The organism is Atlantibacter sp. MEI4A-1023 (genome assembly GCF_056155425.1).
This window is the reverse complement of the sequence record NZ_CM149568.1, coordinates 3,676,903-3,733,827: the sequence shown is the minus strand read 5'-3', so window position 1 is coordinate 3,733,827 and position 56,925 is coordinate 3,676,903. Positions and strand designations below refer to the sequence as shown.

The window sequence follows — 56,925 nt, the reverse complement described above, 5'->3', positions numbered from 1 at the left end:
CGCATTCGGGAAGTTGCGCAGCAGGTCGTCAATGGCTTGTTCAGCCTGGTGCAGCGCATCCTGAACGCCCCAGTGCAGCAGCGGCAGATCGGCCTCGTTGCGGCCTTCGTCGTCATAGCGTTTCAGTACAGCCGAGGCCAGATAAAGTTGGCTCAGCACATCACCCAGGCGCGCCGAGATACGTTCGCGGCGTTTCAGGCTACCGCCCAGTACCGCCATCGACACATCAGACAGCAGCGCCAGGTTTGCGCTCAGGCGGTTCAGGTGCTGATAGTAACGTTTAGTGGCGTCGCGGGTCGGCGTGCGGCTGGTTAAGCCGTTGGTCAGGCCCAGCCAGAAGCTGCGCACTTTATTGCTGCCGACATGGCCAATATGCTTGAACAGCAGCTTATCAAACGCATCCACGTCGTTGCTCTGCGCGGCAGCCATCTCTTCCAGCACATACGGATGACAGCGGATCGCGCCCTGGCCGAAGATCATCATGCTACGGGTCAGGATGTTCGCGCCTTCAACGGTAATTGCGATAGGCGCGCCCTGGTAGGCACGGGCCAGGAAGTTGCTTTCGCCCAGCATAATGCCTTTCCCGCCGGTGATGTCCATCGCATCAATTATGGACTGCTGTCCGCGGTGGGTGCAGTGATACTTCACAATCGCCGACAGTACCGCCGGTTTCTCGCCCAGCATGATGCCGTAGGTGATCAGCGACGCCGCCGCATCCATCACATAGGCGTTACCGGCGATACGCGCCAGCGGCTCTTCGATCCCTTCCATCTTACCAATAGAGATTTTGAACTGGCGGCGGATATGGGCATAAGCACCCGTCGCCAGCGCGACGGATTTGATTCCGCCCGTCGAGTTAGACGGCAGGGTGATACCACGCCCCACGGAGAGACATTCCACCAGCATACGCCAGCCCTGGCCGGCCATCGCCGGGCCGCCGATGATGTAATCGATCGGTACGAAGATATCGTTGCCGCGAGTCGGGCCATTCTGGAACGGCACGTTCAGCGGGAAGTGGCGTTTGCCGATTTCCACGCCGGGGGTGTTAGTCGGGATCAGCGCACAGGTGATACCCAGCTCTTGTTCGCCGCCCAGTAAACGATCCGGATCAGACAGTTTAAACGCCAGGCCCAGCACGGTGGCGATAGGGGCCAGGGTGATATAACGTTTGTTCCAGGTCAGGCGCATACCCAGCACCTGCTCACCTTTCCAGTCGCCCATGCAGACTACGCCGGTATCCGGAATAGCGCCGGCATCGGAACCCGCTTCCGGGCTGGTCAGCGCAAAGCAGGGGATTTCCAGGCCACGGGCCAGACGCGGCAGATAATGATTCTTCTGCTCGTCGGTACCGTAATGTTGCAGCAATTCGCCTGGGCCTAACGAGTTAGGTACGCCGACGGTGATCGCCAGAATGCCCGACACGCCAGAGAGTTTTTGCAGCACGCACGACTGGGCGTAAGCCGAGAACTCCAGCCCGCCGTACTCTTTCTTAATGATCATCGCGAAGAAGCGGTGCTCTTTCAGGTACGCCCACAGCTCCGGCGGCAGGTCGGCCATTTCATGGGTGATCTGGAAGTCGTTAGCCATACGGCACGCTTCTTCCACCGGCCCGTCGATAAACGCCTGCTCTTCTGCCGTTAACTGCGGCTTCGGATAGTTGTGCAGCTTCTGCCAGTCAGGATTACCCTGGAACAGCTCGCCTTCCCACCAGGTGGTCCCGGCATCGATGGCTTCTTTTTCAGTGCGCGACATCGGCGGCATCACCTTGCGGAAGCCTTTAAACACCGGCGCGGAGATCAGCGACTTACGCATCGGGATTAGGTTGAACGGCACAAGGATAATCGCGAGGGGAACCAACACCCAGATCGACCACAGGCCAGACGCGCCTAACGCAGCGGTCCAGGCAAGCAGGATCAGGCTGCTGGCCAGCAAATTGACCCGGTGATAAAACAGCACGCCGAGCAGAATAACGGTGGCAACAATACTCAACATCATCATAGCTAAAAGCTCCCTGTCTTGTAGGAGGTCGGACCACTTGTGATGATTAGGTTGTAGTGGAAGCGCAGTTTTTTAGCAATGTATTTACAATATAATTACAACCTGGTTCACATTGTTCCTGTCGATTGGCTGAAATGGATGAGAAAGGGCACCGGGTGATGCTTCTCGCTTTCAAGCCTATCCGGTACACTGCGAGGGTTATTTTCATTCATCCTTAAGGAAATCCTCATGTACCAGGATCTGATTCGCAGCGAGCTGAACGAAGCCGCAGAAACGCTGGCTAACTTCCTGAAAGACGACGCTAATATTCACGCTATCCAGCGTGCGGCGGTCCTGCTGGCAGACAGCTTTAAAGCCGGCGGCAAAGTACTCTCCTGTGGCAACGGCGGTTCACACTGCGACGCGATGCATTTTGCGGAAGAGCTGACGGGCCGTTACCGCGAAAACCGTCCGGGGTATCCGGCTATTGCGATTTCTGATGTTAGCCACATCTCCTGCGTCAGCAACGACTTCGGCTATGACTACATTTTTTCCCGCTACGTTGAAGCGGTAGGCCGTGATGGCGACGTGCTGCTGGGGATTTCTACCTCCGGCAACTCTGCGAACGTGATTAAAGCTATCGAAGCGGCCCGCGCCAAAGGGATGAAAGTGATCACCCTCACCGGTAAAGACGGCGGCAAAATGGCGGGCAGCGCGGATATCGAAATCCGTGTGCCGCACTTCGGTTATGCCGATCGCATTCAGGAGATCCACATCAAAGTGATCCACATCCTGATCCAGCTGATCGAAAAAGAAATGGTAAAAGCGTAATTGCACGACAGGGGCGCAAGCCCCTTTTTTGAAACGGGAGGTGGGGGATGTGTGAACTGCTCGGGATGAGCGCCAATGTGCCAACCGATATCTGCTTTAGCTTTAGCGGACTGGTTCAGCGCGGCGGCGGTACCGGTCCGCATAAAGATGGCTGGGGTATTACCTTTTATGAAGGTAAAGGCTGTCGCACCTTTAAAGACCCGCAGCCCAGCTTTAATTCGCCCATTGCCCGGCTGGTCCAGGAATACCCGATCAAATCCTGTTCGGTGGTGGCGCATATCCGCCAGGCGAACCGGGGAAAAGTGGCGCTGGAAAACACCCATCCGTTTACCCGTGAACTGTGGGGCCGTAACTGGACCTACGCGCATAACGGGCAGCTTAAAGGCTACCAGGGTCTGGAGACCGGGAATTTTCGTCCGGTCGGGGAAACTGACAGCGAGAAAGCCTTTTGCTGGCTGCTGCATAAGCTGACCACGCGCTATCCGCGCACGCCCGGCAATATGGAAGCGGTATTTCGCTACGTGGCGTCGCTGGCGGGGGAGCTGCGTGACAAGGGCGTGTTTAACATGTTGTTGTCAGACGGGCGCTACGTGATGGCGTTTTGCTCGACCAACTTATTCTGGATAACCCGGCGTGCGCCGTTTGGCGTGGCGAAGCTGTTGGATCAGGACGTGGAAATCGACTTTCAGCAGGAGACCACACCCAACGATGTGGTCACCGTGATTGCCACTCAGCCGCTGACCGGCAATGAAACCTGGCAAAAAATCATGCCAGGTGAGTGGGCGTTATTTTGTCTCGGGGAGCGTATAGTTTGAGGCTAGCTGCGGCTGAACCGCCTGGCTGCCGATCGGCTTGCTGACCACATAGCGGCCATCCACTACCGAGACCACAGGCGGCTGGTGGGTGGCGGCGAAATAATCGTAACCCGGCTTCAGCTGCTTCCAGAAATCGATGTGGTACGAGTATTTATGGCGCTGCATGTTGGCGTCGGTCATGCGGAACGGATAAATACTCACCTGAACGTTAGGCTGACCAAACACCAGCGCGCCGGTCACGAACTGGAAGATCTCGTCAATGCCCTGGTCGGTCATGGCGTAGCAGCCAACCGACACGCAGGCGCCGTGAATCATCAGGTATTTGCCTTCATAGCCGTGCGCGCGGTCATACGCGTTAGGGAAGCCGATATTAATCGCTTTATAGAAGCGGCTATCCGGCTTCAACTGGCTGCGCTGCACCGAGTAAAATCCTTCCGGGCTTTTGAAGTCGCCCTGGCGCTGCTTCGGGCCGAGGCCGCCGGAATAGCTACAGATGCGGTAAGTGTCCAGCAGTTGATACTGCTCGCCCATTTTCACATACAGATCGAGGGTGCGTTCTTCCTTAAAGATCTGAATATAAACCGGCGAGCCCATCAGCTGCTGTCTCAGTTCTTTTTTGATCGGTGTGGCGCTGTCATTGCTGAGTAGGCTGGCGAACGCCAGGCACGGCATCAGAAGCATCGCAAGTATCACTGCGATTTTACGCATACTGCTTGTTTCCTTGATAAATCGATAACAAATGCCGGAACGGCACAACAAAAAGAAACCCTAAATCGGATGATTCTGGATTGAGTGCGCTCACATTAGCACCGCTGTTATTTTTCGCAAGCGCGCCGAGGTGAGTTTACAATTCAGTTTTGCTACACAGTATTGCCTGGTCCGCCTGCGCGCGGCAAAAACTTTGCGCGCTTCCTCGCAGTTATGATTCCTTTTCATCTATTTCTGACGCTAATCAATCGATTGATGGTACCATTCACGCCGTATGATGACCTGCACAGAAGAAAGGAAATTCTCCTGACGATCATTACCCGAACTTTGCCTTTTCTGGCGTTGTCGGCAGTAGCGCATTCGTAACGTCCCATCCTTCTTTTCTTCCACATTGCAGCGATGTTCAACTCTGGTTTCGGCATTCCATGCCGGGAATTACGTTAACTATTCCGTGCTAACCTTATGATTAAAATTAAAAAAGGGCTAAATCTTCCCATCGCGGGCCTGCCGGAACAGCAGGTGACGGATGGCCCCGTTATTCAGCACGTAGCCTTGCGTGGCGAGGAGTACGTTGGCATGCGCCCCTCAATGCTGGTCAAAGAAGGCGACCGGGTCATGAAAGGGCAAGCGCTGTTTGAAGATAAAAAAATCCCCGGCGTACTGTTCACCGCGCCCGCCAGCGGCGAGGTGGTGGCGATCCATCGTGGGGAGAGACGTGTTTTACTGTCTGTGGTCATTCGCGTTGAAGGCGATGAGCAGCGAACCTTTGCCCGCCATGAGCGCGCCTCGCTGGCCTCGCTTCCCCGTGAAACGGTGCAAAACCAGTTACTGGATTCCGGATTATGGACGGCGTTCCGTACCCGGCCATTCAGTAAAGCGCCCGTACCGGGCAGCGTACCGGCGGCGATTTTCGTTACTGCCATGGACACCAACCCGCTGAGCGCCAGGCCTGAGCCGATTATTCTTAGCCATCGCGCCATGTTCGATGCGGGGCTGAGCGTGCTCACGCGCCTCACGCCGGGCAAAGTACACGTCTGCCAGGCCAGCGGCGGCAAGTTAGGCGGCCATACCAGCGGCCAGGTGACTTTTAACGAGTTTGCCGGTCCCCACCCGGCGGGCCTGCCGGGCACCCATATTCACTTTCTGGAGCCGGTCAGCCTGCATAAGCAGGTGTGGCACCTGAATTACCAGGATGTGATTGCTATCGGCAAGCTGTTCATCGACGGCGAACTGTGGACCGAGCGGGTCATTGCGCTCGGCGGCCCACAGGTGAAAAACCCGCGTTTAATCCGCACCCGGCTGGGCGCATCGCTGGACGAGCTCACCGCAGGAGAGTTGCAGGACGGTGCCAACCGCATTATTTCCGGTTCGGTGCTAAACGGCGTGCGCGCCCACGGGCCGCATGCGTACCTGGGGCGTTTTCATCTCCAGGTCAGTGTCTTGCCTGAAGGCGGGGATAAAGAGCTGTTCGGCTGGGTGATGCCCGGTAAAGAGAAGTTCTCGATTACCCGCACCACGCTGGGCCACTTCCTGAAAAACAAGCTGTTCAACTTCTCCACCGATACCAACGGCGGGGAGCGCGCTATGGTGCCGATCGGCAATTACGAACGCGTGATGCCGTTAGATATCTTACCGACCCTACTGCTGCGCGATTTGCTGGCGGGCGATACCGATGCCGCGCAGGCGTTAGGTTGCCTGGAGCTGGATGAAGAGGATTTAGCGCTCTGTACCTATGTTTGCCCCGGAAAATATGAGTACGGCCCGGTGCTGCGCGACGTGTTAACCCGTATTGAGCAGGAAGGATAAGCAATGGGTTTGAAGCACTTTTTTGAAAAGCTGGAGCCGCATTTTATCGAGGGCGGCAAGCTGGCGAAGTATTACCCGCTGTATGAAGCAACGGTCACTATCTTTTACACGCCGGGCATGGTTACGAAGGGCGCGTCCCACGTGCGTGACGCCATCGACTTAAAGCGCATGATGATCCTGGTGTGGTTCGCGGTATTCCCGGCCATGTTCTGGGGCATGTACAACGTCGGGCTGCAAACCATTCCCGCCTTAAACAAGCTCTATGAGCCTGCGCAACTGGCACAGGTGATTGCCAACAACTGGCATTACCAGACGGCGCAGTGGCTCGGCGTCAGCTTCGCGCCGGACGCGGGCTGGATCAGCATGATGACGCTGGGAGCCGTTTACTTTCTGCCGCTCTACCTGACGGTATTTCTGGTGGGTGGGTTCTGGGAAGTACTGTTCGCTATCGTGCGCAAACATGAAATTAACGAAGGCTTTTTCGTTACGTCGATCTTGTTCGCCCTGATTATCCCACCGACGCTGCCGCTCTGGCAGGCGGCGCTGGGCATCAGCTTTGGCGTAGTGATTGCCAAAGAGCTGTTCGGCGGCACCGGGCGTAACTTCCTCAACCCGGCGCTGGCGGGGCGCGCGTTCCTGTTTTTCGCCTATCCGGCACAAATCTCCGGCGACCTGGTGTGGACCGCCGCGGACGGTTTTTCCGGCGCGACGCCGCTCTCCCAGTGGGCGACGGGCGGCGGCGAATCGCTGGTGGATATCACCACCGGTCTGCCGGTGAGTTGGATGGATGCCTTCCTCGGCTTTATCCCCGGCTCGATTGGCGAAGTCTCTACGCTGATGATCCTGATTGGCGGGGCCATTATTTTGTTTGGCCGCGTCGCTTCCTGGCGCATCGTGGCGGGCGTGATGGTTGGCATGATCGCCACCGCCACGCTGTTTAACCTTATCGGCTCCGACACTAACCCATTGTTCTCCATGCCCTGGTACTGGCATCTGGTGCTCGGCGGGTTCGCCTTCGGGATGATGTTTATGGCTACCGACCCGGTGTCCGCTTCCTTCACCGAGAAGGGCAAATGGTGTTACGGCGCGTTGATTGGCGTGATGTGTGTCCTGATCCGCGTGGTCAATCCGGCGTATCCGGAAGGCATGATGCTGGCGATCCTGTTTGCCAACCTGTTTGCGCCGCTGTTCGACTACGTGGTGGTGCAGGCCAATATCAAGCGGAGGGCGTCCCGTGGCTGAGGTGAAAAGTTTCGATACCCCAGGCAGAACGCTGCTGGCGGTGCTGGTGCTGTGCCTGGTGTGCTCGGTGATTGTGGCGGGCTCGGCGGTGGGCCTAAAGTCGCGTCAGCAAGAGCAAAAGCTGCTTGATAAGCAGCGCAATATTTTGCAGGTCGCCGGGCTGATGGCCCCAAATTTGACCAACGAAGAGGTCAAATCAATCTATGACACGCGCATCAGCGCGCGGCTGGTGGATTTGAAAACCGGCGAGTTCGTTAACAAAGACCCGGCGCAGTTCGATCAAAGCCTGGCGCTGAAAGACCCGGAGCTCAGCATCGCACTGCCTGCGGAGCAGGACCCGGCGGGCATTAAGCGCCGCAGCAATATTGCGGAAATCTATCTGGTGCGCGACGAGCAGCAACAAACCCAGGAGATCGTGTTGCCGGTCTACGGCAACGGGCTGTGGTCGGTGATGTACGCCTTCGTGGCGCTGGATACCGATGGCCGCACGGTTAAGGGCATTACGTACTATGACCACGGCGAAACCCCTGGTCTGGGCGGCGAAATCGAAAACCCAAACTGGCAGCAAGGCTGGGTCGGTAAAAAGCTGCTTGATGAGAGCGGCAAACCGGCGCTGAAGATTGTCAAAGGCAGCGCGCGTTCAGGTGATGAATACGGCGTGGACGGGCTTTCCGGCGCGACGTTGACCTCTAACGGCGTGCAGCACAGTTTTGATTTCTGGATGGGCGAACGCGGTTTTGGCCCGTTCTTAAAACGCCTTCGTGAAGGAGCGCTCAACAATGGCTGAAATCAGCAATATGAAAGAGATCAAGCGGGTGCTGGTCAGCCCGCTGGTGGATAACAACCCGATCTCCTTACAGGTGCTCGGCGTCTGTTCGGCGCTGGCGGTCACCACCAAACTGGAAACGGCTTTTGTGATGACTCTGGCGGTGACGCTGGTGACGGCGTTTTCCAGCATGTTTATCTCGATGATCCGCCACTACATCCCCAACAGCGTGCGCATCATCGTGCAGATGGCGATCATCGCCTCGCTGGTGATCGTGGTGGATCAGATCCTGCGCGCCTTCGCCTATGAGATCTCTAAACAGCTGTCAGTATTTGTCGGCCTGATTATTACCAACTGCATCGTGATGGGGCGCGCCGAAGCTTACGCCATGAAATCCCCGCCGCTGGCGAGCTTTATGGACGGGATCGGTAACGGTCTGGGCTACGGCGTGATTTTGATCGTGGTCGGTTTCCTACGCGAGCTTTTCGGCAGCGGCAAACTGTTTGGCGTCACCGTGCTGGATACCGTGCAAAACGGTGGCTGGTACTTGCCGAACGGCCTATTTCTGCTGGCCCCGAGCGCGTTCTTTATTATCGGGCTGCTGATTTGGGCGCTGCGTACCCTGAAGCCTGAACAGCAGGAAAAGGAGTAATTCCATGGCCCATTACATAAGCCTGTTTGTGCGCGCGGTGTTTGTCGAAAACATGGCGCTGGCCTTCTTCCTGGGGATGTGCACCTTCCTGGCGGTGTCGAAAAAGGTTTCGACGGCATTTGGCCTGGGCGTGGCAGTCACCGTGGTGCTGGGCATTTCGGTGCCGGTCAACAACCTGGTCTTTAACCTGGTGCTGCGTGATGGCGCGCTGGTGAACGGTGTCGACCTGAGCTTCCTGAACTTCATCACGTTTATTGGGGTAATCGCCGCGCTGGTGCAAATCCTCGAGATGATCCTCGATAAGTATTTCCCGTCGCTGTACAACGCGCTGGGCATCTTCCTGCCGCTGATCGCGGTGAACTGCGCCATCTTCGGCGGCGTCTCGTTTATGGTGCAGCGCGACTATAACTTCAGCGAATCTATCGTTTACGGCTTTGGCTCTGGCATCGGTTGGATGCTGGCGATTGTCGCCATGGCGGGGATCCGCGAAAAGCTGAAATACGCCAATGTGCCAGCGGGTCTGCGCGGCCTGGGGATTACCTTTATTACCACCGGCCTGATGGCGCTGGGCTTTATGTCCTTCTCCGGTGTGCAGCTTTAAGGGATAGCTATGACAGAAATATTACTTGGCGTGGGGATGTTCACGCTGATTGTTCTGGTGCTTTCAGTGCTGATTTTGTTCGCCAAATCGCTGCTGGTTAACGCCAGCGATGTCGTGATTGAAATCAACGACGACACCGATAAACAGTTCCGCGCCCCGGCGGGGGACAAGCTGCTCAATACCTTATCAAACCAGGGGATCTTCGTGTCATCCGCCTGTGGCGGCGGCGGTTCCTGCGGCCAGTGCCGCGTGACGGTGAAGTCCGGCGGCGGGGACATTCTGCCCACCGAGCGGGCGCATATCTCGAAACGCGAAGCCAAAGACGGCTGCCGTTTAGCCTGCCAGGTGGCGGTGCGCCAGGATATGAAAATCGAGCTGCCGGAAGAGATCTTTGGCATTAAAAAATGGCAGTGCGAAGTAATCTCTAACGATAACAAAGCCACGTTTATCAAAGAGCTGAAACTGCGCATTCCTGAAGGTGAAGATGTCCCGTTCCGCGCGGGCGGATACATTCAAATCGAATGCCCGCCGCACACGGTGAATTACGCCGATTTCGACGTGCCGCAGGAATATCGTGGCGACTGGGAAAAATTCAATCTGTTCCGCTTCCAGTCAACCGTGACCGAGCCCTGCGTACGCGCCTATTCGATGGCGAACTACCCGGACGAGAAAGGCATCATCATGCTGAACGTGCGTATCGCCACGCCGCCGCCGGGCGTACCTGATGCGCCGCCGGGGATTATGTCCTCGTATATCTGGTCGCTGAAGGCCGGGGATAGCGTGACCATTTCCGGGCCGTTCGGCGAGTTCTTTGCCAAAGAGACCGACGCAGAAATGGTGTTTATTGGCGGCGGGGCAGGCATGGCGCCGATGCGTTCGCATATTTTCGACCAGCTGGTGCGCCTGAAAACCCAACGCAAAATCAGCTTCTGGTACGGCGCGCGCTCGCTGCGCGAAATGTTCTACCAGGAGGAATTTGAGCAGTTGGCGCGGGACAATCCGAACTTTACCTTCCATATTGCGCTGTCCGATCCGCTGCCGGAGGATAACTGGACCGGCTATACCGGGTTTATCCATAATGTCCTGTACGAAAACTACCTGCGCGACCATCCTGCCCCGGAAGATTGCGAGTTCTATATGTGTGGCCCGCCGATGATGAACGCTGCGGTCATTACCATGCTGAAGAACCTGGGCGTTGAGGATGAAAACATCCTGCTGGATGATTTCGGAGGTTAATCATGTTGACCATTTTTATCGCCACCTTTGCCATCTTCCTGCTGGTGATTTTCGGCATGTCGCTTGGCGTGCTGATCAAACGTAAAACCCTCCAGGGGAGTTGCGGAGGGATTTCCGCGCTGGGCATGGAGAAAGTGTGCGACTGCCCTGAACCCTGCGATGCGCGTAAAAAGCGTCTCGCCCGGGCGGCTCAGCGCCAGAACCGCATTCTCTAATCTGAATCGCCTCCTTTATGGGGGCGATGTCTTATCCCGCTCTTCTCAATTTGCCAAATCACGCTGTATACTTATCCAGTGTTATTCCTGAGGTGGGCTATGCGCAAAATTATTCACGTCGATATGGACTGCTTTTTTGCAGCCGTAGAGATGCGCGACAACCCGGCATTACGCGATATCCCCATCGCTATCGGCGGCAGCCGGGAGCGGCGCGGGGTCATCAGCACAGCGAACTATCCGGCGCGCAAATTTGGCGTGCGTAGTGCTATGCCGACGGGAATGGCCCTGAAACTTTGTCCCCATCTCACGCTGTTACCTGGCCGCTTCGACGCCTATAAAGAAGCCTCTAACCATATCCGTGAAATTTTCCTGCGCTATACGCCGCTGATCGAACCGCTCTCGCTGGATGAAGCCTACCTGGACGTCACCGACAGCCCGCACTGCCACGGCTCGGCAACGTTAATGGCGCGAGAAATCCGCCAGACCATTTTTGATGAACTGCAACTCACCGCCTCCGCCGGTATCGCGCCAATAAAGTTCGTGGCGAAAATCGCCTCAGATCTCAATAAGCCCAACGGCCAGTGCGTGATCACCCCGGAAGAAATGCCTGCGTTTTTGAAAACGTTGCCGCTGTCGAAAATCCCGGGCGTAGGGAAAGTCACGGCTGGCAAGCTGGAAAAGCTGGGCCTGGTAACCTGTGAAGACGTGCAGAAATGCGATCTGGCCTCACTGTTAAAGCGTTTTGGTAAATTCGGGCGAGTGCTGTGGGAGCGCAGCCAGGGTATTGATGAGCGTCAAGTCAGCAACGACCGGCAGCGTAAATCCATCGGTGTGGAACGTACCCTGGCCGAGGACATTCACGACTGGGCCGATTGTGAGCAAATCGTCGAACGCCTGTACCCGGAACTGGAGCGCCGGCTGGCGAATGTTAAACCCGACCTGTTAATTGCCCGCCAGGGCGTTAAGCTTAAGTTTAATGATTTCCAGCTCACCACCCAGGAGCACGTCTGGCCACGGCTCAATAAAGAAGATTTGCTTGCCACGGCGCGTAAAACCTGGGACGAGCGGCGCGCCGGGCGCGGCGTTCGCCTGGTGGGCCTGCATGTCACCCTGCTTGACCCACAGCTGGAGCGTCAGTTGGTGCTTGGTCTTTGACTTACTAATACAGGAGGCAGTGATGGTAAAAAGCGCGCCAGTTATTCGTCGCTATCATCCACGCGATTTCCCTGATGTTGTAGAGGTGTTCCTGCGCTCGGTTAGCGAAGTGGCGGCCAAAGATTATAACGAGGCGCAAACCCGCGCCTGGGCGCAGATTGATGAACAACGCTGGATGGTACGTCTGTCGCACGCCTGGACGTTTGTCGCCTGTAACCATGACGAAATTGCCGGGTTTATTACTCTCGAGCGCGATGGGCATCTTGATTTGCTGTTTGTGCATCCTGATTACCAGCGGCAAAAAACCGCTACCGCGCTGTTGAATCGCCTGGAAAACCAAGCCCGCGCGCAAAACATTGCCACGCTGTTTACCGAAGCCAGCATTACGGCGCGGCCTTTCTTTGAGCGGCACGGATTCAAAGTCATAGCGAAACAAACCGTGGGGTTACGGGGTGAGGATCTCGTGAATTACCGAATGCAGAAATGGTTGGGCGAAGCGCATACTCTGCTGGAATACCGTGAACTGAGCGAATAAAAAAGGGCAACATCGCGTTGCCCTTAATCTACGACTTATTTAGCCGGAATGGCTTTCAGCAGTTCCGTGAGAAGCGTCCAGTACTGGCCGACGCTTTCAATATGAACCTGCTCATCCGGGGAGTGCGGCCCGGTGATGGTTGGCCCAATCGACACCATATCCATGTCAGGATACGGTTTCTTGAACAGACCGCATTCCAGACCCGCGTGGATCACCTGAATGTTCGGCGTCTTGTTGAACAGCTTCTGGTAAGTTTCACGCACCAGCGCCATCACCGGCGAGCTGGCGTCCGGCTGCCAGCCAGGATAGCTGCCTTTGGCTTCGGTTTGCGCGCCGACCAGGCCGCCCAGCGATTCCAGCATACCGACTACGTAATCTTTACCGCTGTCGATAAGCGAACGGATCAGGCAGATAATCTGCGCGCTGTCCTGCTCCATTGTCACCACGCCAACATTCAGGGACGTTTCCACCACGCCTTTCGCCACGTCGGAGTTACGGATCACGCCGTTCGGGGTGGCGTTCAGCAGGCTGATAAACGCATCGCGGCTTGTCGCGGTCAGGGCGGATTTATCGGTTGTTGCGCTATCCAGCAGCACCACCAGATTTTTTTCCACTACCGACAGTTCGTTTTTCAGGATGTCCTGATAGTGGCTGGCCAGGTTTTTCAAGTCAGCCGCGTTGTCTGCCGGAACGGCAACGGTGGCAAAGGCTTCACGCGGGATGGCGTTACGCAGGGTGCCGCCGTTAAAGTCCACCAGACGCAGGTCCAGTTCTCTGGCGTGACCGGCCAGAAAACGCGCCAGCAGTTTGTTGGCGTTGCCCAGGCCTAAATGAATATCGCCGCCAGAGTGGCCGCCTTTCAGGCCCTTCAGCGTCAGTTTGAAGGTCTCAAAACCTGCCGGAATTGCCTCGCGATCCAGTTTCAGGGTGGTGATAAAGTCGATACCCCCTGCGCAGCCCATGTAGATTTCACCTTCTTCTTCGGAGTCGGTGTTAATCAGAATGTCGGCTTTTAACCAGCCTGGCTGCAAACCAAACGCGCCGTCCATGCCCGCTTCTTCGGTCATGGTCAACAGCACTTCCAGCGGGCCGTGGGCCACGGAATCATCCGCCAGCACCGCCAGCGCGGACGCCATGCCGATGCCGTTATCCGCACCCAGCGTGGTGCCGCGCGCTTTCACCCATTCGCCGTCGATCCACGGTTGAATCGGGTCTTTGGTGAAGTCATGGTCGGTATCGTTATTTTTCTGCGGCACCATATCAAGGTGCGCCTGCAGGACCACCGTTTTGCGGTTTTCCATACCGGCAGTGGCCGGTTTGCGGATCAGGATGTTGCCAACGCTGTCGCGCTCCGCTTCCAGTCCTTTCTCACTGGCCCAGCTTAAAATGTGTTCGGCGAGTTGTTCTTCATGATAAGACGGGTGAGGGATGGAGCAGATTTTGGCAAAAATATCCCACAGCGGCTGCGGGGAGAGTTGAGACAGTTCAGACACGTTAAGTCTCCTTGACGTTGACCCGGCAAAAGGGGCTGCCGGTCACAGGTTTACCTGATTACGATGTACCACAAGCCAAGCTTGCGTGATGTCGTGAGCATACCACTTTCTGTTACATCATGTAGACCGCCTCACGTAAAAACCGCAGCGGATGCCGCACAGCACTGGTTTTTAGTGCGTCAGATCTCTATAATCTCGCGCAACCTATTTTCCCCTGAATACTTTTAAGCCGTTTAAAACAGGCCGGGACACTTCACATGAGCGAAAAATACATCGTCACCTGGGACATGTTGCAGATTCACGCCCGCAAACTGGCAAGCCGCTTGCTGCCAGCCGATCAATGGAAAGGCATTATTGCCGTGAGCCGCGGTGGTTTGGTCCCTGGCGCGCTGCTGGCCCGTGAACTGGGTATTCGCCATGTCGATACCGTCTGTATTTCCAGCTACGATCACGACAACCAGCGTGAGCTGAAAGTGATCAAGCGCGCTGAAGGCGACGGCGAAGGCTTTATCGTGATTGACGATCTGGTGGACACTGGCGGTACGGCGGTTGCCATCCGTGAGATGTACCCTAAAGCGCATTTCGTGACCATTTTCGCCAAGCCGGCCGGGAAACCGCTGGTGAATGACTATGTTGTCGACATCCCGCAGGACACTTGGATTGAGCAGCCGTGGGACATGGGCGTGGTCTTTGTACCGCCGTTGTCTGGCCGTTAATGCGAAACCGCGTTTTGCCTGACTGATATCAACGCCCGCTTGCCGGGCGTTTGTTTTTTTTAGCCCCTGACACGCTACAATAGGGCCATTGAGCGTTATGGAGGCTGAACGACATGGCAAAAAATCTGAGCGAAACCCTGTTTAAACCCCGCTTTAAACACCCGGAGACGTCAACACTCGTTCGGCGGGTGCATCATACTGGCCATCCCGCCATTCAGTCCGCCCTTGATGGTAAGAATATTCCCCACTGGTATCGGATGATTAACCGTCTGATGTGGGTATGGCGCGGCATCGATCCGCGTGAAATTCTCGACGTGCAGGCGCGCATTGTGATGAGTGACGCCGAACGTACCGATCCGGCGCTGTACGACACGGTGATCGGCTATCGCGGTGGCAACTGGATTTACGAATGGTCGAAACAGGCCATGCTGTGGCAGCAACGGGCAGGGCAGGCGGAAGACGACGCCACCGCCGGTCGCCACTGGTTGAAAGCCTCTAATCTTTACAGCATCGCCGCCTATCCGCACTTAAAAGGTGATGAGCTGGCGGAACAAGCCCAGGCGCTGGGGAACCGTGCCTACCAGGAAGCGGTGCAGCGCCTGCCGTTCAACATCCGCGAGCTGGAATTTAACGTACCGGGCGGCAGCCCCGTCAGCGGTTTTTTACACCAACCGAAGGGCGACGGGCCGTTCCCTACCGTGCTGATGTGCGGTGGTCTGGACGCATTACAAAGCGATTATTTCAATCTGTTCGAGCAATATTTCGCGCCGCTGGGCATTGCGATGCTGACCCTTGATATGCCGTCAGTCGGCTTCTCGGCAAAATGGAAACTCACCCAGGACTCCAGCCTGCTGCACCAGCACGTGTTGAAATCCCTGCCGGAACTCCCCTGGATTGACCACACCCGCGTGGCGCTGTTCGGCTTTCGTTTTGGGGCCAACGTGGCAGTGCGTTTAGCCTATCTCGAATCGCCGCGCCTCAAAGCGGTGGCGTGTCTGGGGCCAATGGTTCATCAACTGCTGACTGACACCACGCTGCAAAACAAAGTGCCGGAAATGTATATGGACGTGCTGGCCAGCCGGTTGGGCATGTACGATGCGGCGGATACCGCGCTGCGCACCGAGCTCAACCGCTATTCGCTAAAAACTCAGGGGTTGCTGGGCCGCCGTTGTCCGACGCCGATGCTGTCAGGTTACTGGAAAAACGATCCTTTCAGCCCGCCTGAGGAGTCGCGCTTCATCACCTCGTCATCATCCGATGGCAAATTGCTGGAGATACCCTTTAATCCGGTGTATCGCAATTTTGATAAAGCGTTAAAAGAAATTGCCGGATGGATTAACAATCGATTTGGTTAATAGATTGCTAAATTCCATTGTTTTGGTAAAACAGTTGCTTCACCAAAGGAGATTGCAATGACGTTACCGAGTGGACACCCGAAGAGCAGGATGATTAAAAAGTTCACGGCCCTGGGCCCGTATATCCGGGAAGGGCAATGTGAAGACAACCGTTTCTTTTTCGATTGCCTGGCAGTTTGCGTCAATGTCAAACCCGCGCCGGAAAAGCGTGAGTTCTGGGGATGGTGGATGGAACTGGAAGCGGAAGAGAAACGCTTTACCTATACCTGGCATTTTGGTCTTTATGATGAAGAAGGCCACTGGCAGGCAACGGCGATTAAAGATCGTGAAGTGAATGAAAAGCTGGAGCAAACCCTGCGTGATTTCCACGAGCGTCTGCGCGAGTTGTTAGCGTCATTGGATTTGAAGCTAGAGCCGGCAGATGATTTTGCCGAAGCGAATATCAAACTCACCGCCTGATAGTTTCCCCTCTTTAAAAGCAAAACCCCCGTTTACACGGGGGTTTTGTTGCTGATTAGAATTGGTAAGTCATACCCACGGCAACGATGTCATCGTCGTTGATGCCGAGCGCATTGTTTTTATGAATTTGGTTAATTTTGTAATCAACAAAGGCGGACATGTTTTTGTTGAAATAGTAAACCGCCCCCACGTCAAAGTAGTTGACTAAATCAACGTCGCCGATGTTTTCGATATCTTTACCTTTCGACTGGACATAGCCCAGGGACGGACGCAGACCGAAGTCGAACTGATACTGAACAACCACTTCAACGTTCTGCGCCTTATTCGCTGCGCCAATGTAACTGTCACTGGCATAAACCGGTGTCATGTTACGGGTTTCAGAGTACATGGCCGCAATGTAGATATTGTTGGCGTCATATTTCAGGCCGGTCGCCCAGGCTTCTGCTTTGTCGCCTCTGCCGACACGCTGGATATTCTGTCTGTCGGTGCGTTCAGAGTTGGTGTACGCGGCACCAATGCTGTAAGGGCTGCCGCCGAAGTCATAGGTCATTGCCGTACCGAAACCGTTACCGTTTTCAGTGCGCGCGCTGCGGTCGCCATTGGCTCCCTGGTATTGCAGGGTAGTGTTCAGACCATCGACGACACCGAAGAAATCGGTATTACGGTAAGTCGCCAGACCATTGGCACGCTTAGCCATAAAGTTATCGTTATGACCGGAGGAGTCGCCGCCGAACTCCGGGAACATATCGGTCCAGGCTTCCACGTCATACAGCGCGCCCAGGTTACGACCATAATCGAGCGAGCCGTAGTCCTGAAGTTTTAAGCCAGCATAAGCCAGGCGGGTTTTTTGCGTGTTAGCCGCCCCTTCTTCTTTGTTACCGGCGAATTCCGCTTCCCAACGGCCATAGCCAGTCAGTTCATTATTAATTTGTGTTTCGCCTTTAAAGCCGAAACGCGCGTAGGTTTTATCGCCGTCTTTTGCAGAGTAATCGCTCATGTAATGCATGGCTTTCACTCGTCCGTAGACGTCCAGTTTATTACCGTCTTTGTTATAAACTTCAGCTGCTTGCGCTGCTGATGCTGTAACCAAGCTCATCATCACTAATGCCAGTGTGCTTTTCTTCATTTTTAATCCTTTTTATTCATCCTTTTTATGGCTGCCATTAATAGAGCAACTATCAGTTAAAGAAATAGATGCGCCCTATATGACATTGCAGGAATGATATATTTCAAAGAAAGAATAAGCATGAATAAAAGTGAGATAAGGTTTCTAAAAATGTAATTTTCGGAATTTTAAATAAACATTATGGCTTCTGTCCGAATACCTCAGAAAACGCGCCAGCCCGTTTAATTGGCTCTACGTGAATGTTGAAACGACAGGGGATAACGGAAAGCGATTCTGCGTAAACGAGGGGGTATTGCCTGAAAGCAAAACCCCCGCTTGCGCGGGGGGTCTGGTAGCCATACGAGTTTACTGCTTAGAACTGATACGTCACACCAACGGCAACGATGTCATCGTTGTTGATGCCGAGCGCATTGTCGTCATCCAGTTGGTTGATTTTGTAGTCCACGAAGGCGGACATGTTTTTGTTGAAGTAGTAAACCGCGCCCACGTCGATATATTTCACTAAATCAACGTCGCCGATACCATTAATGTCTTTGCCTTCAGACTGTACGTAGCCCAGGGACGGACGCAGGCCGAAGTCGAACTGATACTGAACCACGGCTTCGAAGTTCTGTGCTTTGTTAGCAAAGCCACCAGAAATCGGCGTCATGTTGCGGGTTTCAGAATACATGGTCGCCAGGTACAGATTGTTGGCGTCGTATTTCAGACCGGTTGCCCAGGCTTCGGCTTTTTTACCCTGGCCGCGCAGTTGACGTTCTTGCAGGTCTGTACGGTCGGAGTTGGTGTACGCGCCGCCGATGCTGAATGCGCTGCCGCCGAAGTCATACGTTACCGCAGTACCGAAACCGTCGCCGTTTTCTTTGCTGGCGGTACGGCCTTCGTTTTTAGCCTGATATTGCAGTGTGGTGTTCAGACCGTCGATCGCGCCGAAGAAATCGGTGTTACGGTAAGTCGCCAGGCTGCTGGAACGCTTGGTCATGAAGTTATCGGTCTGGCCGGAAGAGTCGCCGCCGAATTCCGGGAACATATCGGTCCAGGCTTCTACGTCGTACAGCGCGCCCAGGTTACGCCCGTAGTCGATAGAACCGAAATCCTGGAATTTAATACCGGCGAAAGCCAGACGGGTTTTCTGCGCGTTAGCCGCGCCTTCTTCTTTGTTACCCGCAAATTCCGCTTCCCAGCGGCCAAAGCCAGTAATGGCGTCGGTGATCTGAGTTTCACCTTTGAAGCCGAAACGAACATAAGTCATGTCACCGTCTTTCGCGGCGTAATCACTCATGTAGTGCATTGCTTTAACGCGGCCGTATACATCCAGTTTGTTGCCGTTCTTGTTATACACTTCTGCTGCCTGCGCCGCTGATGCTGCTACAACGCCCATCACCACTAATGCCAACGTGCTTTTTTTCATTTTCAATCCCAATGTTTTTATACGCGCTAAGTTTCGGACATCCGCCCATTGAAAATCGCCATGAATCATAACGAGCCTGTATGAAAGATCTGTGACAGAGTAAGAAAAAATATAAAAAAGAATGAAACGATGTTTCTAAAAATGTTGTTTCCTTGATGTTTGGTAATATTTGGCCTTCGCGCCGCACAATGTTTGGGGATTTAAAGCCGGGCAGTTGGCAAGTCGCCTGACTCCTGTTACAACGTCTTTCTGATTGTTCTTTTACTAATTTTTGTTGAAACGGCAGAGAATCATGAGTGACAGCCAGACCCTGGTCGTAAAACTAGGGACCAGTGTCTTAACAGGCGGTTCGCGCCGCCTGAACCGCGCCCATATTGTGGAATTGGTGCGCCAGTGCGCCCGGCAACATGCCGCCGGGCATCGCATTGTTATCGTTACGTCCGGGGCTATCGCTGCCGGGCGTGAACACCTGGGGTATCCAGAACTTCCGGCGACCATCGCGTCGAAACAGCTTCTTGCCGCCGTGGGGCAAAGCCGCCTGATCCAACTCTGGGAGCAGTTGTTCTCTATTTACGGGATCCACGTCGGGCAGATGTTGCTGACCCGCGCTGATATGGAAGATCGTGAACGTTTTCTGAACGCTCGCGATACGCTGCGCGCTCTGCTGGATAACAACATCGTTCCGGTCATCAACGAAAACGACGCGGTCGCCACGGCGGAAATCAAAGTTGGCGATAATGACAATCTTTCCGCGCTGGCCGCGATCCTGGCGGGTGCCGATAAACTGCTGCTGCTGACCGATCAGCAAGGGCTGTTTACCGCCGACCCGCGCAGCAATCCGCAGGCGGAGCTGATCGCTGATGTTCACGGTATTGACGACGCGCTGCGCGCTATTGCTGGCGACAGCGTATCCGGCCTGGGCACTGGCGGTATGGGGACTAAACTGCAAGCCGCCGATGTGGCCGGACGCGCTGGGATCGAGACCGTAATCGCCGCAGGCAGCAAACCGGGCGTGATTGGCGATGTCATCGAAGGGCTGCCAGTGGGCACGCGCTTTCATCCCCAACAGTCGCCGCTGGAAAACCGTAAGCGCTGGATTTTTGGCGCGCCGCCCGCCGGTGAAATCAGCGTCGATGAAGGGGCGCAAACGGCGATTCTGGCGCGCGGCAGTTCTCTGCTGCCAAAAGGCATCAAAACCGTGACCGGCAATTTCTCGCGTGGTGAAGTGATCCGCATCCGCAACCAGGAAGGACGCGACATCGCCCACGGCGTGAGCCGCTATAACAGCGATGCGCTGCGCCGTATTGCCGGGCATCACTCCCAACAAATCGACGCCATTCTCGGTTATGAATATGGCCCGGTCGCCGTCCATCGCGACGACCTGATCCTCATTTAAGGAGCCTGCAATGCTTGAACAAATGGGTAAAGCGGCGAAAGCGGCTTCTTACCGGCTGGCGCTGTTATCGAGCCGCGAGAAAAACCGCGTGCTGGAGAAAATCGCCGATTATCTTGAAGCTCAGGCGGACGCCATCCTGAGCGCCAACCAGCAGGATCTGGCCGAAGCCAAAGCCAGTGGCCTGAGCGACGCCATGCAGGACCGCCTGGCGCTGACGCCTCAGCGTCTGCACGCGATCGCCAACGACGTGCGCCAGGTGTGCAACCTTGCCGACCCGGTGGGGCAGGTGATTGACGGCGGCGTGCTCGACAGTGGGCTGCGCCTTGAGCGCCGTCGGGTGCCGCTCGGCGTGATTGGCGTGATTTATGAAGCTCGCCCGAACGTCACGGTGGATGTGGCGTCGCTGTGCCTGAAGACCGGCAACGCAGCGATTTTGCGCGGCGGTAAAGAAACCTGGCGCACCAATGCCGCCACGGTAAAAGTCATCCAGCAGGCGCTGGAAGAGTGCGGATTACCGGCGGGTGCGGTTCAAGCCATTGAAAGCCCGGATCGCGCGCTGGTCTCTGAAATGCTGCGCATGGATAAGTACATCGACATGCTGATCCCACGCGGTGGCGCGGGCCTGCATAAGCTGTGCCGCGAGCAGTCCACCATTCCGGTGATCACCGGCGGAATTGGCGTATGCCATATTTTTGTTGATGAGAGCGCGGAAATCGACGCGGCGTTGAACGTGATCGTCAATGCCAAAACCCAACGCCCGAGCACCTGCAACACCGTAGAAACGCTGCTGGTACATCAGGGGATCGCTGACCGTTTCCTGCCTGCCCTGAGCGAAAAAATGGCTGCCAGCGGCGTAACGCTGCATGCGGACAGTCACGCGTTTGAGCAGTTGAAAAATGGCCCGGCGCAGTTGGTAGCGGTGAAGCCGGAAGAGTATGACGATGAATTCCTGTCGCTGGATATTAACGTCAAGCTGGTGGCAGACATTGACGGCGCGATTGCCCATATCCGCGAGCACGGCACTCAGCATTCCGACGCGATCCTGACGCGTACCCTGCGCAATGCCGACCGTTTCGTCAATGAAGTGGACTCGTCAGCGGTCTACGTCAACGCCTCGACGCGCTTTACTGATGGCGGACAGTTCGGTCTGGGCGCGGAAGTGGCGGTCAGCACCCAGAAACTGCACGCGCGAGGGCCGATGGGCCTCGAAGCGCTCACCACCTATAAGTGGATCGGCTACGGCGACGATACTGTTCGCGTCTGATAAGAAAGGGTGATGCTCAGGCATCGCCCTTTTTTTGCTGTGCGCCTTCCAGTTGTTCCTGCTTGCGAAACGCGCTGGGCGAAAGGCCAACCGCACGATGAAAATCCCGCGAGAAATGCAGCGGGTCGTTATACCCCACCTGCACCGCAATCCGGCTGATGCTTTCCTGCGTTTCGACCAGCAGCCTTCGCGCCTGAGATAAACGATAGTTCTTCAGCCATTTCAATGGGCTTTGGTTGAATGTTGTCTGGAATAAGCGGAACAGCTGCGACTTACTTACCTGGCAGTAATGCATAAACTTCTCAATATCCCAGTCATCGTTGTAATGGCTGTGGATCTGATACAGCAGCTTGCCCAGCCCGCGATGGGTGATCACCTGAGATTGCGCGGCATCGTGGCTGCGGTTTTCCAGCAGGGTAAAAATCAACTGGCTGCACAGCATATCGCAGTGGGCATCGGTCACCAGGGTATAGCTGTTCATCTGGTCGAAAATATGGTGATAAATTTCAACGATCTTTTGTGGATTGTCGAACTGGAAAACTGGCCGCTGGGGAACGTCCATTATCTGCATGATATTGTTGAGTTTTGAACCTTCTATGCGCAGCCAGAGGATCGCCCAGGGAGAGTGTTTGTCGGGGTAATGCTCATGCGGCCAGCGCACCGGCAGCCAGGCCAGTTGCCCTTCGCGCACCGGATAAAGCCTGTCTTCAATCCGGATAAACCCCGCGCCGCGCAGGCAAAACAGCAATTCATGGCCCACCACCGACTGACGATGCACGTGGAAATCCGCCGCAGTCTCAATATGCCCGGCGCGCAAAATCCGGTAGTTCATCAGGGTGGAAAATTCGTCAGAACCCCGATACCAGTTGGCGATCGCTCGGGTGCGTTGCTTTTGTTTCTGCATAGCGGCCTGGTTTCTTGTTTGCCCGTTTCGCCTGGCATAGTGGCATTTTTCGCCACCCGGCAGGCACTGCTCTGTGAGTGATTTTTGACCTGACTCACATTTTCATTGACATGAAAATTTCATCCATGTTCCAGGGAATTCTGCCTATCACGCTCATCGTACATCCTGCCTAAAGTAACGACATCTTCACGGCACACTTACACGCTTTTTACTTACCAGACAGGAGCTGTCCATGATTAATTTTAACGATCCGCGCCAGGTCGCCAGGGCGATTCAGTACACCAACGTCAACCCGGATTTGACACGCGAAGGGGTGATTAAACATCTGGAAACCTGCATGCAGTATCAGTTTGATGCGGCCATGATTGCGCCCTGCTGGGTTTCCCTTGCCAAAGACATGCTGAAAGGCAGCGGCGTGCGGGTGGCAACCACGGTCAACTTCCCCATGGCTAACGACACCACGGCAATGAAAATAGCAGTGGTGCGCGAGCTGGCGAAAGAAGGTGCCGATGAGTTCGACTTCCCGCCAAACCCCGGCTATCTGTTGGGCGGCCAGGAAGATCTCTATTTTAACGAGCTGAAAAGCGTGACCCACGTGGCTCATGACCTGGGGATGAAAGTGAAAGCCATGCTGGAGTTTGGTTTCATCACCGAAGAAGCGTTGAAAATCAAAGCCACCCGTTATGCCTTTGAAGCAGGCATTGATTGGGTGAAACAGTCCAGCGGCTGGGGCAAAGGCGGTTGCGAAGCGACGGTAGAAGATGTTCGACTTCTCAAAGCCAATATTCAGTTACCGTGCCGGGTAAAAGTATCAGGTAAGGTCAATACCCTGGAAAAAATGAAAGCGATGTTCGAAGCCGGGGCCGAACTGGTCGGCACCAGCTCCGGGCCGGAACTGGTCAAAGGCCTGACGGGGGATATCAACGCTTATTAATACGTCGCCGCCGCAAGTGTAACTGCGGCGGCGCAGTGTTATGCCATTGTCAGTCAAGAAGGGGAATTACTGATGAGTATTTTTATCCTTGGCAGTTATGCCAAAGCGCTGGTCATGACGGCAGATCGTATTCCTATGGCGGGCGAGACGTTAATCGGCACTGATTTTCGCCAGACCTGGGGCGGGAAAGGCTCGGATATGGCGGTGCAGGCGGCACGGCTTGGGGCGAAAGTAGCCTACGCCGGCGTCGTCGGTGACGATACGTTTGGCCATGAATTCGTGACCCTGATGCGCGACGAAGGCGTGAATATCAACGCGTTGACCTTAACCCCTGAACTGCCTACCGGAGCCGGGTTAATCATCAAAGACAATCAGGCCCGCAACGTGATTGTGGTGGATATGGGGGCCAATAAACTGTTTAGCCCGGCGCACGTGGACGAGGCGAAAGCGCTCATTGAACAGAGCAGCGTAGCGCTGGCGCAGCTGGAAATCCCGCTGGAGACCGCGCTTTACGGGCTGAATGTCGCTAAACAGCTCGGCAAAACCACCATTCTTAATCCGGCTCCCGCCCAGGACTTACGCGGCGTGAACCTAAACCCTATCGATTACCTGACCCCTAATGAAACCGAAGCCCGCGTGTCGCTGGGCCTGGCACCGGACGATGCGCGCAGCAACCGCGAAATCGCCGATTTGCTGCTGGAGACCGGCTGCCGCTATGTGGTAATGACGCTGGGCGAAGCCGGCAGTGCCGTATTCAGCCGCACCGACACCCTGGAAATCCCGTCCTGCAAAGTGGAGGTGGTAGACAGCAACGGCGCAGGAGACAGCTTCAATGCGGGGCTGGCGGTTGCATTAAGCGAAGGGCAGCCAATTGAAAAGGCGGCGTTTTTCGCCAATGCCACCGCCGCGCTGTGCTGCTGCGACTGGGAAACCGTGCCCTCCTACAAAACGCGTAAAGAAGTCGAACAATTTCTCGGTTGTTAATTATAAAAACTCAATTCGGAGAGATAACCATGAGACCTGAACGTATCCTACATCCTCAACTCGCGGCGGCGCTGTCCACCCTCGGCCATACCGATATTATCCTGGTGACCGATGCCGGTTTCCCCATCCCGCCGCACGCTAATCGCATCGACCTCGGTTTCTGGCCGGGCATTCCCGACGTGACCGATATTCTGCGCGTGCTGCGCCATGAAGTGTTTGTTGAAGACATTAAATTCGCCCGGGAAGTGCGCGACTGTAACGCGGACCTGTACCGTCAGGTGCAGGATATCTTTACCGGCTCCGGGACAGATTTCAGCGAAGCCAGCCATGAAGTGCTGTGTAATGAACTCGCTTATAAAGCCAAAGTGATTATTCGCTCCGGCTCATTCAACCCGTGGGCTAATTTCGCGCTGGTGGCCAGTACCGACCCGTTCGCGTGGTTTGCCGACGGCACTAACGTCCAGCCGCTGCCTGCCTATGTGACGCGCCGCCAGCGGATTAAAGAGAATCATGTCCCGCAGCTTAACTCACGCGCGTAGGCATTTTATCACTATCACGGGGGCATCCATCATGGATTCGTTAGAACGCTTATTAGAGCAGGCGACACGTCCGGCGTTACCGCAAAGAACAGACTACAAAATCGGCATTATCGGCGCGGGATTTATCGTCGAGCATTGCCATCTGGTGGCGTACCAGAAAGCGGGGTTTACGCCATACGGGATCACCTCGCTGGAAAATGCCCACAGCCAGCGGCTGTCCACGGCATTTAACATCCCCAAAATCTATGCAAGCTGGCAGGAGATGGTGTGCGACCCGCAGATCGAGATTATCGATATCGCCGTGCCGCCGCATATTCAGCTAGAGATTGTGCGTTTTATTTGCAGTAAAAATTCTCCGGCGAAAAACGTCAAAGCCATTCTCTGCCAGAAGCCGCTGGCGATGTCGCTGGAGGCCGGGCGCGAAATCGTGCGCCTGAGTAAAGAGAGTGGCATCCCTGTCGCAGTGAACTCCAATATGCGCTACGACCCGTCGATTCGGGCGCTGAAGTACATTCTCGACAACCAGCTGATTGGCACGCCGGTGATTGCCAGCATTGATATGCGCGCCATTCCCGACTGGCAGCAGTTCCTCCAGCAATATAAAAAACTCGAACTGTACGCGATGGCTATCCACCATATCGACGCTTTCCGCTTCCTGTTTGGCGACCCGGTAAAAGTCACCGCCGTTTGCCGCACCGATCCGCGCACCACCTTCGAGCATACCGATGGCATCACCCAGTACACCTTCCAGTACGCCAATGGCCTGATCGCCACCAGTCTGGATGACGTCTGGGCCTGGCCGGGTGAACCCTGCGCCAAAAATAATTACATCAACTGGCGTGTAGAGGGCACTGACGGGCTGGCGGAAGGGGACTTCGGCTGGCACCGCCGCCCGCCGGCGTATTGCGGCAGTACCTTAAAACTGGCCTCACGCGAGTACCCCGACCGCTGGATCGTCCCGCAGTGGGAGCGCCAGTGGTTCCCGGATGCGTTTATCGGCACCATGGCGAGCCTAATGTGCGCCCTGGAACACGGCGTAGAACCGGAAATCAGCGCTGAAGACAACCTGGGCACACTGGCCTGCATCGAAGCCTGTTATGCCTCTATTCAGGAAGAGCGAACCGTTTATCTCAATGAAATCCTTCAGGAGAATACAAAATGATTAACGTCGGCATCTTTACCGGTTACTACCCTTACAGCCTGGAAGAGACTATCGCAAAGATTAAGCAGGCGGGGATGGGCTGCGTGCAGCTTGACCTCGAATTTACCGATGTCGATCTGAGCCGTGGACATATCACTAAAGAGAAAGCGCATCAGGTGCGCGACGCGTTTCGCAAGGCCAATCTGCCTATCGTCGCTATTTCGGCGTACACCAACCTGGTGCATCCCGATCCGGCAAAACGGGCCGAGAATATCGCGGCGGTGAAAGAGATCCTCGCGCACGCACGGGACTTCGGCACGCCGTATGTGATTAGTGAAACCGGCACCTATAACGTCGACAGCGACTGGTTGTACGATCCGAAAAACAGCACCGAAGAGGCGTATCAGGAATTTAAAGCTATCGCCCGCGACCTGGCGGCGTTCGCCTGGGACCACGGTGCGGTGTTCCTGGTGGAGAATTATGTTAACAACATTATCGGCTCGGTCAGCCAGGTGGCGCGCCTGATGCGCGATATCGACCACCCTGGACTTGGCCTGGCGCTGGACCCGACCAACTATTTCGATGACAAAAACATCGATGCCATTGACGAGACGCTGCACAGCATTTTCAACGTGCTGGACGGCAAAATCAAAATCGCCCATGCCAAAGACTGCAAGAAAACGGACGTGGTGATTGAGAAATTCGGAGACGGCGCGGCGGAGCATAACAGCTTCCGTGGGGCCGGTTCGGTGGAATTGCCTGCGGCAGGGTTGGGATCGCTTAACTATTTGCTGTATGTAGAACTGCTCGCGAAAAACCACCCGAACATCCCGCTGATAATTGAACACGTCGACGAGTCAGATATTCCGCGCGCCAAAAACTTCGTTGATGATGTGCTGATGGTGACCGGGGCGTAATTCCTAATTTGGGTCAGGTATCCCGCAGGTGGGGCGGGGTATCTGACTCAACTGGCGCAAAACTCACCACTTGAATCATAAGGCCATTGACGCCCTCGCAAGTTTTCCTTACCCTTTTACACCGTGTTCGCGCCCGTGAGCACGTCTCCTCAGGGCCGATATAGCTCAGTTGGTAGAGCAGCGCATTCGTAATGCGAAGGTCGTAGGTTCGACTCCTATTATCGGCACCATTTCAAACTCTTCCCAAGTCTACCGAAATCAACTAAAAGCCCGTATACTGCGGTTTATGACCCGTATCTTATCTCCTGTTATCAACTGGACTCAACTGAAATCAAGTCGCAGTTGGGGGCATAAGTGGGGGCATTCTGTGTTCGGTCCAGGGAGATGCCCCCAATGAAGCTAAATGCGCGACAGGTAGACGCAGCTAAACCCAGAGAGAAAGCCTATAAGCTGGCAGATGGTGCTGGATTGTATCTTGAGGTTGTTCCCTCTGGTTCCAGATACTGGCGGATGAAGTATCGCTTCAATGGAAAAGAGAAACGTCTGGCTTTCGGTGTCTATCCAGCAGTGTCGCTTGCGCAAGCAAGAGCACTGCGTGATGACGCCAAGAAAAAGCTGGCTGAGGGGATCGATCCATCTTTTGCCAAGAAAGAAGAAAAGCTGGTTCGCGATGTGCAACTCAACAACACGTTTCAGTCTGTGGCACTTGAGTGGCACGGCACGAAGGTGAGTCGGTGGTCAGAAGGCTATGCTTCCGATATCATCGAAGCATTCAATAAAGATATTTTCCCCTATATCGGCCAGCAGCCGGTAAATGAAATCAAACCGCTGGTTTTGCTTAATGTTCTGCGTCGAATGGAAAGCCGTGGCGCGACAGAGAAGGCCAAGAAGGTTCGCCAGCGTTGCAGTGAAGTCTTTCGTTACGCCATCGTTACCGGTCGTGCGGAATACAATCCTGCAGCGGATCTAACCAGCGCGATGTCAGGGCATGAATCGAAGCATTACCCCTTCCTGACGGTTGAAGAGTTACCAGACTTCTTTAAAGCTCTCGCAGGCTACACAGGAAGCCCGTTAGTTGTTCTTGCAGCACGTCTGCTGATCCTTACGGGAGTTCGCACTGGCGAGCTCCGAGGTGCTTCCTGGAGTGAGTTTGATCTTGAGAAAGCGGTGTGGGAAATACCTGCAGAGCGTATGAAGATGAAACGGCCTCACCTTGTCCCCCTCTCTACCCAAGCGCTGGAAATCGTACAGCAGCTCAAAGTGATGTCAGGGCAATATCCACTGGTGTTCCCAGGACGTAATGATCCCCGCAAGACGATGAGTGAAGCGAGTATTAATCAGGTGTTTAAGCGGATTGGATATACGGGGAAGGTAACGGGGCATGGTTTCCGTCACACGATGAGTACGATTTTGCACGAGGAAGGGTTCAATACGGCATGGATTGAAACCCAGCTTGCGCATGTCGATAAGAATGCGATTCGTGGGACGTACAACCATGCGTTGTATCTGGAAGGGCGGAGGGAGATGATGCAGTGGTATGCGGATTACATTGATAACATTGGTAAATTTAATCTAATCATAGCATCATAATTTCACCTACAAACTTAGCTACTTATTCGTTAGATAAAGTGAAAATACAAGCAGGTCTCCTCCAAAACGGAGGAGTTCCATACCAGAAAATTTCTTTTTTTGCTGAGTTTCATTTCTGCTTTCTGGAGAAAAGTTACATTTACTTCTGAAGATCTGCTTAGTTATGTAAGTTCAAACGATAGATACAAACGCAGGCTATAACGCTCTGTGAGGGATTCAGAAAGTCGATTGAATGTAGTGCCAATGGGGCACGGTAAGATATGTGAGTTTTACCTTTAAACTGACCATGCTAATGGAGGCATAATGGCTCGTATCGCTTGTCTTGGATGGGGTTCCTTAATTTGGGAGCCAAGGGGTTTACCTGTTCAGGGGAAATGGTCTGAGGATGGCCCACTTATATCCGTTGAATTCGCCAGACAGTCGCTAGATGGACGGATTACGCTTGTGCTAGTCGAAACTGATCGATGAGTGCCTTCCCTGTGGGCGATAATGGAATCAGTGGATCTTACCTCTAGTATTGAGGCTTTGCGTTGCCGTGAAGGTATCCCAATAAAAAATATTGAAAAGCATGTTTGCAGGTGGTCTGCTGGTCAGCCTTCTCCAAAACTGATCCCAGGATTGTCTGAATGGGCTGATACCAATAACGTGGACCATGTGGTATGGACCGGTCTCCCTCCAAAATTCAACGGTAAAGAAATCCTTCCAACAGCCGAAAAAATTGTGAAGTATTTAGAACAACTATCTGGAGAACAAAGAGATAGGGCGGAGCAATACATTCGTCGTGCACCGCGTCAGATCGACACCATGTATCGGCGTATTATTGAATCATCGCTCCAGTGGCATTCAACGGGCGGTGAATAGGCATCTGGTCAGACCTGTGTTGAGGGCTGACATTTTAGCATGTGTTTGAGCTGATTAAGAGGAGGCAGGCTAGGATTTCGCGGGGTGCGTATAAACAGAATAAGATACCTTAACTCAGACTCGAGGACGTCCGTCATAAATGTCAGCCCCAAAACTACTAATTGCGGTGGCAAGTATGCCGTAAATTACCCCACTGCAAACCAGTAATTGTTTACGAGGTTACTATCCCCCGTTTAATCTAATGTTTTGACAGCATTGTTACAGTAGTAATGGATTGCCGATCTTGTTTTAAGGTGAATGCCCAACAAAAGGAGCTGTTATGCTACCCGACCATTTAAAAGGTTTACATTTAAGGTCAGCAGGTTTGATAACCGTTGAAGGCCGGACCATAAATGTTTGGGAGTTCTCGCCCCCAACTGATCCGGCGATTCTTGACAGTTGGGCACTGCATTTTCGTCGGCAATACTGTACAGACCAGGAGCTTCCTGAGCTCTTGTGCGGGACAGGAATGACGATAGAACAGTATCTAAATGCACATATTTTCCCCGACAAAGTCAAGGCTCCCGGGCCATCAATTCGTTCTGGTGATTTCGCTGAATTTCTCATTTCCGACTACTTGGAGTTCACGCTCAATCTGTGGGTGCCCCGAGGAAAATACGCTGACAAAGCCAGCAACAATGAGTCCGTCAAAGGCGTTGATATACTAGGCTTCCATCAGTTGGATATTGCTACTCCCAATCGAGGGGATGTCCTTTATGCCTTTGAAGTTAAAGCGTCTCTTTCAGGTGGTATATATGGTGGCCAGCTCCAAAATGCTGTTGACGATGGTTCTAACGATCAACACATAAGGCAAGCTTTCACGTTAAACGCCACTAAACGTAGGTACCTTCGTGAAGGAAAGACACTGGAAGTGAGCCGAATTGCACGGTTTCAGAATCCTGCAGATAACCCTTATACATATTACTCAGGTGCGGTTGCTGTTCTTTGCAACACAGCTTTCAATGAAGAAGAGCTTGCCAAGACACTGGCCAACACGCACTCAAATGAGGCAGCACTTTATCTGATGGTTGTGAGATCCGATCTTCAGATGAAACTGGTTCATGAACTTTACGAGAGGGCCTGCAAATGAAGGCTGGATTCAATAGCAAACGCCTCTTTGGCATAACACGCTCGAAAGGTAAGATGTACGAGTTTGGTCTGGATGAGTCTCTGCATCTCAGAATGCCTGAAGGTTCAGATCCTTTGCTGCTGTTTATTATGACCGTAGCAACCTTGGGCGACGTTACCGGGGTGCTGGCTGAGCTGTCACTGCCATTAGTTTCTCTTCCCCCTGAGCCGCAAGCGGAGCTGAATTTCTGCGCCAGCTTTTTTGACGCAGTTCTGGATTCAGGATTTGCACAAGGCCTCGAAAGCACAACATTACTATTAGCCTCTGCCGCCTATTATGTGGCTCGACGCCCGGGAAGTAGCTTAGTCCTTGCCCGTCGAATTGAACCTAAAGAAGAAGACAACAATGTTGAGCATTTGCTTCAATGGTTGCTCAAAGCGGACTGGAGGACTTACTGGCTTTTAGACGACAAACGTTATGGACCGCTGCTAACATCGTTTTCGCGTGCTGTTGCTAACCATTTTGCCGAAGGTACCCAGCTACAAGAGATTTGACCTGCTCCCCGTTGATTAATACACCGCGATGTTAGTAATGTCTTCATAAGCCACATGAGGACATCCCCATGAAGAAGCGTTTTTCCGAAGAACAGATCATCAGTATTCTCCGAGAGGCCGAAGCCGGGGTTTCTGCCCGTGAGCTCTGCCGCAAGCACGCCATTTCCGACGCCACCTTTTACACCTGGCGTAAGAAGTATGGCGGTATGGAGGTGCCCGAGGTTAAGCGCCTGAAGTCGCTTGAGGAAGAGAACGCCCGCCTCAAGAAGCTGCTCGCTGAAGCCATGCTGGATAAGGAGGCGCTTCAGGTGGCTCTGGGGCGAAAGTACTGACGACAGACCAGAAGCGGGAAGCTGTGGTGTTGATGTGTGATGCGACCGGTCTGTCGCAACGTCGTGCCTGCAGGCTTACAGGTTTGTCCCTGTCGACCTGCCGCTATGAGGCTCAGCGACCGGCTGCTGATGCGCATTTATCAGGGCGTATCACTGAGCTGGCACTGGAGCGCAGGCGTTTTGGCTACCGACGCATCTGGCAGTTACTGCGCCGTGAAGGCCTTCATGTTAATCACAAGCGCGTGTACCGCCTTTACCACCTTAACGGGCTGGGCGTAAAACGCAGACGACGTCGTAAAGGGCTGGCAACAGAACGTCTGCCGCTGCTCCGCCCGGAGGCGCCCAACCTGACCTGGTCGATGGATTTTGTCATGGACGCGCTGGCCACCGGTCGCAGGATCAAGTGCCTGACCTGCGTGGACGACTTCACGAAGGAGTGTCTGACGATTACCGCCGCATTCGGGATTTCAGGCGTTCAGGTCACGCGAATTCTGGACAGCATTGCACTGTTTCGCGGCTATCCGGCGACGATAAGAACGGACCAGGGGCCGGAGTTTACCTGCAGAGCACTTGACCAGTGGGCTTATGAGCATGGGGTGGAGCTGCGGCTTATCCAGCCGGGCAAGCCAACACAGAACGGATTTATTGAAAGTTTTAACGGACGATTCAGGGATGAGTGCCTCAATGAGCACTGGTTCAGCGATATAGTTCACGCCAGGAAAACGATTAATGACTGGCGGCAGGATTATAACGAGTGTCGTCCACATTCATCGCTGAACTACCAGACTCCGGCTGAATTTGCAGCGGACTGGCGAAACGGGAAATATGAAGAAAAACCAACCGACATTACTAACTGAAGGTTGTATCTAATCCTGGGGGCAGGTCACATATAACATTAAATAAATCATCACGCCTCTTTATTCCTACGCTGATTTCGGTATCATCTCTAGTAACTCCATCAATAAAAGAATCTAGATCTCTTTTTATAGATTGTAAGCCGACTAACTCTTCAGATCTACCCATCGCAATTCGTAGTGATTCAACAAATGTTGATTTACCAGCGCCACGTCCACCAATTATAGCATTGAAGAGAGGGTGCAGTTTTATCTCAACAGGTTTTCCTGGGATAATTCCACAGTGGGTCATTTTTTTAATTGTTAGGTTGTTAATTGACAGGTTTGGTAGAGAATTAGGATCGTCAATTTCGTTACTTACGCAGAATTTATTATCGTATAATGCAAGCCTTAAACCATCAATTGTTGGTTTTCCCATCTTGATCCAAGAGGTATTAGCTCCTAGTCTAGACTTTTCATGAGCATCAGAACCTTTAACTCTACCTATATCTTGAAATGTCTTTTGTAGTTCTACATCTACGCTATCAAGGATAGTTTAAATCGACAAATTCTGCTGCAACAATTTTTTTTGCCCATGTACTTATTTCTGAATTGTTGTTTTTTATTCCCTTTAATAGCCCTTTAGGACCATCAATATGCGCAGGAATAGCAATTCCACTTTCCTTGCTTATCAGCTCAATTACTTTATCAACAGATTCGGTAGCGCATGTTGACTCTGCATCTCCATGTCCTTCCGTAATCCCACACATGCCAAGCACACCATTAATTTTAGCTGTGCCACAAGAGGGGTCAAAAATTGATAATATATGAACCCTAGATTGCCCGGTGCTTACGGTTATTTCACATCCTGGGAATAAAATTAATGGGCGATATTCTTGATAGGATGTTTCAAGCGCTTTTAGCTCTTGCTTCAAGATATCAATCCATGCCCCACTAACATGGTCAGTTACTGCAACGCAGTCAACCTCTCTTTCCATCAGGGCAATGAGCCACTCTTTTGCTGTTTCTGCTGGCGCTTTGTAATCTGATGAGGCAGGAGTGTGTGTATGAAAATCAAATTTATACCAATAGCTTCCTACATTAGTGTACATATCAAAGCCCTACTAAGTTATTAAGCTGAAACGTTTTATTGTTTTAAAACATGATGTTAAATCATATTTCCTATTCACATTTTTTACTATTAAATTTTAAAAATTTTGAGTTTTGCTTTCATATATGAAAAAATGCATGTGATGTTGATCGTTTCATTTTTCCGCGTGATAATGAATGTTTCCGTCAGAGGAGAAATTCCTGTGAAGCCCCTACAACTCTTCAAAAACCTCTCCGATGAAACCCGTCTAGGGATCGTACTGCTGCTCAGAGAGATGGGAGAGCTGTGCGTGTGCGATCTCTGTACAGCGCTGGATCAGTCGCAGCCCAAGATCTCCCGCCATCTGGCAATGCTCCGGGAAAGCGGTCTATTGCTGGATCGCAAGCAGGGGAAATGGGTTCATTATCGCTTATCCCCGCATATTCCATCCTGGGCTGCTCAGGTGATTGAGCAGGCCTGGTTAAGCCAACAGGACGACGTACAGGCCATCGCCCGTAAGCTGGCATCGGCAAACTGCTCTGGTAGCAGTAAGGCTGTTTGCATCTAAAAAATTTGCCTGGACATATATGTTTTTCCAAATGTGAGATATTCAAAATGAAGACGTTAACGGTGTTTGACCCGGCAATGTGCTGCAGTACCGGCGTATGTGGCTCAGATGTCGATCAGGTTCTGGTTGATTTTTCTGCTGATGTGCAGTGGCTGAAAGGACGTGGCGTACAGGTTGAACGTTACAACCTGGCGCAGCAGCCCATGAGCTTTGTTCAGAATGAGAAAGCAAAAGCATTCCTCGAAGCATCTGGAGCAGAAGGGCTTCCGTTACTGCTGTTGGACGGTGAAACGGTGATGGCAGGGCGATACCCAAAACGCGCTGAGCTGGCTCGCTGGTTCGGTATACCGCTGGAGAAGGTAGGTTTAGCTTCCACCAGCTGCTGTGGTGGTAATACTTCCTGTTGCTGAGTATGTCAGGAGGACATATGAAATTCTTACAGAATATCCCGCCTTACCTGTTTTTTACCGGTAAGGGAGGTGTAGGAAAAACTTCTATTTCCTGCGCGACGGCAATCCGCCTTGCTGAACAGGGTAAGCGGGTTTTGCTGGTCAGTACCGATCCAGCCTCCAATGTCGGCCAGGTATTCGATCAGGCTATCGGTAACACCATTCGCCCTGTGGCAGCAGTTCATGGACTTTCCGCTCTGGAAATCGACCCGCAGGAAGCCGCCAAACAATACCGCTCCAGAATCGTTGATCCTATCAAAGGTCTTTTGCCTGATGACGTTGTTAACAGTATCAGCGAGCAGCTTTCAGGAGCCTGTACCACTGAGATTGCGGCGTTTGATGAGTTCACCGGCTTATTGACAGACGCTTCCCTGCTGACCCGCTTCGATCACATCATTTTTGATACAGCGCCGACGGGCCACACGATTCGCCTTCTCCAGCTTCCCGGTGCCTGGAGTAGCTTCATTGAAAGTAATCCAGATGGTGCTTCCTGTCTTGGCCCAATGGCCGGGCTGGAAAAGCAGCGTGAGCAGTATGCTCATGCGGTAGAGGCGTTATCCGATCCTGAACGTACCCGCCTGGTTCTGGTTGCGCGACTGCAAAAATCTACGCTGCAGGAAGTCGCCCGCACCCATGAAGAACTCGCCGCAATTGGCCTGAAAAACCAATACCTGGTGATTAATGGTGTGCTGCCTAAAGCCGAAGCTGAACATGACGCCCTGGCCGCTGCGATATGGCAACGTGAGCAGGAGGCACTGGCAAATCTTCCTGCCGGTTTATCTGGGCTACCGACAGATACCCTATTACTACAGCCAGTCAATATGGTTGGTGTTTCAGCATTGAAGGGACTGCTGGATACCGGTTCTGAGGCATTACCGTTCCCGGTAACGAACATCCAGTACACGCCTGAAAACTTATCGCTCTCTGGCCTGGTCAATGATATCGCTCGCAGTGAACACTGCCTGATTATGCTGATGGGCAAAGGTGGCGTAGGGAAAACCACAATGGCTGCTGCCATCGCCGTAAGGCTGGCAGACATGGGATTTGACGTGCATCTCACGACTTCTGATCCTGCTGCGCACCTAAGTACAACGCTGAACGGCAGCCTCAAAAACCTTCAGGTCAGCCGCATCAACCCTCACGATGAAACCGAACGCTATCGCCAGCATGTTCTTGAGACGAAGGGAAGAGATCTGGACGAAGCAGGGAAACGGCTACTGGAAGAGGATTTGCGCTCTCCTTGCACGGAAGAGATTGCGGTGTTCCAGGCGTTCTCACGCGTAATCCGTGAAGCAGGCAAACGGTTTGTGGTCATGGATACGGCACCTACCGGGCATACGCTATTACTGCTTGATGCTACCGGGGCTTATCACCGTGAGATTGCCAAGAAGATGGGGGATAAAGGTCATTTTACCACTCCGATGATGCAGCTTCAGGACCCGGAACGCACCAAAGTCCTGCTGGTCACTCTGCCTGAAACCACACCGGTACTGGAAGCGGCAAACCTGCAGGCTGACCTTGAAAGAGCGGGGATTCATCCGTGGGGCTGGATTATCAATAACAGCCTTTCCACTGCGGATACGCGTTCTCCGTTGCTTTGCCAGCGCGCTCGTCAGGAACTGCCTCAGATTGAGGCTGTTAAGAATCAGCACTCTAACCGTATAGCGCTTGTTCCGGTGCTGGCGTCAGAGCCCGCCGGTATTGAAAAGTTCAGAGAGTTGATGAGTTAATTTTTTGACATATACAGGGCGACAAAGTCGCCCTGTCAGGAGGTTTTATGTTACTGGCAGGCGCTATTTTTGTCCTGACCATTGTTTTGGTTATCTGGCAACCAAAGGGATTAGGGATCGGCTGGAGTGCAATGCTGGGCGCGGGACTGGCTCTGATATCTGGCGTTGTGCATATGGGCGATATTCCGGTGGTGTGGAATATCGTCTGGAACGCGACGGCGACCTTTATTGCCGTGATTATTATCAGCCTGCTGCTTGATGAATCAGGCTTTTTCGAATGGGCGGCATTGCATGTTTCGCGCTGGGGTAACGGTCGTGGCCGTTTGCTCTTTACGTATATCGTCCTGCTAGGTGCAGCGGTGGCGGCATTGTTTGCCAACGATGGTGCGGCATTGATTCTTACTCCAATTGTCATCGCCATGCTACTGGCATTAGGGTTCAGCAAAGGCACGACACTGGCATTTGTCATGGCTGCCGGGTTTATTGCCGATACGGCCAGCCTGCCGCTTATCGTGTCGAACCTGGTGAATATCGTATCGGCGGACTTCTTTGGTCTGGGATTCACCGAATATGCGTCGGTAATGGTGCCGGTGGATATTGCAGCCATTGTTGCCACTCTGGTTATGCTGCATCTTTTCTTCCGCAAAGATATTCCGCCGACTTACGACCTGGCTCTCCTTAAGACACCGGCAAAGGCGATTAAAGATCTGGCAACCTTCAGAACCGGATGGATAGTGTTGATCCTTCTTCTGGTTGGCTTTTTCGTCCTTGAGCCGTTGGGTATCCCGGTCAGCGCGATTGCTGCTGTAGGAGCTGTCATTCTGTTTGCGGTGGCGAAACGAGGCCATGCCATTAACACTGGCAAAGTGCTGCGCGGTGCGCCATGGCAGATCGTCATCTTCTCATTGGGGATGTACCTGGTGGTCTACGGTCTGCGCAACGCCGGGCTAACCGAATACCTTTCTGGTGTGCTGAATGTACTGGCGGATAAAGGACTCTGGGCCGCGACGCTAGGTACTGGCTTCCTGACGGCTTTCCTGTCTTCCATAATGAACAACATGCCTACCGTGCTGGTTGGCGCTCTCTCTATTGATGGCAGCACCGCAACAGGCGTTATCAAAGAAGCGATGATTTATGCCAACGTGATTGGCTGCGATCTTGGACCTAAAATTACACCTATTGGTAGCCTGGCAACGCTGCTCTGGTTGCATGTCCTTTCACAGAAGAATATGACCATCACCTGGGGATACTATTTCCGCACCGGGATCGTCATGACTCTGCCTGTGCTGTTTGTAACGCTGGCAGCGCTGGCGCTACGTCTCTCTTTCACTTTGTAATGAGATACTGATATGAGCAATATCACCATTTATCACAACCCGGCCTGCGGCACGTCGCGTAATACGCTGGAGATGATCCGCAACAGCGGTAATGAACCGACCGTAATTCTTTACCTTGAGACTCCACCTTCACGCGATGAGTTGGTCAAACTTATCGCAGATATCGGGATTACAGTACGGGCGCTGCTGCGTAAAAATGTCGAGCCTTATGAAGAACTGGGGCTTGCCGAAGATAAGTTTACTGATGATCAGTTAATCGATTTTATGCTTCAGCATCCGATCCTGATTAATCGCCCGATTGTGGTGACACCGTTGGGTACTAAACTGTGCCGTCCTTCTGAGGTGGTTCTGGATATCCTTCCAGATGCTCAGAAAGCGGCTTTCACCAAGGAAGACGGTGAAAAAGTTGTTGATGAGGCAGGTAAACGACTGAAATAAAGATGAAGGGGGCAAATGCCCCTTCATCTTTATTTCGTCAATTATTCCAGTAGGTCAATACCAATTGGTTCTTCACTATGTAACGCTATTACCCCAGCATATCCATCAGCGGATCGTAGAACGTGATGGCGTGTGGCAGGTCGCCGGGCATAATGTAAGAAAACATCGTCTCTCCTTTATGGAATCAGGGGAGTGAAGATAGTCTGCCTAAAATACTCAGGCTTTGTTCTTCACTCGTCTGCTTTATGAGCCCAGGCGGGCATTGCCGTCAGATAACGTTTTGCACGCTTCTGTGCTTCTTCCGGGCCGACTTTTTGCCAGGAATCAAGGAAGCTGGCTAAACCTGATACCGCTTCTTCCCAGGGTTTAAGATTGCCGTTACTGTCACAGCAGTACGCGCAATATTGATCGCTGGCACTGTGTGCATCGGGTGCAGACATCGGCATCCCGCAAGCCTGACAGAACTGTTCATGTTGTGACATATGATGCTCCTTATGGTGACGTGCTGATTAATAAACATACAGAGTATGTATTGTGCAGGTGATGCATCAGATCAAAGCCAAGGCGAAGCCCCCGGTATCTCCAGTAAGAAATACCGGGAACCTGTTGTTACCTGGCGATGAGCGCGAACACGCCCCAGCCAAAGTATTCCCGCGCGTACGTTACGTGGCGTTTCGGCGAGATGTTTAGCTCGGCCCTGACTTCGGCGGAGAAATCGTCGTCAGGATTGGCTTCCAACCAGCGGCGCATGGTCAGCCATTTCGCGGCCTCATACCGATCCCAGCCTTCCTGGTCCGCCAGTACCATTTCCACCACGTCGTAGCCGAGGTCGTCAAACGCGCTGACAAGCCCTGGAAGCGTTAGGAAATCGCTTGTCGAGCTGACGCCGCAGGCCTGGGCTATCTCGTCCGTTGCCGGAAGCTGGCGCCAGTAAGGTTCACCGATGAGCATGATGCCGCCCGGTTTAAGGCTCTGCACCAGCAATTCGACTGTCCCGGCAAAGCCTCCGGCAATCCAGGTCGCGCCGACGCAGGCTGCCACGTCACATTTTTCATTGGCGACGTAACCGGCCGCATCATTATGAATAAAATGTACGCGTTCGCTGACGCCGAGTTCTTCCGCGCGTCGCTTTGCCTGCGCGGTGAAGAGCGAACTCATGTCGATGCCAGTCCCCGTAATGCCATGATCCCTGGCCCAGGTGCAGAGCATCTCGCCCGAGCCGCTGCCGAGGTCAAGAATGCGGGTCTCCGGTTTCATGCGCAGCACACGGCCCAGCGTGGCGTACTTCTCTTCGGTGAACGGGTTGTGGATGCGGTGTTCGCTTTCACTTATGGTAAAAATACGTGGGATATCCATAATCCTCTCCTTAGCGGTTATCAAGCTGTGCGCGAACATTATTCAGCCCGGTGGTATTGATGCGGTAGGGCTGACCGTTGACGGACTTGATCAGCTTTTTGGTTTTGAGTTTTTTGAAGGGGGCGAGGGTGCAGTCAGTGAGCAACAGCCCTTCGCGGGTGTAGCATTCAACGGCGGTGACGCGGCCAGACGTATCACGAACGTGCGCAATACGACCACCTTTGGCGAGAACGTGTAAGGTACGTTGTTCCTGACGGGATAAATTCATACTGGAAAACCTGTTTAATCATCATGTGCAAAACGTGCAAACACACCGCGGTGTCCGCATTCGATTTCGGCGCATTGATAATCAGTCCGGCCTGAAAAGGTCGGGGAGCTGATTATCAGATGATTACATTCTCCAGCATCAAAGCCTCGGGTTGGGTTGAAAGGTATTTACGGGGTGAATAATAACACCTGGTTTTTGTAAGTGAATACCCAAGGATGAAAAGTGTGATCCCGATGGGAGCCTGTCAGGGCTCCCTTATTGAATCGCCTCGTCTTCTTAGCCGTAAAGCGCCGCCTTACCGATGGAGGAGAATAAATCCATCTTATGAATCACAATCTCCTTCGCCGCGTCCATTGGCTTAAGATATAAGGCGTTAGGTTCGTGACTTCCTGATTTCAGTTCTTCTACAAGGGCAACATAGAATGCTTTTTTCATATCGCTGGAAATGTTGATTTTGCTAACACCGTGCTGGATAGATTCTGCTACCTCAGCATCTTTGTTACCTTAACCACCATGCAGAACCAGAGGGATGCTCAGACGCTGCTTAATGGCTTTCAGCTGACCTGCCCCCAGGATTAGATACAACCTTCAGTTAGTAATGTCGGTTGGTTTTTCTTCATATTTCCCGTTTCGCCAGTCCGCTGCAAATTCAGCCGGAGTCTGGTAGTTCAGCGATGAATGTGGACGACACTCGTTATAATCCTGCCGCCAGTCATTAATCGTTTTCCTGGCGTGAACTATATCGCTGAACCAGTGCTCATTGAGGCACTCATCCCTGAATCGTCCGTTAAAACTTTCAATAAATCCGTTCTGTGTTGGCTTGCCCGGCTGGATAAGCCGCAGCTCCACCCCATGCTCATAAGCCCACTGGTCAAGTGCTCTGCAGGTAAACTCCGGCCCCTGGTCCGTTCTTATCGTCGCCGGATAGCCGCGAAACAGTGCAATGCTGTCCAGAATTCGCGTGACCTGAACGCCTGAAATCCCGAATGCGGCGGTAATCGTCAGACACTCCTTCGTGAAGTCGTCCACGCAGGTCAGGCACTTGATCCTGCGACCGGTGGCCAGCGCGTCCATGACAAAATCCATCGACCAGGTCAGGTTGGGCGCCTCCGGGCGGAGCAGCGGCAGACGTTCTGTTGCCAGCCCTTTACGACGTCGTCTGCGTTTTACGCCCAGCCCGTTAAGGTGGTAAAGGCGGTACACGCGCTTGTGATTAACATGAAGGCCTTCACGGCGCAGTAACTGCCAGATGCGTCGGTAGCCAAAACGCCTGCGCTCCAGTGCCAGCTCAGTGATACGCCCTGATAAATGCGCATCAGCAGCCGGTCGCTGAGCCTCATAGCGGCAGGTCGACAGGGACAAACCTGTAAGCCTGCAGGCACGACGTTGCGACAGACCGGTCGCATCACACATCAACACCACAGCTTCCCGCTTCTGGTCTGTCGTCAGTACTTTCGCCCCAGAGCCACCTGAAGCGCCTCCTTATCCAGCATGGCTTCAGCGAGCAGCTTCTTGAGGCGGGCGTTCTCTTCCTCAAGCGACTTCAGGCGCTTAACCTCGGGCACCTCCATACCGCCATACTTCTTACGCCAGGTGTAAAAGGTGGCGTCGGAAATGGCGTGCTTGCGGCAGAGCTCACGGGCAGAAACCCCGGCTTCGGCCTCTCGGAGAATACTGATGATCTGTTCTTCGGAAAAACGCTTCTTCATGGGGATGTCCTCATGTGGCTTATGAAGACATTACTAACATCGCGGTGTATTAATCAACGGGGAGCAGGTCACAGCCTCTCGATATCCAGTTTCGGCTGTTTTCCTGCCGGATATAACCCGTGTGACGTTCCAATCGCAACCGCTAATGTATCGACCCCTGTCTCTCTCACAAACTGTTCAGCCTGCTGTGGATCGGTATAAAGGATTTCAGCGTGCCCGCCTTCGCTGCTGCCCTCAGCCACACCTATCTTTATTCTGTTATAAATCCATGGTTTTATCATTGATACTCAAGGAATTGTCTTCTTGATTCATCATCATCAAGGTACTCAAAAGAAAGAAGCCGAATTTTGGTAAGTTTATAAAACCACTCACAATCGTTCCGTTGAATAATTTCGCCTGGTTTGAAACATATCCCGGATGCCACCCGAATAATCGCATATTTACCATTACTAAACCTGACCCGGTGAATACAGAAAGGTTGGCCAGCCTGTCCGTGACAGCTGTTCGACATGATATGCCCTTCAATAAAAACAGATTTTTTAGATTTCATTATCATACCCTCGACAACAGCAGTACAGGAGGAATGTTGTCATTTTCCGACATCACTGACGTTACGTGGCAGAAGCCGTTCAGCCGCCGATACACCAGCATTCTGAAGGTCTGAACAACAGTCCGCAGGCAGGGCACTCAAGAACCGCATCTTTTCTTAGTTTACCTGCTTTCTGAACGGCTCTGTGTGCACATACCGGGCAGGCAACATGAACCGGTCTTTCTTTAAAATACCTGAGCCCATTTGTATAAGACATAAATAATTCCCAGAGGAATAAAGTAATTATTATACGCTTTAATATAAAAATAACTGGCATAAGTTATGTTAAGTTGTGTCTGAATCAGGATATCAGATATTGAAAATTGAACGTCTTATTTATGATATACTACCCTTCCGTGAGAAATTTAAGATGAAATCAGAAGACACCCTTGACTGGTATCCGGCACAATTACCACCTGTGAAAATTATTCTTGGCGAAGCCGTGCTGGCTGTGGGTAAACAGGGCCGACCGATTAATACCCGCACCTTGCTGGAATACCTTCAGGTCATGCAGGACAAACAAAAAAGGCGGGATGACAAAATCGCCATGCAGACTGCGATTGATGTTCTCAGGGATAATCAGCGCATTAACGGCAGACGTTAATGCACCTCCGGGAGCAGTGTCAGTTCTGAATGATCTCAACCGTATGGTTTTGTCCATCATCCTTCAGCGGTATTCTGTCATCAGGGAGGAGAACACCATCCAGCGTCACGCAATATTCTGCATCGCCGCGTGAAACACTAATCTGATAATGGCTTTCACCATATTGATATGCCATAGAAAAAGACGACCACTCATCCGGTAACCTGGCATGAACACTAAAGTCAGTGCCGGAACGTTTTATCCCCAGTAATTCCTCGGTAAGTAAACGCCAGGCCCAGCCTGCGGAACCGGTATACCAGCTCCACCCTGCACGTCCGGTATGGGGAGCGACGCTGTAGACATCAGCACTCATGACATAAGGCTCAGCTTTATAAATCCCGACAGAGTCCGCATTCAGGGTATGATTTATAGGGTTGAGCATTGACCAGAGTTGCCAGGCTCGTCCGGCATTCCCCATTCGGGCAAAGGCCATCACTGCCCAGATGGCGCCATGCGTATACTGCCCTCCGTTTTCCCGCACGCCGGGCAGGTACCCCTGTATGTAGCCCGGATTTGGACCGTGTCCGTCGAAAGGAGGCGTTAACAGTTTGATCAGCCCTCCTTCGTTATCCACAAGGTGCTTATCCAGCGCCTGCATGGCCTTTGCGCACCGTCCCGGGCTCGCGGCGCCGGACAATACAGACCAGCTCTGCGCAATCGCATCAATCCGGCAGTCCTGTGAGGTTTTCGATCCCAGGGGAGTACCATCGTCAAAATACCCGCGCCGGTACCATTCCCCATCCCAGGCGTGGGCTTCGAGATTACTTTGCAGGCGCAGAGCCTGTGAACGGCACATCGCGGCGACGCTTTCATCCAGCCTGCGCTCCGCCAGCGCTGCAAACCGCTGCAAAATGTCGTACAGGAAGAAGCCCAGCCAGACGCTTTCACCTTTGCCTTCGATACCCACCCGGTTCATCCCGTCATTCCAGTCACCAGCCCCCATCAGCGGCAGGCCATGCTCCCCGAAGCGAAGTCCATAGTGAATAGCTTTGACGCAGTGTAACCAGAGTGTCTCTTCGGTGCCGCTGATGACCGGCGTGTCATAGACAGACTCTTCACCAGGCTGAAGCGAGCGTCCCTCCAGATAAGGAATGCGTATTTCCAGTGCATCCATATCCCCCGTCGTTTCAACATAGTGGCAAACAGCAAGTGGCAGCCAAAGATAGTCATCGGAACAGCGGGTACGCACACCGTTGCCGTGAGGCGGGTGCCACCAGTGCTGCACATCCCCCTCGATAAACTGCCGTGATGCACAGAGTATTATCTGTTCACGCATCCGGTCCGGAGCAGCGTGGCTCAGAGCCAGCGTATCCTGCAGCTGATCGCGAAAACCAAATGCACCGCCAGACTGATAGTAGCCACTCCGGGCCATAAGACGGCAGGCGACCGTCTGATACAACAGCCAGCCATTAACCAGTAAATTTACGGACTTGTCGGGGGTGTTAACTACGATTTTATCGAGAACATTGTGCCAGTGATTATGAATCCGGTTCAGCTCCTGGCGGACCGTATCCTCGTTCATGTAGCGGGCCAGCGTCTCCTGAGCACAAACATCATTCTCCTCTGCGCCGAGGATAAAAATAAACGTCCTCTGGTCCCCGTCAATTAATGTAACCGCCGATTGCACCGCTCCGCAGGGATCCAGACCGGCCCCCGTCTTACCAGAAAGCTTTTGCAGTTTCATAGCCGAAGGGGCGTGAAGGGAACCATTACGGCCAATAAACTCCCGGCGGTCCCCTGTCAGAGAACAGTCATTACCGCTGACGGCAAAAAATGTAGTTCGGCCGCCACCATTATCACCATAAAAGTTATTCGCAAGTATCCCGCAGCCGCCGGGCGTTCTGGCCACATGTGTCACAATGTGAGGGGCTGAGCGCGTTCGTGTTTCTCCGAGCGTCCACTCTACATAGCCTGTGACGGAAAGTTGACGTGTCCGTCCCGAAGAGTTACTGAGCGTCAGGAGCACCAGTTTAACCGGATCTTCTTCAGCAACCAGGACCGTCAACTCGCTGTCTATACCACTCTCACGATGGGCAAAAACGCTGTAGCCAAAACCATGGCGGGTCAGGTAATCACCGTGTCCGCGAACAGGTAAAGCCGTCGGCGACCAGCACTCCCCGCTCTCTTCATCGCGCAGGTAAAATGCCTCGCCGCTGCGATCGCTCACAGGATCGTTCTCCCACGGCGTCAACCGGTATTCATGGGCATTCTCATACCAGGTATAGGCCTGCCCTGCCTCTGAGATCACACTGCCAAAACGAGAATTTGCCAGTATGTTCGACCAGGGAGCCGGTGTAAGCGCATTTTCCCGAAGGACGATCTGATACTCCCGCCCATCCTGAGAAAATCCACCGTACCCATTGAAATGGCATAACTGACTGGTATCAGGGCTCCAGTCCGTATGTTGATTACGCTCGCGCACAGCACGCGGAATGAATGCCCTTGCCGGCGATTTCAGGGTATGAATACGCTGGTTAAGCTGCTCATTAATACCCCCTGCGCGGTCATCAAGATAAAGACAGGCCACGCTCATCAAAAGCAACTTATCCTCAGCGGAGAGATGCTCACCGTTGCGGACAAAAAGCCCGCCTTTTTTATCCAGCAGACTGGCTTCAGACCCGGCATAAATTAACTCCATAATCTGATTTTGTAATCCCTGCTGGTAGCCGCCGGGGCTGTTATTCAGGATAACTAAATCAACATCCAGCCCTTTCTGTCTCCAGTAACGGTGTGCCTGAATCAGTGTGGTCACTGAGGTGATACTTTCCTCGCTGGTTATACTCAGCAGCACTATCGGCAGATCCCCTGAAATTGCCCAGCCCCACAGTCCGGACTGGCCACGCCGGTTGCGGCCGATCGCCTGGCCTTCGGCGCGCAGCTCCTGGACAGGGTAAAGCACAGCGCTGGCGAGACTATTGAACAACGTGGCATCATCTTCACTGGCGTTCATCTGGCGCAATACCACCAGACTGTGAGACCAGGCCAGTTCAAAGACGCGATCGGCGATAGGGTAATCGCGATATTTCTCCAGCAACGCCAGGCTCTGCTGACGGGTCTCACTGATGCCATAAATGATATCAATCGTAACCGGCTGCCCCGGCTGCAGAATAATGGCGTTGCGAATTGCCAGTATCGGATCCAGCACCGAGCCCGACGTGTTGCCTAGCATCCCTCCCGTCTCTATTGCCTGTGCATTCGCAGGGTTTCTGCCACGTCCAATAAACCTTGCCCTGTCCGTTTCAAACGACACGTTATGTCGGTTATCGCCGTGCACCACCATCATGTGAAACAGGCAAGGGCCCGGTTCATTCGGTGAGCGCGGGCGCCGGTGGCAAAGAATAGCGTCACGCTCAGGAGCCAGCTCAGTCTGAATAAACAAATTGCTGAATGCCGGGTGTGCCAGATCGCTGGCATCAGGTGCCAGTACCACTTCAGCATAGGTTGTCAGCTCCAGAGAGCGAGGCTTGCGACCACGATGAATCAGTGTGAGCCGTCGCAATTCAACATCATCCTCCGGAGAGATCACCACCTGAGTTTTGACGCTGAGTCCCCCTAAGCTGCGTCTGAATTCTGCCCCCGCATCGGTGAACAACACTTCCTCGTCTTGTCCGCTGGTGTAGCCTGTTGGTTGCCAGGTATTGCTCCACACATCTCCCGTCTGGGTATCGCGGATGTAGCAGAATGCTCCCCAGTTATCACGGGTGGTATCACTGCGCCAGCGCGTTAGTGCAATATCATTCCAGCGACTGTAACCGCCGCCGCCCGCGGTCAACATCAGATGATAATGGCCGTTGGACAGGAGTTGAATATCCGGGGCGGGGGTATCCACGCTATAGAAAATACGGGGTTCATAGCGAACGGGTTTGACCATGCCCTCATGAGATTCAAAATGACGGCGCGGACTGTACAGATCGACCGCATCCGGCACGCGCTCCTGTAACAGCAGACTCGCTGACCGGAATACCGTACTGGACATAAAGCGTTCAGTCATGGGGGCATCAAGCAGCACATGAGCCAGCGCCTGAAATGCCATACCCTGGTGATGCGCCATCCAGGACTGTACCACCGCATAGAGCTGACCGGTTGCAAGACGTGAGGGGGTATAGTCCAGCGCTTCATAAAAACCGTATTCTCCGCATGCACCATTTTTTTGCAGCCTGAACAGGTTCTCACAGGCTTTCTGCGGGGAAACCATCAGCGCCAGCAGCGTGGCGTAAGGAGCGACAACCATGTCATCGGCAAGCCCCCTGCGTAGACCGAGCCCCGGTACGCCAAATGCCTGATACTGATAATTATGCTGAACATCAAAAGCATGATAGCCAGACTCTGAAACACCCCATGGTACCCCGCGTTCTTTCCCCCAGTGAATCTGGCGCATAACCGCCGACTGACTCATTTCATCGAGCAGGCTGCCGGGCCAGGTGGGCATCACCAGATTCGGCATCAGATATTCAAACATGGATCCGCTCCATGACATCAGGGCAGTTTCATTATCAATCGTGGTAAACAATCGACCCAGCGCGTACCAGCTTTTAAGAGGCAGCTGATTAGTCGCAATGGCAAGAAAACTGGTCAGGCGGATTTCAGACGGCAGGAGATCGTAGTGGCTCTTGTCAGGCATATTGGTGTCACAGTTATAACCGACGCTGAGCAGACTGGTTGCTTCACTGTACAGAAAGGCGAAATCCATCCGGGCATGCTCATCCAGCCGCTGTTCCAGCTCGGTGATAATATTGAGTCGCATTCGGGCCTGCTCCGCCACTGACGCCGGAGGCGTTCCTGTACCGGTTAATGTCGGACGGGCAAGCTCGCTCAGCGTCGGCAGCGTCTGTTCATTCCAGGATGCAGGCAACCAGCCAAGCAACAGAGACCACTCATGGCAAAGCTGAACCAGTTGATGCTCCAGATGTCCAGCCCAGCGCATCTGAAGAGGAGATCCCTGATGACATGCGCTGGTCAGATGGTTGCACTGGGTGCGCATGCTTTTCAGTTCGCTGAAAAGCGCCTGCGGAGAGAGCGACACCGCGTTCAGGCAATGCTTGCGCAGCAGTCTCAGGCTGTCAGGTGGGTTCTTACCCCACTGTTTTTCCAGAATATCCAGCGTATCGTTCAGTCCTGCCAGTATCTGTTGGTTGCTTAAAACAGGCTGATGACGCATGGCGGACAGGCCTGCACGCAGGGTCAATAAATGCCCGGCCATATTGCCGCTGTCGACGCTGGAGATATAGCGTGGACTTAGGGGGACCAGCGTACGGGTGTCATACCAGTTGTAGAGATGGCCCCGGTAGTGCTCCATTTGATCCATCGTGTCGAGCGTGAGCGACACGCGCCGGAGCACCTCTCCGCCGGGCAGGTAGCCAAAGTCCCATGCCGTCAGGTTAGCCATAAGGGAAAGACCAATATTGGTAGGAGAAGTTCGGTGTGCCACCGTCGGTTGTGGTATTTCCTGATAATTATCAGGCGGAAGCCAGTTCTCTTTTTCTGTGGCAAAGGTTTCAAAAAATGCCCAGATTTCACGACTTGTCTGGCGTAACAGCTGTTTTTGTTCCTGAGTTGGCGAAAAAACATTACGCACGGGCTGGCGACTCAGCCAGCTCATCAGCATCGGGGCCACACACCATACCAAACCGATCGGTAACGCAATCCACAGCAGCTGGGGGGCAAATTGTCCGGTCAGTATTGTCAGCGCCACGCCACCGGCAACGTTCAGCCACATCGCCTGATAAAAACGTGCAACAGCGGGTCTGGCCCGATCGCTGTCCTGACTGTGGCTTACCCACTGGCTGAGATGACGCCTGCTGATCCCCAGTCGCCATAGCGTCACGGCGATCGCTTTCAGCGAATATCCGGCTTCGTGCGGCAGTATCGCAAAATTAAGGCTGATACCTGACAGACGCTTTAGCGCGCCCGCCCCCACCAGTAAAAGATGCGGCTTCACGCGGCGACGCAGAGGTTTATGCAGAAGGTCGTGGCTAATGCAGAGGATGGCTGGCAACAGCCATATCAGCAACAGTATGCCCAGCCAGTAAACCGGATTGGGTACCCAAAGCAGAGCGAAGAACAGCAATATCAGTAAGGAGGGGGCGACCAGACTGCGACGTAGATTATCGAGTAATTTCCAGTAAGAAAGCGCGGTCAGCGGATTCCTGACCCGGGTTCCATCGGCTTTTCTGACGCGTGGTTTTAGCCAGTTAAGCAGTTGCCAGTCACCCCGGATCCAGCGTGAACGTCGTGCAACATCTGACAGATAATTATTAGGGTACTGTTCGTACAGCAACACCTCGCTCAGCAGACCCGAACGTGCATAGCATCCTTCAAGCAGATCGTGGCTGAGTACCAGATTTTCCGGGCAGATGTTGGTAGTGGCCTGCATAAAAATATCAACATCGTAAATCCCTTTGCCCACAAACGAGCCTTCCTCAAAGAGATCCTGATAAATATCCGAAGACATCATCGAATAAGGGTTATTGCCCGGTACGCTGCTGCGCAGGGCTGCGTAACGCCCCTGACCGTTGCGTGGTATCTCCTCCGCAAGACCGGGCTGTAAAATACCGAATCCTTTGACAACCCTCTGGCGTACCGGATCATACTCAGGCGTATTCAGCGGATGCGCCATCGTCGCGACGAGTTTGTGTGCCGTATCGCGCGGGAGCACCGTATCGCTGTCCAGGGTAATGACGTATTTTATGTGACCCGGTAAAAGGTGGGCAGGCATCTCTGCAACGCTGACGAATTGCGTTCCGGGATGGCGCAACCAGCTGTTCAGTAACGCCAGTTTTCCCCGCTTGCGTTCATAGCCCATCCACGCGCCTTCCGAGGGATTCCATTCAGGCTGACGATGTAACAGATAAAAACGTGGTCGGCTGGAGGGGTAGCGGCGATTAAGCGCCTGCGTATCGGCGATAGCCTGTCTGAGCAGCGCGTGACTTTCCGGCGAGGGTTCATTTTCAGAATCAGCAAAATCAGTGAGCAGCGCGAACCTGAGATTTTCGTTTTCATTCCCCAACCAGCAGACTTCAAGACTGGTGAGGAGCTGGCTGAAACTTTCGTGGCTGGTCAACATGCAGGGAATGACTAACATGGTGGCACTGTCAGCGGGAATACCGGCTGAAAAATCCATCCCCGGCAAGGGTCGAGGAACGCGAAAACGGGTGGTTGCATCACTGAGCAAATCGCTCATTAACTGAGTTAATGCGATAATCAGAGGTAATATCACCGCGATCAATAGCCAGTCTGCGCCCTGCATGGTGGTTTCGTGCAATATTGCTGCGGTCGCTGCGGTTGTCAGCAACGCCAGGCTTCCAAGCCATGACAGCAGGGTTATTCTGTTGAAACTGTGCCGCAAGCGTATGAGCCTTGAGGCGTCTGCCAGGAGATGAATATCCAGCGCCTGTCGACCTTCGCCCGCAAGATAATAACCAACATGATGTTCCGGTGTATCGGGCGCTTTTTCCTCTGAAAGCGCCAGCACCTTCTCAGCAACCTCAGGCTCGCTGAGACCGCTGTCCCTGGCCAGAACCTCAACTACGTGCCGGTAATGATCCCGGGTATTGAAGTGCATCCGGGGATAGATGCCGGCAGGATCATTGCGTAATGCCTGTTCGACAACGCTTATCGTTTCGGCGAAATCAGCCCAGTCCGTTTCACTCAATAAACGCAGGCCCGCGATGCTGTTACTGACGGACAGCTGGCTGGCGGCAAGCTGCTGATTGAAACTATGTATGAGAACGTCAGTGGTGATCCCCTGTTCCCGAAGGCACTGATCAACCCAGGTCAGAGGTAACGACAGCGCGTTGCCATGCCCCTGCAGGCGCCGTACCAGCTCTGCGACAAACGCACTGGTTAACGGAGGTCGGGAGCGCGCCATATCGGCAACCACCATGATTAAATCACCAGGCGCACTCTCTGCGCATTCGAAAATCCTGGTTATCCACGTATCAGCAATGTTTCTGTCCTGCTGCGCTTTTATCACTTCCATACTGATACGACGAAGATTTTCAATCAGCGCAAGGCGCAGCATTCCCGGTAACGCCCAGACTTCACCCAGCGTCAGCGGCGTCACCTGTTGATAGGCAGTGAGATAGCTGGTCAGGCTTGCGGCATCCCAGCGGCCATCGCCGTGAGCAATGGCCTCTGATGCAATATGATAAATTCGTGGGCAATTCAACGGCGATACCAGCGACGGAAGACCTTTGCCAAAGCTTTTCGGCAGATGCTGGCGGACAGTGCGGATTTGTTCCTCAATCAGATAATAATTGTCCAGCAGCCATTCAGCGGCAGGCATGATACTGGTCTTTTTACCCGCGTTAAGCTCATAGCAGTTTTGGGTAATGACGGCCTCATTGTCGCCAAGCCGTTTCAGAAGATAATAAGGATGCCTATCCGGTGATACTTTATGAGTCCGCGCCAGCTTCTGGCCGTAGCGTTCCATCTGGACGGTCGAAAAGAGTTCTGACCGCGGCGAGCTTTCACCGACAGGATCGTTCGCCGAAAACGTTATGTTTTCGGCAGCTTTCATCAGAATACGGGAGCGGTTAAACCACGCTCTAGGGATCATTTTCATAGCATTGCTCTGATGCGACGTTAGCGCGCAGGAGCAGTTGCGAAATCAGTTCAGAAACGTTCTCTCAGGATGGGCGTCAGGCATCAGGGATTTAACAGCTGCCGGAATCTAACATAAGTATAGGACATGAGCTCTGTTCTGCGGTTTTGGCCGAGCTAGCGTCGGGAGATAAACAGAGCCTTACATCCGGGGCAAAGCATGGTTTGGTTGAGCCGGATTTTTGACAACGGTTGTACTGATTTTAAGCCACAAACAGGACAGGCAGCAGTGGCAGTAGACGCACTGCTGAAGAATTTCATTGCGTAATTGATAACAGACATAACCATTAACCTTTCAATGAATGAGCTTCACTGTACCACATGTGGTTAAGTTTTAACCTATCTATTTTGACACACTGAAAATCAGGAAATATAAATGTTCGCAGCCACAGGCCCCCTGAGACCGTTTATCCGGCAAAACTCTATGCAGCTTCCAGGGATGAGTAATTCTGATTCGCGGGAGTTAACGGCTGAAATGTGAAGCAGAACGTCTTTTCGTCCATCAGAAGGGATGATGAGGCCTTTACCACTAAGAATATCAAAGCTTTTGACAATTCCTGTCATTTTATGGGACAAGTCAATTCCTTATTGAAAACAAGTAAAGACTATACATTGAAAATGGCATTCAGCCACTTTTATTTTCCCTACAGGACCTCTGGACGGCTAAAAGATAATTTGCTTATATCGATTCCCTATGCCTTAATGAATCCCATCAGTTCGATGTACGAATGAAAGTTAGAAATTTTCCGGGCAGTTCTCATTACCAGGCGCTATCGTTGATACCCCCTCTTTTTGAGTCCATACTTTTACTATCAATACAATGATGTATAACAGGAGTCAGTATGACCTCTAGAATTACAGGCCTGGTAAAATGGTTTAACGAAGACAAAAGTTTTGGCTTTATCTCTCCTCTTGATGGCAGCAAAGATATCGTTGTCCATTTTTCTGCGCTTAATGGCGACAACTTTAAAACTTTATTTGAAGGACAGAAAGTTGAATTCGCCATTCACCGCGGAGACAAGGGTCCTGCTGCTGCAAACGTAACACTTTGCGATAAATAAATCATTGTGGGTCTGCGATAACGATGAAGAATTATTCCTGAGTAGACAGATCCATAACTTAAATCAGATGAAAGTCGTTTATTCTTAATATCTGATCAGCATATTTTTCAAAATTATGAGTATGCTAACCGATGTGATGAAGTACAGTACTACTGCATAAAAAGTCTAAAAGCACAAGCTAACCACATGTTAAATAAGAAGTGTGTATGGCTTTGACCTTAATGGCATCTGCAAGTTAATATCCATGAGAGAACAGGGTAATAGAATATGATTAAAGTCCTTGTTTTCTTTAATGCTGAATCCTGTAAAGTCATGACCGTTCTGGAAGGTATATCGTCTATCAGGCAGGAATATCCAAACGGTGAAGAAACACATCTTCGGATTATGTCTGCAGGTTTTCCTTCCTTAACTGGCGATCATGATATTGTTTACGTGGCTACTGACAGGGAGTTAACGTCACAGGAGATACTTGATGCGGCCAGGAAATATTTATAGCATTTTTGTCATGCTCTCTGCTCCACGTTTAATTGCATGCTTACCCTATTTATCAGAATCGAACAAAAAATGAGTTAAAAACATTTATGGCCTGCTAACAGCAGGCTTTTTTTTTACATTACACTTTTTTAGAAACACCTCTATAAAGAGAGAGTAATTCGCTACCCTCTGACAAAATGCAGGTGTCTCTCCCCTGCGTGCCATCTTGCCATTTGTGAAAAACCTTGCTAAGTGGCGGCGCTGTCTCTCTTCATTTTAAATCTCATCAGGTGTAACTGAAGCAATAAGTTATGAGGGTATAAAAAGGCTCTCCGGATGACTCCTGGCATCATAGTTTTAAGTACCTTCAAAAATGCATGGACATTTCGTAGGAGTTAGAATTTAGTTCTTGCACATTCTTCTTAGTTTTGTCTTGCGATAAGAGATTTATATCAGTAGGCTAAACCTCGTTAATAACAATATGTACCAATCGGATTAAAATGCTCATTAAGAAAAATCGGGTTGATGAGCAACCGTCGACATTGGTATTTGCTGAAATTTTAAGAGGTCTCTTTATGTCAGATGCTCTCACACAGTTGAACAATATCCGAACCTGACGTACCCAGACTCGTGAAATGTCCTTAGATGTGCTGGAAGATGTTCTGGAAAAGCTTAAACTTATTCTTATAGAACGACGAGAAGAAGAGACATTACGTCTTGCAAATGAAAGTCAGCGCCGCGATAAACTGGAATCACTTCGTCAGATGATGCTTGATGAGGGTATCGACCCATCCGAACTTATGGCTGCTATTGGCTCTCCGGGTAAGGCTAAAAGAACGCGCTCCCCCCGCCCCGCGAAGTATCGATATACTGACGAAACTGGAGAGTCAAAAACATGGTCAGGTCAGGGGCGAATGCCGAAGCGGATCTCAAATCTGATTGCTGAAGGTGGGGAATTAAAAGATTTCGAAATCAGTTAAAAAGAGCCGGGTTATACCCGGTTCTTTTTTATAGGCCGCAAGTTGCCTTAGAGAATAGCCGAGAAACATTTATTTCCGTCGATGTAGCCGAGGAGCTGTTTAAAATCACAGTGCAGCTTAAGGGACAAACCGGTTATCTTGCTGATCGTTACAGCGAGCGAAATGAGAGCCATCAGGAGCTTTCATTCCGAGTCAATCAGGACAAAAAATAACGTATGTTCTTCGTGAATCCATACTGCATGAGCTTAACAACGTCTGCTATTGGTACGGAGCGGACCGACCAGCTTGTTGTCAGGTCCGCTTTGAGCGAAAAGCGGATGTTATGCCTGAAATAATGTTCCTTTAGTGTGAAGAGGATTTAAAGGAATAAGATAAAATTTACATGGCCGTCACCCAGTTAATCCCGAAATCCGGCCATGTAAGAACTTTCCAGGTTATGAAGGTAAGTTGATTCTAATTGTCATATTACGGTTAGGCCGTATTTAACGGATGTTAAACCAGCCAGTCGTTTCCTCAATTACGCGCCAGAGTTTCTGGGGTATAGCAAGTTGCTCTACGTCTGATGCAGCAATACTGAGAGCAATTTTTCCTTCAGCTTTGCCATCAACGAATTTAACCCAGTCTGGGTTCATAACCATACCCTGACCTACTGCCGTCAAAGATACCCCTGCTTTTACAGCATCCTCGGCCTGTTCTGGCGTTCGCAACTGCCCGGCAACAATCAGAGGTATACGTCCAGCAAGGTGATCGCGCACGATTTCGATGACTTTGGAGCCATTCGGTGCATCAACTGGTTTGGCTTCAAGTGCATTACCGAGTGATACATGAAGATAATCAATACCCTCATCGACCAGGCGGTCAACCAGCTGAAGCGACTCATCAATGCGCAACCCATCTTCGTAATGCTCATCCAGTGAAATGCGGTATCCCATCAGGAAGGGATCGGTTGCATGCTCAGCAATCGTTTTACGCACACTCTCAATGACGCTGAGCGGGAAACGCATACGGTTTTTAAGGGAGCCGCCCCATTGATCTTCTCTACGGTTGGAATGAGGTGAGAAAAAGTTCTGAAGTAAAAAACCATGAGCACCATGTAACTCAACACCATCAAATCCTGCTTCTATTGCACGACGAGTTGCTTCCCCGAAATCCTGAATAACAGTTTCGACTTCAGTGCATGTCAGTTCACGAGGGGTAACGGACGGTGCGAAAGGACCGGCGTCACCGGGAATAGCGCTTGCAGCTACAATATCCGAAACCAGTTTAGGGCTGGTTTTCACACCTGCATGGAATATTTGTAAGATTGCCGGTGCTCCACCGCTTTTAGCAGCAATAGCAAGGCGCTTTAAACCGGGAATAAATTTGTCGTCATACGCAGCAAACTCTCCCGTAAACCCAATGCCGTTTTCCTGAACATGTGTACAGCCAGTAATGACCAGCCCGATGTCCTGAACGCGTCGACGATAATATGCTTCTTCCTCATAAGATACCGTGCCGTCATCATTACCCGACCAGGTCGTCATCGGGGCCATCACAATACGGTTGCGCAGCGTCACACCTTTTCCAAGTGGAAATCTTTCAAGTAGTGGAGTTTGTTTCATGGAAAGTCATACCTATGCGAGATTTTTCTTGAAGAAAGGAGCCAGCTTACTCGCTGCAACCGTTGCACCCTGACCATCATAGAGGTCCATATGTGTTGCACCCGGAATGATATGCAGCGTTTTTTGGACAGAGGCCGAAGTGTTGTGTAATTCCTGGCTGTGCCAGAGCGATCCTGCTTTACTACCGGCTACAATCAGTAGTGGTTGTGTTAAATAGACATCAGCCCCTTCAAATCCGGTGAAAGACGCCAGCGTACTGATACTTGTCATCAGCATTTGATTGGTAGAAGTCGGATATTTTCCGCGTTCGGTCAGATAGTAGTCCGCAGCTTCCTGAAGATCTTTTGGTGCACTGGTATCACCCAATTTGGGTACATAGTTGACATAAACCGGTGCGCCGCCCGCTGCTTCTGCTGTACGCTGTTTAGCAACAGCATCCAGAGTCGAAATGAGTTCAGATTCAGATGTTGTTCCCTCCCAGCCTTTACGGGTCGCCGCTCCGACATCCACGGCACTGACTGTTGCCAGCGCTTTGATTCGACGTTCCGTCATTGACGCTTTAACCGTGATACCACTACCTGCACAAACACCTAATGCGCCAATGCGATTATTATCGACATAAGGGAGAGTCGTCAGGTAATCGACTGCGCTATAGAAATCGACAACGCGTTTCATGGGATCATCGATAAAGCGCGGTAATCCGCCACTGGCCCCCTGATGGGAGGCATCAAACGCCAGAGTGACAAATCCTTCTTTAGCCAGTTTTAGGGCATAAAGGCCAGCAGTCTGTTCCTTAACGCCACCACCTGGGTGGACAACGACAATAGCAGCGTATTGACGGTTTTCGCTGAAATCCGGAGGGACGTAGACGTTTCCGGACATCATTATTTCATTGTTCCGGAACAGGACGCTGCTGACTGTGACGCCATCTACGTGTGTCGTGGTGCCAGATGTACGAGGGGTAGGTGAGAGCAGGGCTGAAGCATGACCCGCCATCAGTAATCCTGCTGAGGCCACTGAACTCGTCAGGATAAAATTACGGCGACTTAACCCACCTGTTTTTTTACTCATTGCAAGACTCCTTCATATACATGATGGCGGCCCTGGCCGCTGAAAGAACATGGATTGTTTCAGCGGCCATCTTAATCTCTTTAGTATTGAGAAATTAGATGCTTAATTTCGCATGGGCTTAGAAGGAGGTTTTATTAATAGGGTTATAAGTAACTGAGTTCGATATGGACCAGGAAAAACAGTGCTCAAAGGTTATGGGGCACGGAGTGCTTCGAGCACAAGTGCAAATGCCGGAGAATGTTGTAGACGGCTGGGATAGTAAAGATGATAGGGAGGGCGCGGTGGACACCAGTCAGTAAGCACCTGGACTAACATCCCGTTTTCAAGGTAGTTCTCCACGGAATCTAGCGGCAGATAAGCAAGTCCCAGCCCATCTAGAGCGGCCTGCCTCATCATATTTATTGTGCTGAAAGTCGCTCGTCCATCAATACGGACCTTAATTTCCGTCTCATCCTTACGAAACTCCCAGGTATAGAATCCGCCATGAGTGGGCAGGCGTAATCTGAT

Annotated in this window: 55 protein-coding genes, 1 tRNA gene and 3 pseudogenes (2 of these 59 cut by a window edge); 37 read left to right on the top strand and 22 right to left on the bottom strand. The window is 52.6% G+C overall.

Annotated features, from left to right (window positions below; all coding sequences use genetic code 11):
• Window positions 1–1,998, bottom strand: partial view of an acyl-CoA dehydrogenase FadE gene (gene fadE / locus ACVV26_RS17700; protein ID WP_474798534.1) — the 5' portion only. 447 nt of this gene lie to the left of the window's left edge; only the first 1,998 of its 2,445 coding nucleotides appear in the window; the start codon lies at window positions 1,996–1,998; the stop codon falls past the left edge of the window.
• A 228-nt stretch (window positions 1,999–2,226) separates the two neighbouring features.
• Between fadE and lpcA the strand changes: the two genes are divergently transcribed.
• Both lpcA and ACVV26_RS17690 read left to right on the top strand, forming a co-directional pair.
• Complete coding sequence (gene lpcA / locus ACVV26_RS17695) at window positions 2,227–2,808, top strand: D-sedoheptulose 7-phosphate isomerase (protein WP_125295137.1); 582 nt, start codon at window positions 2,227–2,229, stop codon at window positions 2,806–2,808.
• A 47-nt stretch (window positions 2,809–2,855) separates the two neighbouring features.
• Window positions 2,856–3,623, top strand: a complete 768-nt coding sequence (locus ACVV26_RS17690; protein ID WP_474798533.1) for a class II glutamine amidotransferase — start codon at window positions 2,856–2,858, stop codon at window positions 3,621–3,623.
• Here ACVV26_RS17690 and dpaA read toward each other — a convergent pair.
• Window positions 3,594–4,331: a peptidoglycan meso-diaminopimelic acid protein amidase gene (gene dpaA / locus ACVV26_RS17685; RefSeq protein ID WP_474798531.1), complete on the bottom strand. Its 738-nt coding sequence runs from the start codon at window positions 4,329–4,331 to the stop codon at window positions 3,594–3,596. The genes ACVV26_RS17690 and dpaA overlap by 30 nt on opposite strands.
• Window positions 4,332–4,793: 462 nt before the next feature.
• Between dpaA and ACVV26_RS17680 the strand changes: the two genes are divergently transcribed.
• From ACVV26_RS17680 to ACVV26_RS17640, 9 genes are all read left to right on the top strand, one after another.
• Window positions 4,794–6,137 (top strand): Na(+)-translocating NADH-quinone reductase subunit A, encoded by a 1,344-nt coding sequence (locus ACVV26_RS17680; protein WP_474798530.1) that lies wholly within the window; start codon window positions 4,794–4,796, stop codon window positions 6,135–6,137.
• Between the two features lie 3 nt (window positions 6,138–6,140).
• Window positions 6,141–7,379 (top strand): NADH:ubiquinone reductase (Na(+)-transporting) subunit B, encoded by a 1,239-nt coding sequence (locus ACVV26_RS17675; protein ID WP_474798529.1) that lies wholly within the window; start codon window positions 6,141–6,143, stop codon window positions 7,377–7,379.
• Window positions 7,372–8,166: a Na(+)-translocating NADH-quinone reductase subunit C gene (locus ACVV26_RS17670; protein ID WP_474798528.1), complete on the top strand. Its 795-nt coding sequence runs from the start codon at window positions 7,372–7,374 to the stop codon at window positions 8,164–8,166. Before ACVV26_RS17675 ends, ACVV26_RS17670 begins: the two co-directional genes overlap by 8 nt.
• Window positions 8,159–8,797 carry an NADH:ubiquinone reductase (Na(+)-transporting) subunit D gene (locus tag ACVV26_RS17665; protein ID WP_125295131.1) on the top strand — a complete coding sequence of 213 codons (639 nt, stop codon included), beginning with the start codon at window positions 8,159–8,161 and terminating at the stop codon, window positions 8,795–8,797. Before ACVV26_RS17670 ends, ACVV26_RS17665 begins: the two co-directional genes overlap by 8 nt.
• A 4-nt stretch (window positions 8,798–8,801) precedes the next feature.
• Complete coding sequence (nqrE, locus tag ACVV26_RS17660) at window positions 8,802–9,398, top strand: NADH:ubiquinone reductase (Na(+)-transporting) subunit E (protein ID WP_474798527.1); 597 nt, start codon at window positions 8,802–8,804, stop codon at window positions 9,396–9,398.
• Window positions 9,399–9,407: 9 nt separating this feature from the next.
• Entirely contained in the window at window positions 9,408–10,634 is a 1,227-nt protein-coding gene (nqrF, locus tag ACVV26_RS17655; protein WP_474798526.1) for an NADH:ubiquinone reductase (Na(+)-transporting) subunit F, read from the top strand.
• Window positions 10,635–10,636: 2 nt separating this feature from the next.
• The gene (nqrM, locus tag ACVV26_RS17650; protein WP_312985848.1) at window positions 10,637–10,849 is read left to right on the top strand and encodes a (Na+)-NQR maturation NqrM; all 213 of its coding nucleotides are present in this window, start codon (window positions 10,637–10,639) and stop codon (window positions 10,847–10,849) included.
• Between the two features lie 99 nt (window positions 10,850–10,948).
• Window positions 10,949–12,004, top strand: a complete 1,056-nt coding sequence (gene dinB / locus ACVV26_RS17645) for a DNA polymerase IV (protein WP_474798525.1) — start codon at window positions 10,949–10,951, stop codon at window positions 12,002–12,004.
• A 22-nt stretch (window positions 12,005–12,026) separates the two neighbouring features.
• On the top strand, window positions 12,027–12,539 hold the full coding sequence (locus ACVV26_RS17640) for a GNAT family N-acetyltransferase (RefSeq protein WP_474798524.1): 513 nt from the start codon (window positions 12,027–12,029) through the stop codon (window positions 12,537–12,539).
• A 35-nt stretch (window positions 12,540–12,574) separates the two neighbouring features.
• On the opposite strand, the gene pepD is transcribed toward ACVV26_RS17640, so the two are convergent.
• Window positions 12,575–14,032 (bottom strand): cytosol nonspecific dipeptidase, encoded by a 1,458-nt coding sequence (pepD, locus tag ACVV26_RS17635; RefSeq protein WP_474798523.1) that lies wholly within the window; start codon window positions 14,030–14,032, stop codon window positions 12,575–12,577.
• 257 nt (window positions 14,033–14,289) lie between these two features.
• On the opposite strand from pepD, the gene gpt reads away from it, so the two are divergent.
• From gpt to crl, 3 genes are all read left to right on the top strand, one after another.
• Window positions 14,290–14,748 (top strand): xanthine phosphoribosyltransferase, encoded by a 459-nt coding sequence (gpt, locus tag ACVV26_RS17630; protein ID WP_312985856.1) that lies wholly within the window; start codon window positions 14,290–14,292, stop codon window positions 14,746–14,748.
• Window positions 14,749–14,861: 113 nt separating this feature from the next.
• Complete coding sequence (frsA, locus tag ACVV26_RS17625; RefSeq protein WP_474798522.1) at window positions 14,862–16,103, top strand: esterase FrsA; 1,242 nt, start codon at window positions 14,862–14,864, stop codon at window positions 16,101–16,103.
• A 57-nt stretch (window positions 16,104–16,160) separates the two neighbouring features.
• Complete coding sequence (gene crl / locus ACVV26_RS17620) at window positions 16,161–16,562, top strand: sigma factor-binding protein Crl (RefSeq protein ID WP_474798521.1); 402 nt, start codon at window positions 16,161–16,163, stop codon at window positions 16,560–16,562.
• A gap of 55 nt (window positions 16,563–16,617) precedes the next feature.
• Here crl and phoE (ACVV26_RS17615) read toward each other — a convergent pair whose 3' ends face one another.
• Window positions 16,618–17,688, bottom strand: a complete 1,071-nt coding sequence (gene phoE / locus ACVV26_RS17615) for a phosphoporin PhoE (RefSeq protein ID WP_474798520.1) — start codon at window positions 17,686–17,688, stop codon at window positions 16,618–16,620.
• 352 nt (window positions 17,689–18,040) lie between these two features.
• A complete protein-coding gene (gene phoE, locus ACVV26_RS17610) occupies window positions 18,041–19,096 on the bottom strand; it encodes a phosphoporin PhoE (protein WP_474798519.1) in 1,056 nt (351 codons plus the stop codon).
• 292 nt (window positions 19,097–19,388) lie between these two features.
• Here phoE (ACVV26_RS17610) and proB point away from each other — a divergent pair, with 292 nt between their 5' ends.
• Together proB and proA are read left to right on the top strand one after the other, a co-directional pair.
• Window positions 19,389–20,492: a glutamate 5-kinase gene (gene proB, locus ACVV26_RS17605; protein ID WP_161660970.1), complete on the top strand. Its 1,104-nt coding sequence runs from the start codon at window positions 19,389–19,391 to the stop codon at window positions 20,490–20,492.
• Between the two features lie 10 nt (window positions 20,493–20,502).
• Complete coding sequence (proA, locus tag ACVV26_RS17600) at window positions 20,503–21,756, top strand: glutamate-5-semialdehyde dehydrogenase (RefSeq protein ID WP_474798517.1); 1,254 nt, start codon at window positions 20,503–20,505, stop codon at window positions 21,754–21,756.
• A gap of 16 nt (window positions 21,757–21,772) precedes the next feature.
• Here proA and ACVV26_RS17595 read toward each other — a convergent pair whose 3' ends face one another.
• The gene (locus tag ACVV26_RS17595) at window positions 21,773–22,660 is read right to left on the bottom strand and encodes an AraC family transcriptional regulator (protein WP_312984833.1); all 888 of its coding nucleotides are present in this window, start codon (window positions 22,658–22,660) and stop codon (window positions 21,773–21,775) included.
• A 232-nt stretch (window positions 22,661–22,892) separates the two neighbouring features.
• Here ACVV26_RS17595 and deoC point away from each other — a divergent pair, with 232 nt between their 5' ends.
• The 11 genes from deoC (at window position 22,893) to ACVV26_RS17540 (ending at window position 32,477) form a co-directional block, all read left to right on the top strand.
• Window positions 22,893–23,594: a deoxyribose-phosphate aldolase gene (gene deoC, locus ACVV26_RS17590; protein WP_474798516.1), complete on the top strand. Its 702-nt coding sequence runs from the start codon at window positions 22,893–22,895 to the stop codon at window positions 23,592–23,594.
• A gap of 72 nt (window positions 23,595–23,666) precedes the next feature.
• The gene (locus ACVV26_RS17585; RefSeq protein WP_474798515.1) at window positions 23,667–24,578 is read left to right on the top strand and encodes a ribokinase; all 912 of its coding nucleotides are present in this window, start codon (window positions 23,667–23,669) and stop codon (window positions 24,576–24,578) included.
• A gap of 29 nt (window positions 24,579–24,607) precedes the next feature.
• Window positions 24,608–25,117 (top strand): D-ribose pyranase, encoded by a 510-nt coding sequence (gene rbsD, locus ACVV26_RS17580; protein WP_474798513.1) that lies wholly within the window; start codon window positions 24,608–24,610, stop codon window positions 25,115–25,117.
• A 31-nt stretch (window positions 25,118–25,148) separates the two neighbouring features.
• Complete coding sequence (locus ACVV26_RS17575; RefSeq protein WP_474798512.1) at window positions 25,149–26,279, top strand: Gfo/Idh/MocA family protein; 1,131 nt, start codon at window positions 25,149–25,151, stop codon at window positions 26,277–26,279.
• Window positions 26,276–27,175, top strand: coding sequence for a sugar phosphate isomerase/epimerase family protein (locus ACVV26_RS17570; RefSeq protein ID WP_474798511.1), 900 nt, complete (start codon window positions 26,276–26,278; stop codon window positions 27,173–27,175). The genes ACVV26_RS17575 and ACVV26_RS17570 overlap by 4 nt, the downstream gene beginning before the upstream one ends.
• Window positions 27,176–27,329: 154 nt before the next feature.
• Window positions 27,330–27,405, top strand: a tRNA-Thr gene (locus tag ACVV26_RS17565).
• A gap of 163 nt (window positions 27,406–27,568) precedes the next feature.
• On the top strand, window positions 27,569–28,765 hold the full coding sequence (locus ACVV26_RS17560) for a tyrosine-type recombinase/integrase (protein WP_474798510.1): 1,197 nt from the start codon (window positions 27,569–27,571) through the stop codon (window positions 28,763–28,765).
• Between the two features lie 489 nt (window positions 28,766–29,254).
• The gene (locus tag ACVV26_RS17555) at window positions 29,255–29,626 is read left to right on the top strand and encodes a hypothetical protein (protein ID WP_474798509.1); all 372 of its coding nucleotides are present in this window, start codon (window positions 29,255–29,257) and stop codon (window positions 29,624–29,626) included.
• A gap of 319 nt (window positions 29,627–29,945) precedes the next feature.
• A complete protein-coding gene (locus ACVV26_RS17550) occupies window positions 29,946–30,755 on the top strand; it encodes a Hachiman antiphage defense system protein HamA (RefSeq protein WP_474798508.1) in 810 nt (269 codons plus the stop codon).
• Window positions 30,752–31,288: a hypothetical protein gene (locus ACVV26_RS17545; protein WP_474798507.1), complete on the top strand. Its 537-nt coding sequence runs from the start codon at window positions 30,752–30,754 to the stop codon at window positions 31,286–31,288. Before ACVV26_RS17550 ends, ACVV26_RS17545 begins: the two co-directional genes overlap by 4 nt.
• Before the next feature lie 68 nt (window positions 31,289–31,356).
• Window positions 31,357–32,477 (top strand): IS3 family transposase gene (locus ACVV26_RS17540; RefSeq protein ID WP_105580531.1). Its coding sequence is split into 2 segments (ribosomal slippage): window positions 31,357–31,615 and window positions 31,615–32,477, totalling 1,122 coding nucleotides; the frame shifts between segments, so codons are not numbered across the junction.
• On the opposite strand, the gene ACVV26_RS17535 is transcribed toward ACVV26_RS17540, so the two are convergent.
• On the bottom strand, window positions 32,470–32,892 hold the full coding sequence (locus ACVV26_RS17535; RefSeq protein ID WP_474798506.1) for a hypothetical protein: 423 nt from the start codon (window positions 32,890–32,892) through the stop codon (window positions 32,470–32,472). The genes ACVV26_RS17540 and ACVV26_RS17535 overlap by 8 nt on opposite strands.
• Before the next feature lie 106 nt (window positions 32,893–32,998).
• Window positions 32,999–33,565 carry a PHP domain-containing protein gene (locus ACVV26_RS17530; RefSeq protein WP_474798505.1) on the bottom strand — a complete coding sequence of 189 codons (567 nt, stop codon included), beginning with the start codon at window positions 33,563–33,565 and terminating at the stop codon, window positions 32,999–33,001.
• Window positions 33,566–33,766: 201 nt separating this feature from the next.
• On the opposite strand from ACVV26_RS17530, the gene arsR reads away from it, so the two are divergent.
• The 5 genes from arsR to arsC are packed head-to-tail and all read left to right on the top strand — an operon-like array spanning window position 33,767 to window position 38,065.
• Window positions 33,767–34,111 carry an As(III)-sensing metalloregulatory transcriptional repressor ArsR gene (gene arsR / locus ACVV26_RS17525; protein WP_474798504.1) on the top strand — a complete coding sequence of 115 codons (345 nt, stop codon included), beginning with the start codon at window positions 33,767–33,769 and terminating at the stop codon, window positions 34,109–34,111.
• A 47-nt stretch (window positions 34,112–34,158) separates the two neighbouring features.
• Window positions 34,159–34,521 (top strand): arsenite efflux transporter metallochaperone ArsD, encoded by a 363-nt coding sequence (gene arsD / locus ACVV26_RS17520; protein ID WP_234610214.1) that lies wholly within the window; start codon window positions 34,159–34,161, stop codon window positions 34,519–34,521.
• 17 nt (window positions 34,522–34,538) lie between these two features.
• The gene (gene arsA, locus ACVV26_RS17515) at window positions 34,539–36,290 is read left to right on the top strand and encodes an arsenite efflux transporter ATPase subunit ArsA (protein WP_474798503.1); all 1,752 of its coding nucleotides are present in this window, start codon (window positions 34,539–34,541) and stop codon (window positions 36,288–36,290) included.
• 47 nt (window positions 36,291–36,337) lie between these two features.
• Window positions 36,338–37,627, top strand: a complete 1,290-nt coding sequence (arsB, locus tag ACVV26_RS17510) for an arsenite efflux transporter membrane subunit ArsB (protein ID WP_474798502.1) — start codon at window positions 36,338–36,340, stop codon at window positions 37,625–37,627.
• A 12-nt stretch (window positions 37,628–37,639) separates the two neighbouring features.
• Window positions 37,640–38,065, top strand: a complete 426-nt coding sequence (gene arsC / locus ACVV26_RS17505; protein ID WP_474798501.1) for a glutaredoxin-dependent arsenate reductase — start codon at window positions 37,640–37,642, stop codon at window positions 38,063–38,065.
• A gap of 230 nt (window positions 38,066–38,295) precedes the next feature.
• Here arsC and ACVV26_RS17500 read toward each other — a convergent pair whose 3' ends face one another.
• The 8 genes and pseudogenes from ACVV26_RS17500 to ACVV26_RS17465 all read right to left on the bottom strand — a co-directional run bounded on the left by ACVV26_RS17500 (window position 38,296) and on the right by ACVV26_RS17465 (window position 42,204).
• Window positions 38,296–38,547, bottom strand: coding sequence for a zinc ribbon domain-containing protein (locus ACVV26_RS17500; protein WP_058647046.1), 252 nt, complete (start codon window positions 38,545–38,547; stop codon window positions 38,296–38,298).
• A 127-nt stretch (window positions 38,548–38,674) separates the two neighbouring features.
• Window positions 38,675–39,421 (bottom strand): SAM-dependent methyltransferase, encoded by a 747-nt coding sequence (locus tag ACVV26_RS17495; RefSeq protein WP_474798499.1) that lies wholly within the window; start codon window positions 39,419–39,421, stop codon window positions 38,675–38,677.
• A 10-nt stretch (window positions 39,422–39,431) separates the two neighbouring features.
• Window positions 39,432–39,689: a YjhX family toxin gene (locus tag ACVV26_RS17490; RefSeq protein ID WP_474798498.1), complete on the bottom strand. Its 258-nt coding sequence runs from the start codon at window positions 39,687–39,689 to the stop codon at window positions 39,432–39,434.
• A 276-nt stretch (window positions 39,690–39,965) separates the two neighbouring features.
• A pseudogene (locus tag ACVV26_RS17485) lies at window positions 39,966–40,250 on the bottom strand (class II fructose-bisphosphate aldolase); the annotation flags it as partial.
• Between the two features lie 27 nt (window positions 40,251–40,277).
• A protein-coding gene (locus ACVV26_RS17480; protein ID WP_105580531.1) for an IS3 family transposase occupies window positions 40,278–41,398 on the bottom strand; the annotation gives its coding sequence in 2 pieces (ribosomal slippage) (window positions 40,278–41,140 and window positions 41,140–41,398; 1,122 coding nt in all).
• 71 nt (window positions 41,399–41,469) lie between these two features.
• Window positions 41,470–41,646: pseudogene (locus ACVV26_RS17475) on the bottom strand (class II fructose-bisphosphate aldolase); the annotation flags it as partial.
• Between the two features lie 29 nt (window positions 41,647–41,675).
• Window positions 41,676–41,948 (bottom strand): hypothetical protein, encoded by a 273-nt coding sequence (locus ACVV26_RS17470; protein ID WP_170833537.1) that lies wholly within the window; start codon window positions 41,946–41,948, stop codon window positions 41,676–41,678.
• A gap of 79 nt (window positions 41,949–42,027) precedes the next feature.
• Window positions 42,028–42,204 (bottom strand): YnfU family zinc-binding protein, encoded by a 177-nt coding sequence (locus tag ACVV26_RS17465; protein ID WP_474798496.1) that lies wholly within the window; start codon window positions 42,202–42,204, stop codon window positions 42,028–42,030.
• A gap of 153 nt (window positions 42,205–42,357) precedes the next feature.
• Here ACVV26_RS17465 and ACVV26_RS17460 point away from each other — a divergent pair, with 153 nt between their 5' ends.
• Complete coding sequence (locus tag ACVV26_RS17460) at window positions 42,358–42,591, top strand: hypothetical protein (RefSeq protein ID WP_004132711.1); 234 nt, start codon at window positions 42,358–42,360, stop codon at window positions 42,589–42,591.
• Between the two features lie 19 nt (window positions 42,592–42,610).
• Here the strand turns inward: ACVV26_RS17460 and ACVV26_RS17455 are convergent, their stop codons facing one another.
• The 3 genes from ACVV26_RS17455 to cspF form a co-directional block, all read right to left on the bottom strand.
• Entirely contained in the window at window positions 42,611–51,193 is an 8,583-nt protein-coding gene (locus ACVV26_RS17455; protein ID WP_474798494.1) for a glycoside hydrolase family 94 protein, read from the bottom strand.
• 155 nt (window positions 51,194–51,348) lie between these two features.
• Window positions 51,349–51,513, bottom strand: a complete 165-nt coding sequence (locus tag ACVV26_RS17450) for a YnfU family zinc-binding protein (protein ID WP_213076230.1) — start codon at window positions 51,511–51,513, stop codon at window positions 51,349–51,351.
• Between the two features lie 81 nt (window positions 51,514–51,594).
• Window positions 51,595–51,807: a cold shock-like protein CspF gene (cspF, locus tag ACVV26_RS17445; RefSeq protein ID WP_474798492.1), complete on the bottom strand. Its 213-nt coding sequence runs from the start codon at window positions 51,805–51,807 to the stop codon at window positions 51,595–51,597.
• Between the two features lie 266 nt (window positions 51,808–52,073).
• Here cspF and ACVV26_RS17440 point away from each other — a divergent pair, with 266 nt between their 5' ends.
• The 4 genes and pseudogenes from ACVV26_RS17440 to ACVV26_RS17425 all read left to right on the top strand — a co-directional run.
• Entirely contained in the window at window positions 52,074–52,292 is a 219-nt protein-coding gene (locus ACVV26_RS17440; RefSeq protein ID WP_474798490.1) for a cold shock domain-containing protein, read from the top strand.
• 267 nt (window positions 52,293–52,559) lie between these two features.
• The gene (locus ACVV26_RS17435) at window positions 52,560–52,787 is read left to right on the top strand and encodes a hypothetical protein (protein WP_086533269.1); all 228 of its coding nucleotides are present in this window, start codon (window positions 52,560–52,562) and stop codon (window positions 52,785–52,787) included.
• A 614-nt stretch (window positions 52,788–53,401) separates the two neighbouring features.
• A complete protein-coding gene (locus ACVV26_RS17430) occupies window positions 53,402–53,746 on the top strand; it encodes an H-NS family nucleoid-associated regulatory protein (protein WP_474798488.1) in 345 nt (114 codons plus the stop codon).
• Window positions 53,747–53,823: 77 nt separating this feature from the next.
• Window positions 53,824–53,958, top strand: a pseudogene (locus ACVV26_RS17425) (arsenical resistance protein ArsH); the annotation flags it as partial.
• A 270-nt stretch (window positions 53,959–54,228) separates the two neighbouring features.
• Here ACVV26_RS17425 and ACVV26_RS17420 read toward each other — a convergent pair.
• The 3 genes from ACVV26_RS17420 to ACVV26_RS17410 form a co-directional block, all read right to left on the bottom strand.
• Window positions 54,229–55,347, bottom strand: coding sequence for an NADH-dependent flavin oxidoreductase (locus ACVV26_RS17420; RefSeq protein ID WP_242389631.1), 1,119 nt, complete (start codon window positions 55,345–55,347; stop codon window positions 54,229–54,231).
• 12 nt (window positions 55,348–55,359) lie between these two features.
• A complete protein-coding gene (locus tag ACVV26_RS17415; RefSeq protein ID WP_242389632.1) occupies window positions 55,360–56,418 on the bottom strand; it encodes an alpha/beta hydrolase in 1,059 nt (352 codons plus the stop codon).
• Between the two features lie 192 nt (window positions 56,419–56,610).
• A protein-coding gene (locus ACVV26_RS17410) for a LysR family transcriptional regulator (RefSeq protein ID WP_474798486.1) crosses the window boundary here: on the bottom strand, window positions 56,611–56,925 show its final stretch. The gene runs 576 nt beyond the window's last position; the window shows 315 of its 891 coding nt (coding positions 577–891); its start codon lies off the right edge, out of view; it ends in the stop codon at window positions 56,611–56,613.

Excerpts from the sequence above, each read along its gene's own strand:
- ACVV26_RS17495 (WP_474798499.1), bottom strand. The coding sequence starts at position 39,421 with ATGGATATCCCACGTATTTTTACCATAAGTGAAAGCGAACACCGCATC.
- ACVV26_RS17545 (WP_474798507.1), top strand. The coding sequence starts at position 30,752 with ATGAAGGCTGGATTCAATAGCAAACGCCTCTTTGGCATAACACGCTCG.
- ACVV26_RS17460 (WP_004132711.1), top strand. The coding sequence starts at position 42,358 with ATGAAATCAGAAGACACCCTTGACTGGTATCCGGCACAATTACCACCT.
- ACVV26_RS17455 (WP_474798494.1), bottom strand. The coding sequence starts at position 51,193 with ATGAAAATGATCCCTAGAGCGTGGTTTAACCGCTCCCGTATTCTGATG.
- proA (WP_474798517.1), top strand. The coding sequence starts at position 20,503 with ATGCTTGAACAAATGGGTAAAGCGGCGAAAGCGGCTTCTTACCGGCTG.
- rbsD (WP_474798513.1), top strand. The coding sequence starts at position 24,608 with ATGAGACCTGAACGTATCCTACATCCTCAACTCGCGGCGGCGCTGTCC.
- nqrM (WP_312985848.1), top strand. The coding sequence starts at position 10,637 with ATGTTGACCATTTTTATCGCCACCTTTGCCATCTTCCTGCTGGTGATT.
- ACVV26_RS17535 (WP_474798506.1), bottom strand. The coding sequence starts at position 32,892 with ATGGGAAAACCAACAATTGATGGTTTAAGGCTTGCATTATACGATAAT.
- ACVV26_RS17465 (WP_474798496.1), bottom strand. The coding sequence starts at position 42,204 with ATGTCTTATACAAATGGGCTCAGGTATTTTAAAGAAAGACCGGTTCAT.
- arsD (WP_234610214.1), top strand. The coding sequence starts at position 34,159 with ATGAAGACGTTAACGGTGTTTGACCCGGCAATGTGCTGCAGTACCGGC.
- ACVV26_RS17490 (WP_474798498.1), bottom strand. The coding sequence starts at position 39,689 with ATGAATTTATCCCGTCAGGAACAACGTACCTTACACGTTCTCGCCAAA.
- ACVV26_RS17560 (WP_474798510.1), top strand. The coding sequence starts at position 27,569 with ATGAAGCTAAATGCGCGACAGGTAGACGCAGCTAAACCCAGAGAGAAA.
- phoE (WP_474798520.1), bottom strand. The coding sequence starts at position 17,688 with ATGAAGAAAAGCACACTGGCATTAGTGATGATGAGCTTGGTTACAGCA.
- arsB (WP_474798502.1), top strand. The coding sequence starts at position 36,338 with ATGTTACTGGCAGGCGCTATTTTTGTCCTGACCATTGTTTTGGTTATC.
- proB (WP_161660970.1), top strand. The coding sequence starts at position 19,389 with ATGAGTGACAGCCAGACCCTGGTCGTAAAACTAGGGACCAGTGTCTTA.
- ACVV26_RS17440 (WP_474798490.1), top strand. The coding sequence starts at position 52,074 with ATGACCTCTAGAATTACAGGCCTGGTAAAATGGTTTAACGAAGACAAA.
- ACVV26_RS17690 (WP_474798533.1), top strand. The coding sequence starts at position 2,856 with ATGTGTGAACTGCTCGGGATGAGCGCCAATGTGCCAACCGATATCTGC.
- ACVV26_RS17640 (WP_474798524.1), top strand. The coding sequence starts at position 12,027 with ATGGTAAAAAGCGCGCCAGTTATTCGTCGCTATCATCCACGCGATTTC.
- lpcA (WP_125295137.1), top strand. The coding sequence starts at position 2,227 with ATGTACCAGGATCTGATTCGCAGCGAGCTGAACGAAGCCGCAGAAACG.
- ACVV26_RS17555 (WP_474798509.1), top strand. The coding sequence starts at position 29,255 with ATGGAATCAGTGGATCTTACCTCTAGTATTGAGGCTTTGCGTTGCCGT.
- frsA (WP_474798522.1), top strand. The coding sequence starts at position 14,862 with ATGGCAAAAAATCTGAGCGAAACCCTGTTTAAACCCCGCTTTAAACAC.
- ACVV26_RS17415 (WP_242389632.1), bottom strand. The coding sequence starts at position 56,418 with ATGAGTAAAAAAACAGGTGGGTTAAGTCGCCGTAATTTTATCCTGACG.
- ACVV26_RS17420 (WP_242389631.1), bottom strand. The coding sequence starts at position 55,347 with ATGAAACAAACTCCACTACTTGAAAGATTTCCACTTGGAAAAGGTGTG.
- nqrF (WP_474798526.1), top strand. The coding sequence starts at position 9,408 with ATGACAGAAATATTACTTGGCGTGGGGATGTTCACGCTGATTGTTCTG.
- nqrE (WP_474798527.1), top strand. The coding sequence starts at position 8,802 with ATGGCCCATTACATAAGCCTGTTTGTGCGCGCGGTGTTTGTCGAAAAC.
- ACVV26_RS17435 (WP_086533269.1), top strand. The coding sequence starts at position 52,560 with ATGATTAAAGTCCTTGTTTTCTTTAATGCTGAATCCTGTAAAGTCATG.
- ACVV26_RS17530 (WP_474798505.1), bottom strand. The coding sequence starts at position 33,565 with ATGTACACTAATGTAGGAAGCTATTGGTATAAATTTGATTTTCATACA.
- ACVV26_RS17665 (WP_125295131.1), top strand. The coding sequence starts at position 8,159 with ATGGCTGAAATCAGCAATATGAAAGAGATCAAGCGGGTGCTGGTCAGC.
- ACVV26_RS17575 (WP_474798512.1), top strand. The coding sequence starts at position 25,149 with ATGGATTCGTTAGAACGCTTATTAGAGCAGGCGACACGTCCGGCGTTA.
- dpaA (WP_474798531.1), bottom strand. The coding sequence starts at position 4,331 with ATGCGTAAAATCGCAGTGATACTTGCGATGCTTCTGATGCCGTGCCTG.
- ACVV26_RS17570 (WP_474798511.1), top strand. The coding sequence starts at position 26,276 with ATGATTAACGTCGGCATCTTTACCGGTTACTACCCTTACAGCCTGGAA.
- ACVV26_RS17585 (WP_474798515.1), top strand. The coding sequence starts at position 23,667 with ATGAGTATTTTTATCCTTGGCAGTTATGCCAAAGCGCTGGTCATGACG.
- deoC (WP_474798516.1), top strand. The coding sequence starts at position 22,893 with ATGATTAATTTTAACGATCCGCGCCAGGTCGCCAGGGCGATTCAGTAC.
- ACVV26_RS17430 (WP_474798488.1), top strand. The coding sequence starts at position 53,402 with ATGTCCTTAGATGTGCTGGAAGATGTTCTGGAAAAGCTTAAACTTATT.
- ACVV26_RS17595 (WP_312984833.1), bottom strand. The coding sequence starts at position 22,660 with ATGCAGAAACAAAAGCAACGCACCCGAGCGATCGCCAACTGGTATCGG.
- ACVV26_RS17450 (WP_213076230.1), bottom strand. The coding sequence starts at position 51,513 with ATGTCTGTTATCAATTACGCAATGAAATTCTTCAGCAGTGCGTCTACT.
- arsA (WP_474798503.1), top strand. The coding sequence starts at position 34,539 with ATGAAATTCTTACAGAATATCCCGCCTTACCTGTTTTTTACCGGTAAG.
- ACVV26_RS17470 (WP_170833537.1), bottom strand. The coding sequence starts at position 41,948 with ATGAAATCTAAAAAATCTGTTTTTATTGAAGGGCATATCATGTCGAAC.
- crl (WP_474798521.1), top strand. The coding sequence starts at position 16,161 with ATGACGTTACCGAGTGGACACCCGAAGAGCAGGATGATTAAAAAGTTC.
- phoE (WP_474798519.1), bottom strand. The coding sequence starts at position 19,096 with ATGAAAAAAAGCACGTTGGCATTAGTGGTGATGGGCGTTGTAGCAGCA.
- ACVV26_RS17680 (WP_474798530.1), top strand. The coding sequence starts at position 4,794 with ATGATTAAAATTAAAAAAGGGCTAAATCTTCCCATCGCGGGCCTGCCG.
- arsC (WP_474798501.1), top strand. The coding sequence starts at position 37,640 with ATGAGCAATATCACCATTTATCACAACCCGGCCTGCGGCACGTCGCGT.
- ACVV26_RS17675 (WP_474798529.1), top strand. The coding sequence starts at position 6,141 with ATGGGTTTGAAGCACTTTTTTGAAAAGCTGGAGCCGCATTTTATCGAG.
- ACVV26_RS17550 (WP_474798508.1), top strand. The coding sequence starts at position 29,946 with ATGCTACCCGACCATTTAAAAGGTTTACATTTAAGGTCAGCAGGTTTG.
- dinB (WP_474798525.1), top strand. The coding sequence starts at position 10,949 with ATGCGCAAAATTATTCACGTCGATATGGACTGCTTTTTTGCAGCCGTA.
- gpt (WP_312985856.1), top strand. The coding sequence starts at position 14,290 with ATGAGCGAAAAATACATCGTCACCTGGGACATGTTGCAGATTCACGCC.
- ACVV26_RS17500 (WP_058647046.1), bottom strand. The coding sequence starts at position 38,547 with ATGTCACAACATGAACAGTTCTGTCAGGCTTGCGGGATGCCGATGTCT.